This is a genomic window from Methylosinus sp. DMC45, from assembly GCF_056313885.1.
In genome coordinates this window covers 1-55,418 of record NZ_JBQUZK010000063.1, presented here as the reverse complement: position 1 = coordinate 55,418, position 55,418 = coordinate 1, and the positions used below count along the sequence as shown (strand labels likewise).

Annotated in this window: 55 protein-coding genes (1 of these 55 running past the window's edge); 22 read left to right on the top strand and 33 right to left on the bottom strand. The window is 64.8% G+C overall.

Going from position 1 to position 55,418, the window contains the following annotated elements; genetic code table 11:
• The 5 genes from hisH to ACT53T_RS23715 all read right to left on the bottom strand — a co-directional run.
• Positions 1-556, bottom strand: the 5' portion of a protein-coding gene (gene hisH / locus ACT53T_RS23735; RefSeq protein ID WP_476163141.1) for an imidazole glycerol phosphate synthase subunit HisH. It extends 92 nt beyond the left edge of the window; the window shows 556 of its 648 coding nt (coding positions 1-556); it begins with the start codon at positions 554-556; the stop codon falls past the left edge of the window.
• Complete coding sequence (locus ACT53T_RS23730; protein ID WP_476163140.1) at positions 553-1,023, bottom strand: DUF2628 domain-containing protein; 471 nt, start codon at positions 1,021-1,023, stop codon at positions 553-555. Before ACT53T_RS23730 ends, hisH begins: the two co-directional genes overlap by 4 nt.
• 15 nt (positions 1,024-1,038) lie before the next feature.
• Entirely contained in the window at positions 1,039-1,632 is a 594-nt protein-coding gene (gene hisB, locus ACT53T_RS23725) for an imidazoleglycerol-phosphate dehydratase HisB (RefSeq protein WP_018264695.1), read from the bottom strand.
• Positions 1,633-1,755: 123 nt separating this feature from the next.
• The gene (locus tag ACT53T_RS23720) at positions 1,756-2,199 is read right to left on the bottom strand and encodes a very short patch repair endonuclease (protein WP_476163139.1); all 444 of its coding nucleotides are present in this window, start codon (positions 2,197-2,199) and stop codon (positions 1,756-1,758) included.
• Positions 2,196-3,350, bottom strand: coding sequence for a DNA cytosine methyltransferase (locus ACT53T_RS23715; RefSeq protein WP_476163138.1), 1,155 nt, complete (start codon positions 3,348-3,350; stop codon positions 2,196-2,198). The genes ACT53T_RS23720 and ACT53T_RS23715 overlap by 4 nt, the downstream gene beginning before the upstream one ends.
• A 256-nt stretch (positions 3,351-3,606) precedes the next feature.
• Here ACT53T_RS23715 and gspG point away from each other — a divergent pair, with 256 nt between their 5' ends.
• Positions 3,607-4,080: a type II secretion system major pseudopilin GspG gene (gene gspG, locus ACT53T_RS23710; RefSeq protein WP_476163137.1), complete on the top strand. Its 474-nt coding sequence runs from the start codon at positions 3,607-3,609 to the stop codon at positions 4,078-4,080.
• Between the two features lie 17 nt (positions 4,081-4,097).
• Positions 4,098-5,039 (top strand): type II secretion system protein GspK, encoded by a 942-nt coding sequence (locus ACT53T_RS23705; protein ID WP_476163136.1) that lies wholly within the window; start codon positions 4,098-4,100, stop codon positions 5,037-5,039.
• 12 nt (positions 5,040-5,051) lie between these two features.
• Here ACT53T_RS23705 and gspD read toward each other — a convergent pair whose 3' ends face one another.
• The 6 genes from gspD to ACT53T_RS23675 all read right to left on the bottom strand — a co-directional run bounded on the left by gspD (position 5,052) and on the right by ACT53T_RS23675 (position 11,464).
• The gene (gene gspD / locus ACT53T_RS23700; RefSeq protein WP_476163135.1) at positions 5,052-7,406 is read right to left on the bottom strand and encodes a type II secretion system secretin GspD; all 2,355 of its coding nucleotides are present in this window, start codon (positions 7,404-7,406) and stop codon (positions 5,052-5,054) included.
• Positions 7,407-7,504: 98 nt separating this feature from the next.
• Complete coding sequence (locus ACT53T_RS23695) at positions 7,505-8,044, bottom strand: hypothetical protein (protein ID WP_476163134.1); 540 nt, start codon at positions 8,042-8,044, stop codon at positions 7,505-7,507.
• The gene (gene gspM / locus ACT53T_RS23690; protein ID WP_476163133.1) at positions 8,041-8,643 is read right to left on the bottom strand and encodes a type II secretion system protein GspM; all 603 of its coding nucleotides are present in this window, start codon (positions 8,641-8,643) and stop codon (positions 8,041-8,043) included. Before gspM ends, ACT53T_RS23695 begins: the two co-directional genes overlap by 4 nt.
• A gap of 1 nt (position 8,644) precedes the next feature.
• Complete coding sequence (locus tag ACT53T_RS23685; RefSeq protein ID WP_476163132.1) at positions 8,645-9,766, bottom strand: PilN domain-containing protein; 1,122 nt, start codon at positions 9,764-9,766, stop codon at positions 8,645-8,647.
• A 183-nt stretch (positions 9,767-9,949) separates the two neighbouring features.
• A complete protein-coding gene (locus tag ACT53T_RS23680) occupies positions 9,950-10,828 on the bottom strand; it encodes a heme-binding protein (RefSeq protein ID WP_476163131.1) in 879 nt (292 codons plus the stop codon).
• Positions 10,829-11,032: 204 nt separating this feature from the next.
• Positions 11,033-11,464 (bottom strand): hypothetical protein, encoded by a 432-nt coding sequence (locus ACT53T_RS23675; protein WP_476163130.1) that lies wholly within the window; start codon positions 11,462-11,464, stop codon positions 11,033-11,035.
• 358 nt (positions 11,465-11,822) lie between these two features.
• Here ACT53T_RS23675 and ACT53T_RS23670 point away from each other — a divergent pair, with 358 nt between their 5' ends.
• From ACT53T_RS23670 to ACT53T_RS23650, 5 genes are read left to right on the top strand one after another with little or no spacing between them, the layout of a single operon-like run.
• A complete protein-coding gene (locus ACT53T_RS23670; protein WP_476163129.1) occupies positions 11,823-13,559 on the top strand; it encodes a GspE/PulE family protein in 1,737 nt (578 codons plus the stop codon).
• A 1-nt stretch (position 13,560) separates the two neighbouring features.
• A complete protein-coding gene (locus tag ACT53T_RS23665) occupies positions 13,561-14,781 on the top strand; it encodes a type II secretion system F family protein (RefSeq protein WP_476163128.1) in 1,221 nt (406 codons plus the stop codon).
• Positions 14,778-15,230 carry a prepilin-type N-terminal cleavage/methylation domain-containing protein gene (locus ACT53T_RS23660; protein ID WP_400766839.1) on the top strand — a complete coding sequence of 151 codons (453 nt, stop codon included), beginning with the start codon at positions 14,778-14,780 and terminating at the stop codon, positions 15,228-15,230. The genes ACT53T_RS23665 and ACT53T_RS23660 overlap by 4 nt, the downstream gene beginning before the upstream one ends.
• Positions 15,215-15,622, top strand: coding sequence for a type II secretion system protein (locus ACT53T_RS23655; protein ID WP_476163127.1), 408 nt, complete (start codon positions 15,215-15,217; stop codon positions 15,620-15,622). Before ACT53T_RS23660 ends, ACT53T_RS23655 begins: the two co-directional genes overlap by 16 nt.
• Positions 15,619-16,230: a PulJ/GspJ family protein gene (locus ACT53T_RS23650; protein WP_476163126.1), complete on the top strand. Its 612-nt coding sequence runs from the start codon at positions 15,619-15,621 to the stop codon at positions 16,228-16,230. Before ACT53T_RS23655 ends, ACT53T_RS23650 begins: the two co-directional genes overlap by 4 nt.
• Here ACT53T_RS23650 and ACT53T_RS23645 read toward each other — a convergent pair.
• Positions 16,215-16,835, bottom strand: coding sequence for a prepilin peptidase (locus ACT53T_RS23645; protein WP_476163125.1), 621 nt, complete (start codon positions 16,833-16,835; stop codon positions 16,215-16,217). The genes ACT53T_RS23650 and ACT53T_RS23645 overlap by 16 nt on opposite strands.
• Complete coding sequence (locus ACT53T_RS23640) at positions 16,832-17,203, bottom strand: hypothetical protein (protein ID WP_400766831.1); 372 nt, start codon at positions 17,201-17,203, stop codon at positions 16,832-16,834. The genes ACT53T_RS23645 and ACT53T_RS23640 overlap by 4 nt, the downstream gene beginning before the upstream one ends.
• Before the next feature lie 294 nt (positions 17,204-17,497).
• On the opposite strand from ACT53T_RS23640, the gene ACT53T_RS23635 reads away from it, so the two are divergent.
• Entirely contained in the window at positions 17,498-18,304 is an 807-nt protein-coding gene (locus ACT53T_RS23635) for an ABC transporter permease (protein ID WP_476163124.1), read from the top strand.
• 66 nt (positions 18,305-18,370) lie between these two features.
• Entirely contained in the window at positions 18,371-20,908 is a 2,538-nt protein-coding gene (locus ACT53T_RS23630; protein WP_476163123.1) for a spermidine synthase, read from the top strand.
• A gap of 13 nt (positions 20,909-20,921) precedes the next feature.
• On the opposite strand, the gene ACT53T_RS23625 is transcribed toward ACT53T_RS23630, so the two are convergent.
• From ACT53T_RS23625 to ACT53T_RS23615, 3 genes are all read right to left on the bottom strand, one after another.
• Positions 20,922-21,545: a 2OG-Fe(II) oxygenase family protein gene (locus tag ACT53T_RS23625; RefSeq protein WP_476163122.1), complete on the bottom strand. Its 624-nt coding sequence runs from the start codon at positions 21,543-21,545 to the stop codon at positions 20,922-20,924.
• A 14-nt stretch (positions 21,546-21,559) separates the two neighbouring features.
• A complete protein-coding gene (locus tag ACT53T_RS23620; RefSeq protein WP_476163121.1) occupies positions 21,560-21,991 on the bottom strand; it encodes a hypothetical protein in 432 nt (143 codons plus the stop codon).
• A gap of 99 nt (positions 21,992-22,090) precedes the next feature.
• Complete coding sequence (locus ACT53T_RS23615; RefSeq protein WP_476163120.1) at positions 22,091-24,079, bottom strand: hypothetical protein; 1,989 nt, start codon at positions 24,077-24,079, stop codon at positions 22,091-22,093.
• 215 nt (positions 24,080-24,294) lie between these two features.
• On the opposite strand from ACT53T_RS23615, the gene ACT53T_RS23610 reads away from it, so the two are divergent.
• Genes ACT53T_RS23610 through ACT53T_RS23595 form a run of 4 tightly spaced genes read left to right on the top strand, consistent with a single transcriptional unit; the run spans position 24,295 to position 27,349 of the window.
• Positions 24,295-25,140 carry a peptidyl-prolyl cis-trans isomerase gene (locus ACT53T_RS23610; protein WP_476163119.1) on the top strand — a complete coding sequence of 282 codons (846 nt, stop codon included), beginning with the start codon at positions 24,295-24,297 and terminating at the stop codon, positions 25,138-25,140.
• Positions 25,141-25,148: 8 nt separating this feature from the next.
• A complete protein-coding gene (locus tag ACT53T_RS23605) occupies positions 25,149-26,117 on the top strand; it encodes a HupE/UreJ family protein (protein WP_476163156.1) in 969 nt (322 codons plus the stop codon).
• Between the two features lie 12 nt (positions 26,118-26,129).
• A complete protein-coding gene (locus ACT53T_RS23600) occupies positions 26,130-26,735 on the top strand; it encodes a HupE/UreJ family protein (RefSeq protein ID WP_476163118.1) in 606 nt (201 codons plus the stop codon).
• Positions 26,732-27,349, top strand: a complete 618-nt coding sequence (locus tag ACT53T_RS23595) for a HupE/UreJ family protein (protein ID WP_476163117.1) — start codon at positions 26,732-26,734, stop codon at positions 27,347-27,349. Before ACT53T_RS23600 ends, ACT53T_RS23595 begins: the two co-directional genes overlap by 4 nt.
• A gap of 4 nt (positions 27,350-27,353) precedes the next feature.
• Here ACT53T_RS23595 and ACT53T_RS23590 read toward each other — a convergent pair whose 3' ends face one another.
• The 4 genes from ACT53T_RS23590 to minC form a co-directional block, all read right to left on the bottom strand.
• A complete protein-coding gene (locus ACT53T_RS23590) occupies positions 27,354-28,520 on the bottom strand; it encodes an SGNH/GDSL hydrolase family protein (protein ID WP_476163116.1) in 1,167 nt (388 codons plus the stop codon).
• 132 nt (positions 28,521-28,652) lie between these two features.
• Positions 28,653-28,934, bottom strand: a complete 282-nt coding sequence (gene minE / locus ACT53T_RS23585) for a cell division topological specificity factor MinE (protein WP_161913194.1) — start codon at positions 28,932-28,934, stop codon at positions 28,653-28,655.
• Positions 28,931-29,746, bottom strand: coding sequence for a septum site-determining protein MinD (gene minD, locus ACT53T_RS23580; protein ID WP_018264664.1), 816 nt, complete (start codon positions 29,744-29,746; stop codon positions 28,931-28,933). The genes minE and minD overlap by 4 nt, the downstream gene beginning before the upstream one ends.
• A gap of 15 nt (positions 29,747-29,761) precedes the next feature.
• A complete protein-coding gene (gene minC / locus ACT53T_RS23575; RefSeq protein WP_476163115.1) occupies positions 29,762-30,535 on the bottom strand; it encodes a septum site-determining protein MinC in 774 nt (257 codons plus the stop codon).
• Positions 30,536-31,091: 556 nt separating this feature from the next.
• Between minC and ACT53T_RS23570 the strand changes: the two genes are divergently transcribed.
• From ACT53T_RS23570 to ACT53T_RS23555, 4 genes are all read left to right on the top strand, one after another.
• Complete coding sequence (locus ACT53T_RS23570; protein ID WP_018264661.1) at positions 31,092-31,415, top strand: hypothetical protein; 324 nt, start codon at positions 31,092-31,094, stop codon at positions 31,413-31,415.
• A gap of 74 nt (positions 31,416-31,489) precedes the next feature.
• The gene (locus ACT53T_RS23565; protein WP_476163114.1) at positions 31,490-32,596 is read left to right on the top strand and encodes a glycosyltransferase family 4 protein; all 1,107 of its coding nucleotides are present in this window, start codon (positions 31,490-31,492) and stop codon (positions 32,594-32,596) included.
• A complete protein-coding gene (locus tag ACT53T_RS23560; RefSeq protein WP_476163113.1) occupies positions 32,593-34,182 on the top strand; it encodes a glycosyltransferase family 4 protein in 1,590 nt (529 codons plus the stop codon). Before ACT53T_RS23565 ends, ACT53T_RS23560 begins: the two co-directional genes overlap by 4 nt.
• Entirely contained in the window at positions 34,179-35,471 is a 1,293-nt protein-coding gene (locus ACT53T_RS23555; RefSeq protein ID WP_476163112.1) for a glycosyltransferase, read from the top strand. The genes ACT53T_RS23560 and ACT53T_RS23555 overlap by 4 nt, the downstream gene beginning before the upstream one ends.
• Before the next feature lie 84 nt (positions 35,472-35,555).
• Here ACT53T_RS23555 and ACT53T_RS23550 read toward each other — a convergent pair whose 3' ends face one another.
• The 4 genes from ACT53T_RS23550 to ACT53T_RS23535 form a co-directional block, all read right to left on the bottom strand.
• Entirely contained in the window at positions 35,556-36,260 is a 705-nt protein-coding gene (locus ACT53T_RS23550) for an energy transducer TonB (protein ID WP_400766809.1), read from the bottom strand.
• A gap of 38 nt (positions 36,261-36,298) precedes the next feature.
• On the bottom strand, positions 36,299-36,682 hold the full coding sequence (locus tag ACT53T_RS23545) for an ExbD/TolR family protein (protein ID WP_018264657.1): 384 nt from the start codon (positions 36,680-36,682) through the stop codon (positions 36,299-36,301).
• Positions 36,675-37,103 (bottom strand): TonB-system energizer ExbB, encoded by a 429-nt coding sequence (exbB, locus tag ACT53T_RS23540; protein ID WP_400766807.1) that lies wholly within the window; start codon positions 37,101-37,103, stop codon positions 36,675-36,677. The genes ACT53T_RS23545 and exbB overlap by 8 nt, the downstream gene beginning before the upstream one ends.
• A 516-nt stretch (positions 37,104-37,619) precedes the next feature.
• A complete protein-coding gene (locus ACT53T_RS23535; protein WP_476163111.1) occupies positions 37,620-40,628 on the bottom strand; it encodes a TonB-dependent receptor plug domain-containing protein in 3,009 nt (1,002 codons plus the stop codon).
• Between the two features lie 438 nt (positions 40,629-41,066).
• Between ACT53T_RS23535 and ACT53T_RS23530 the strand changes: the two genes are divergently transcribed.
• A complete protein-coding gene (locus ACT53T_RS23530) occupies positions 41,067-41,264 on the top strand; it encodes a hypothetical protein (RefSeq protein ID WP_476163110.1) in 198 nt (65 codons plus the stop codon).
• On the opposite strand, the gene ACT53T_RS23525 is transcribed toward ACT53T_RS23530, so the two are convergent.
• From ACT53T_RS23525 to ACT53T_RS23515, 3 genes are all read right to left on the bottom strand, one after another.
• A complete protein-coding gene (locus ACT53T_RS23525) occupies positions 41,251-41,880 on the bottom strand; it encodes a pyridoxamine 5'-phosphate oxidase family protein (RefSeq protein WP_476163109.1) in 630 nt (209 codons plus the stop codon). The genes ACT53T_RS23530 and ACT53T_RS23525 overlap by 14 nt on opposite strands.
• Positions 41,881-41,952: 72 nt before the next feature.
• Positions 41,953-42,417 carry a nuclear transport factor 2 family protein gene (locus ACT53T_RS23520; RefSeq protein ID WP_476163108.1) on the bottom strand — a complete coding sequence of 155 codons (465 nt, stop codon included), beginning with the start codon at positions 42,415-42,417 and terminating at the stop codon, positions 41,953-41,955.
• A 55-nt stretch (positions 42,418-42,472) separates the two neighbouring features.
• Entirely contained in the window at positions 42,473-43,024 is a 552-nt protein-coding gene (locus tag ACT53T_RS23515; protein ID WP_476163107.1) for a carboxymuconolactone decarboxylase family protein, read from the bottom strand.
• A 124-nt stretch (positions 43,025-43,148) separates the two neighbouring features.
• Between ACT53T_RS23515 and ACT53T_RS23510 the strand changes: the two genes are divergently transcribed.
• Positions 43,149-44,051, top strand: coding sequence for a LysR family transcriptional regulator (locus ACT53T_RS23510; RefSeq protein ID WP_476163106.1), 903 nt, complete (start codon positions 43,149-43,151; stop codon positions 44,049-44,051).
• Positions 44,052-44,137: 86 nt separating this feature from the next.
• Here ACT53T_RS23510 and bufA2 read toward each other — a convergent pair whose 3' ends face one another.
• The 4 genes from bufA2 to ACT53T_RS23490 all read right to left on the bottom strand — a co-directional run bounded on the left by bufA2 (position 44,138) and on the right by ACT53T_RS23490 (position 46,562).
• Entirely contained in the window at positions 44,138-44,374 is a 237-nt protein-coding gene (bufA2, locus tag ACT53T_RS23505) for a BufA2 family periplasmic bufferin-type metallophore (RefSeq protein ID WP_476163105.1), read from the bottom strand.
• Between the two features lie 372 nt (positions 44,375-44,746).
• Complete coding sequence (locus tag ACT53T_RS23500) at positions 44,747-45,022, bottom strand: class I SAM-dependent DNA methyltransferase (RefSeq protein WP_476163157.1); 276 nt, start codon at positions 45,020-45,022, stop codon at positions 44,747-44,749.
• Positions 44,905-45,411 carry a tetratricopeptide repeat protein gene (locus ACT53T_RS23495; RefSeq protein ID WP_476163104.1) on the bottom strand — a complete coding sequence of 169 codons (507 nt, stop codon included), beginning with the start codon at positions 45,409-45,411 and terminating at the stop codon, positions 44,905-44,907. The genes ACT53T_RS23500 and ACT53T_RS23495 overlap by 118 nt, the downstream gene beginning before the upstream one ends.
• A 437-nt stretch (positions 45,412-45,848) precedes the next feature.
• Positions 45,849-46,562 carry a FadR/GntR family transcriptional regulator gene (locus tag ACT53T_RS23490; protein ID WP_476163103.1) on the bottom strand — a complete coding sequence of 238 codons (714 nt, stop codon included), beginning with the start codon at positions 46,560-46,562 and terminating at the stop codon, positions 45,849-45,851.
• Positions 46,563-46,797: 235 nt separating this feature from the next.
• On the opposite strand from ACT53T_RS23490, the gene ACT53T_RS23485 reads away from it, so the two are divergent.
• Both ACT53T_RS23485 and ACT53T_RS23480 read left to right on the top strand, forming a co-directional pair.
• Complete coding sequence (locus ACT53T_RS23485; RefSeq protein WP_476163102.1) at positions 46,798-47,547, top strand: class I SAM-dependent methyltransferase; 750 nt, start codon at positions 46,798-46,800, stop codon at positions 47,545-47,547.
• 13 nt (positions 47,548-47,560) lie between these two features.
• On the top strand, positions 47,561-48,862 hold the full coding sequence (locus ACT53T_RS23480; RefSeq protein WP_476163101.1) for an MFS transporter: 1,302 nt from the start codon (positions 47,561-47,563) through the stop codon (positions 48,860-48,862).
• 888 nt (positions 48,863-49,750) lie between these two features.
• On the opposite strand, the gene ACT53T_RS23475 is transcribed toward ACT53T_RS23480, so the two are convergent.
• Entirely contained in the window at positions 49,751-52,888 is a 3,138-nt protein-coding gene (locus ACT53T_RS23475) for an efflux RND transporter permease subunit (protein WP_476163155.1), read from the bottom strand.
• Positions 52,889-52,896: 8 nt separating this feature from the next.
• Complete coding sequence (locus ACT53T_RS23470) at positions 52,897-54,090, bottom strand: efflux RND transporter periplasmic adaptor subunit (protein WP_476163100.1); 1,194 nt, start codon at positions 54,088-54,090, stop codon at positions 52,897-52,899.
• 302 nt (positions 54,091-54,392) lie between these two features.
• Here ACT53T_RS23470 and ACT53T_RS23465 point away from each other — a divergent pair, with 302 nt between their 5' ends.
• Positions 54,393-55,334 (top strand): DUF535 family protein, encoded by a 942-nt coding sequence (locus ACT53T_RS23465; RefSeq protein ID WP_476163099.1) that lies wholly within the window; start codon positions 54,393-54,395, stop codon positions 55,332-55,334.
• The last annotated feature ends 84 nt before the right edge of the window (positions 55,335-55,418 follow it).

Genomic DNA, 55,418 nt, shown 5'->3' with positions numbered 1-55,418 from the left:
GCGCCACCGCCGCGGTCAGCGGGGCGCCGTAATCGGTCGTCGCCACGATATGGTCAGGCGAAGCGGGCAGGAATTGGTAGGAGTGCACGAAATAGGCATGCAGCCCGTCCTTTCCGGTGGGGATGCCGGAAAAGAGCGCATGCGGGCGCGTCAGCTCCAGCGTGTTCCAGCCCATATGGGGGATTTTCAGGCTCTTGTCCGCAGGCTCGATGACCGCGACATCGCCGGCGATCCAGCCGAGGCCGGCCGCCTCGCCATGCTCGAGGCCGCGCGTCGCCATCAGCTGCATGCCGACGCATATGCCGAGGAACGGCCGGCCGCGCTCGATCACCGCCTCGCGCAGCGCCTCGTCCAGCCCCGCGAGGGCGGAGAGGCCGCTCCGGCAATCGCGAAAGGCGCCGACGCCCGGCAGGCAGATGCGCTCGGCTCGGCGCACCACATCCGGGTCGCTGGTGACGATGATCTCCGCCCCCTCGCCTTCCCGCGCGGCGCGCTCGAAGGCCTTGGCGGCGGAGTGCAGATTGCCCGATCCGTAATCGATGATCGCCGTCGTCACGCGCGCGGCTCCTCGAACAGGCCGCCGATGACCGAACGCATCGCGGCCCGGCCGCTGGAGGGCGCCGCCGTCGTCGGAAGGACGCCGGATGGGCGCCAATTGGCGAAAAACACGTCCTCGGCCTCATCGATCCTAGCCGCCACCATTACGGCGCTCTCCGTGTAACCCTTGCGCTCGAGCGACCAGGCGACGAGCCGCGGCCCCTCGAGGCCGAGCAGCAGGCCGAGCGCCAGCTGCAAGACCGAGGCCGCCGCGGCATTGATCCCCAGAGCCACGCCGCCGCCGAGAATCAGCGCGAGTGTGGCTGTCCATAGGACGGCTGGCAGCCACGCCCGCCGCCAAAGCAGCCACAAAGGCCCGAAGAGAAAGGCCGGCGTCGAGAAGCCCTCGCGCAGAAACACGATTCGCTCCGGCGGCGGAGCCTCGCCCGGCGCGGCCGAGGGTATAAGGACGGTGTAGACGGCCATGGGCCCGCCTCCCTTTCAGTCGGTGAGCGTGCCTTTGGTGGAGGGCACCACGCCGCCGCGGCGCGGATCTGGCGCGGTCGCCTTGCCCAGGGCGCGGGCGAAGCCCTTGAAGCAGCACTCCGCTATATGATGAGAATTGACGCCGCGCAGCGCCTCCACATGCAGGCCGATGCGCGCATTGGTGGCGAAAGCCTGGAAGAACTCGCGCACCAGCTCCGTGTCGAACTCGCCGATCTTGGCCGCGGGAAAGGCGACGTCGAAGACGAGGAAGGGCCGGCCGGAGACGTCCACCACGACGCGGGAGAGCGCCTCGTCCAGCGGCACATGGGCGTCGCCATAGCGGGCGATGCCCTTGCGGTCGCCGAGCGCCTGATCCACCGCCTTGCCGAGCGCTATGCCCACATCCTCGACCGTATGATGGCCGTCTATGTGCAGATCGCCCTTGGCCGCGACGGTGAGGTCGAGCGGCGCGTGGCGGGCGATCTGGTCGAGCATATGGTCGAAAAAGCCGATCCCGGTCGAAATATCGGATTTGCCCTCGCCGTCGAGATCGACGGCGACGGCGATACGGGTCTCTTTCGTGTCGCGCTCGTATTTGGCGCTGCGCATGGCTCGACTGGCTCGCGGTGAATCTCGAGGGGCTGGAACGGAATATAGACCGCTCCCTGCGCGGCTTGTAGCAATTCGGCGGGCCCATGGCCAGAAGCGTGGGCGATCGGCGTGAACCGCCTTCTACCGCGGCCCGTCCAATTGTTCCCGCCCCCAACGCTCGGCGAGGCGGGAGGCGCGCGCTTTCAGGCGGGGCGGGTCCAGCGCCTCGCACTCCCACAGGATCGCGACGCGAAAACCCAGCGCCCGCAGAGCCTTGGCCTTACGGGCATCGCGGGCGCGATTGGCGGCGAATTTTTCCAGCCAGAAGGCATTGTTTTGTTTCGGGATCGTGCCGCGGCGGCAGTTCTTGTGGTGATGCCAGAAGCAGCCATTGACGAAGAGCGCCCAACGCCGGCTGCGATTGACGAAATCCGGCGCGCCGGGCAGGCCCTTGGCGTTACGCCGATAGTGGAGCCCGCCCAGCCGCAGCGCCGCGGCGACCGCCTCCTCCGCCCCGGTGCGGGACTGGCGCACCCGCTTCATCAGCGCCGAGCGCGCCGGATCGCTGGCCGGCGGCGTCTTCATTGGGCGGCGGCGAGGCCTGCGCCGGCGCGCATCGCCTCGAGATGGGCGGCCACCGCCTCCCGAAAGCCGGGCTCGAATCGCAGCTTCGCCCGCATGGTGCGGGCGAGAAACCCCGCGCTCGCGCGCTCGGACAGCGGCTTGCCCTGATGCTGCAAGAAAACATGCAGCGGCGCGCGCTCGCGCCAGACCGGAAAGGCCGAAATCTCGACGCCGCAGCGCCGCTCGCCGTCATAGCGCGCGGCGCGGGGCCAGCGGTCGCCCTCCTCCAGAACCGCGCCGTCGCGAGAGGGATCATAGCGCCCGGGCGCCTCGAGCCGGCCGCCGACCCATTCGGCCACCGGAGCGCTGACGGCGTTGCCGACCAGCGACCAGCGCCAGCCGGGACGGCCCAACGCCTCGGCCGGCGCGGTCCAGTCGGCCGGAAAACCCTGCAAGCGCTCGGCGTCGCGAATATCGGGCGTCACCACCTCGCCGGAGGGGAGCAGAATCGCCGGCGGCGAGGCGATGCCGAGCGTCGAGCCGTTCTTCAATGTGGGCACGCAATCGGCTCCCCAGCCGAGGCCGCGCACGCCCTCCGTCCAATAAAAGCCATGGGCGTGGGTCGCCAGCGTCGTCGCGCGCGGACGGGGGCTCGCCTCGTCCACCAGCAGAATATCGGCCGGATCGGCGAGGGCCGAGGCCAGAAACAGCACGCGCTCGCGCCGCTGCGGCAGAAAGGCCAGAGTGTTGACGACGCGATAGGCCCAGCGATAGCCGCGCTCCTCGAAGGCCGTGACCAGCCGCGCCATGGCGCGTCCGCGATCGAGGCTCAGCATGAAGGAGACATTCTCGAGCAGCGCATGCGGCGCGCGCGTCTCGTCGAGCAGGCGGAACACGTGGCTGACCAGCGAGGATTTGCGCCCGCCTATGCCCTGCGTGCGGCCCGCCTGGCTCAAATCCTGACAGGGAAAGCCCGCCGTGACCAGCTCCGTCTCGCCCGGCAGCGCGCGCAGCGCGGCGACATCGCCCACATTGGGCGTCTGCGGAAAATGCGTCGCCAGCACGCGCGCGGCGAGCGGCCAGTTTTCGGAAAACATGAGACAATCATGTCCGGCGCGCGCGAGCCCGAGCTCGAGCCCGCCTATGCCGGCGAAGAGGCCGACGACTTTCATGGATAGGGCCCCGCGGCCGAGGGCCGTCGTGCGATTCGTCTGCGCATGAGCGGAGTTGACCGCCACGGACGAAGGAGTGTCAAGCCGCGGCGCGACGCGCATCGCCCGCCAAGACATGCTCGCATGTCGCGACGATGACGAAAGGCGCGAATTCCTTTGCCGAGAAAGCCGTCGCGCGGCTGGACTCGTCGGCCTGCTCTGCCTAGTCTCGCGACGCTTTTTTTCCGCGTGTGAAACGCCCAGCCCTACGAGTCCGATGCGCGCCATGCTCCCGCTCAAAGCCTCGACCCTTTCGAAACGCCGCGCGCTTCGCTCCGCGCGCGCCGGCTACACGCTCGTCGAGATGCTGGTCGTGCTCGCGATCATCGGCTCGATCGTCGGCCTCGTCGGCCCGCGCGTGCTCAACTATCTCTCCGAGTCGAAGGTGAAGACCGCGCAGATTCAGATGGAGAATATCTCCAGCGCGCTCGATCTCTTCTATCTCGACGTCGGCCGCTATCCCTCGACGGAGGAAGGCCTCTCCGCGCTCGCGCGGCGGCCGGCCGGCGCCTCTGTGTGGAACGGCCCCTATCTGAAATCCGCCAATGTGCCCAAGGATCCTTGGGGACATGACTATCTCTATCGCGCTCCGGGTCAGAACGGACCTTACGACATAGGCTCGCTCGGCCCCGAAGGCCGCGAGGGCGGCGCCGGATCGATCACGCGCAGCCGCGACACGGCGGCGCGCTGACCATCTTCCCCGCGCGCATGACGCATGGCCGCAAGATCGCCGAGAGAAAAGGCTTCGCGCTTCTCATCGTGATCTTCGGCCTCGGGGTCATTATTCTGCTGATGACCTCCTTCATGGCGACGGCGCGCTTGCGCCTGCGCAGCGCCGTCGACAATTCCGCATCGATCAAGACGCGGCTCATCGCCGAGGGCGCCGTCAATCTCGCGATTTTCGGATTGATCTCCGAGCAGCGACCGTCCAATGCGCAACAAGCGGAGCCCCCCGTTTACGATGGATCGCCGCGCCTCTGCTCGCTCGCCGGCGCCGCCGTCGCGATCTCGATCGAGGACGAGAGCGGCAAGCTCGATCTCAACGCCGCATCCCCGCAGCTTCTCGAGGCGGCGCTGCGCGGATTCGGCGCGGCCGACCCCGGCGCCTTGTCTCGCGCGATCATCGCTTTTCGCGAGGCGCAGACATCCGAATTCGCGCGGCTCGCTGCGCCGCCGCCCTCCTCCGACCGGCCATTCACGCCGAAGCACGCGCCCTTCCAGACAGCGCTCGAGCTGGATCAGGTCGAGGGCATGGAGCCGCAGCTGCTACGCGCGCTGCTGCCGGTCGTCACCATTCATTCGCATAGCGTCGGAGTCGATGCGCGCGCGGCGCCGCCGGCCTTGTTCGCGGCGCTAGCGCGCTATTCGGCAACGGATGTTCTCGCGCTTTCCGCCAAGCCTTTTCCTAATGGCCTCGATCGCCGCGACCCGCGCTTTCCGCAGGAATATCGGCAGAACGGCGTCTTCGGCGGTGGAACCTATTCGATTCACGCGGAGGCCGCTCTGCTCAATGGCGCGATCGGCGTCGTGGAAATGGTCGTGACGCTGCGGCCGAACGAACGTCTCCCCTTCACCGTGCTGGAGACGCGACGCGCGCCGGCGCGCAATCAAAGCCTGCTCGGCGCCGGCGTCGCAGCGGCGCCCTGCTGACGAAATTCGCTTCTACTCGTCGAGCAGAATGCGCCGCGCCGTGCCTTCGATATTATGCGGACGCACCTTCGCGCGCGTCGATATGTTCAGCAGCTTGCGCTTATATTCGTCGGTGATGTCGCGCGCCTCGCCGAGCGTGCGCACCACATGCGGCGTTATCATGATGAGCAGCTCGGTCTTGCCCGAGGAATCGGTCTTGTCCTTGAAGGCGTTGCCGAGCAAAGGCACATCGCCGAGCAGAGGCACCTGGGACGAGCCGCGCGTGCGCGAATCCTGAATGAGGCCGCCGAGCATCAGCGATTCGGAGTCATTGACGACGACCTGCGTCTTCACGCGGCGTTGCTGGATCGTCGGCGTCGTCGTCGCCGCGCCGGCGCCGGAGGCGACATTGGAAACCTCCTGCTCGAGCTCCAGCATCACGCGGCCGCTCTCGTTGATATGCGGCGTGATGGCGAGAATGACGCCGGTGTCGCGATAATTCACCGAATTGAATGTGGTGATGCCGCCTTGCGCCGTCGCGCCGGAGAGAGTCGTCACCGGCACCTGGTCGCCGACCTGCAGAACCGCCTGACGATTGTCGAGCACGGTGAGCGAGGGCGTCGAGACGATGTTGACATTGGTGATCTGATTGAGCGCGTTGAGCGTGACTTGCGCATTGGTCGCGCGCAAGGCGTAGGCGAAGCCGGGCGACGCCGCGCCCACCGCGGTGCCGAGCAGATTATTGCCGAGCGTGTCATTGGCCGCCGGCGTGCCGGCGTCGCCAGTGGAGAAGCCCGAGAGCGACGACTTCTTCTGCAAGAACCAGCGCACGCCGAAATGCAGATCGTCATTGAGCGAGACCTCTGCGATCGTCGCCTCGATGAAGACCTGATTGGGCAGCACGTCGAGCTTCTCGATGACGCGCAGCAGACGCTTGTAGTCCTCCGGCGTCGCCATCACCACAATCGCGTTCTTGGCCTCGTCCACGGCGATCTTGAAACGGCTGTCCTCGCCGAGCGCGGACGCCGTCGATGCGGTCTGATCTTGCGCGCTATTGGAATTGGCGGCGCCATTCGACGCGCCGCCGCCGAAGGAGGAGGAGCCGAAGCCCCCGCCGCCCGCGCCGCCCGAATTCAACGGCGTGATCGCGCCGAGCTGGCCCGAGGAGGAGCCGCTCGACGATCCGAGACCGCCAGAAGAGCCGAGACCGCCAGAAGTTCCGAGGCCAGAGGAGCCGAAGCCGCCACCGCCCGCGCCCGACGAAAGGCCGCCCGAGGAGGTGGAGAGCGCCGAGGAGCCGAAACGCGGCGACACCTCATTGCTCTTGGAGACGCCGGCGTCGCGCCCGAACATAGACGCGACGACCTGCACCATCTCCTTGGCCGGGCGATTTTGCACGCGATAGCTGAAGAACTGCTTCTGAACGCCTTCCGCCCGCGCGTCGAGACGCTCGATCCAGGCGCGCGCTCGCGCGAGATAGCCGGGTTGCGGCGTGATCGCCAATATGGCCGACAAATGCTTGTTGCCGATGAACTGGATCATGCCGTTCATCGGCCCTTCGCGCTCCGAGCCGAAGACCTTGCGCAAATCCTCGGCGAGCGCGTCCGGGTCGGCGCTCGTCACCGGCACGACGGCGAAGGACATGCCGCGCATCGTGTCGACGTCGAAGAGCGCGATGGCGTCCTCCATCGCCGCGATCTCTTGCGCGCTGCCCGTCAATGTCAGCGTGCGGCGCTGATCGTCTGCGCGCACGACGGCGCCTTGACGCGTGATCGGCTCCAGCACGCGCTTGAGCTCCGACGCCGAGACATAGCGCAGGCGCACGATGCGCGCGCCGCTGCCGAGACGCTCCGCATCGAGCGGCTGTGGCGCGACGGAGAGCGTGGAGCCGGCGGCCGCCTGATCCAGCGGCACGATCTTGTAGACGCCGTCATTCTCGACGATGGCGGCGCCGGAGACGCGCAACGCCGATTGGAACAATTCGATCGCGACGGATTTCTTGACGGGCCGCGCCGTATGCACGGTCACCTTGCCGTCGATGCGCGGATCGACGACATAATCGACGCCGACGATATCGCCGAGCACCACTTTCGCGGCTTGCGCGATGGGCAGATTGGCGAGATTGAGGCTGACGCCCTCCTTCTCGTCACGGGCGTCGTCCTTACGGCGCGCCACGCTCTCCCCGACGAAACGCCCGCTGCCGACGATCGCCTCCGCAGCGAGCCGTCCACGCGCCGCGGGGACGCCGCTTTTCGTCCCGCCCTTGGAAGCGGCCGCGACATCGAGCGATTCCCGGCTCCATTCGGCGATGGGAGGATCGCTCGCGCTCTGACAACCAGAGACTGCGACGAGGGCGATCAGGCTCGAATGGAATAAAGGCAGACGCACATTCGCCTCTGGGACGCTACCGAATAGACAAGCTCACGCCACCTAACATGATTGTCGGTCACACGCCACACGCCTCCTCGCGCAAAAGCGATGGAATATTATTGCAATTGCTCTGGATAGAGCTGCAGGCGCGCCGATTGCGCGCCATTGACGAGCTTCAATTCCAGCTCGCCGACCTCGGCGATCGTCCAGCCCTGCACGGATTCTCCGGGCGTGAGCCAGCGGCCCTCCGGCTCGTCGCTGGAAACGACGAAAGCGCGCACGGCCCCGCCGGAGCGCACGATCGCCGAGAGCGCGAGGCCCGCGGGCGCCGTTGGAATTCCGGCGAAGCCGTCACGATCGGATTTGGCGACGGCCGGGCGCGGACGCCGCGATTTCCAGAAGATGGGGCGCGACAATGTCTGCGCGTCCTCGCGCGCGAGCGACGCCGGCCCGGATGCGGGCGAGAGCGCGCTGGGCGGACGCCAATCGGATTTCGCCGGCGGCGCCGACTCGTCCGGGCCGATCCATGCGAGAAGCGCGAAAGCGAGAGCGGCGACGTCCACCGCCGTCAGCGATGCGAGCAGCATGGCGGCGAGCGGCGACAAGCGCAGCTCGCGCATGAGCGCGCGAATGCGCGCGGCGAGCGCCCGCGTCATGAGCGCTCCTTCGATGCGCCGCCGAAGACGTCGAATTGCGCGGCGAGCATGCCGTCATTGGCGGTCTGCGCGCCCCAGACCGGCATTTGCCGACGCAGCGAGGCCGTCAGCGCCAGCAGCAGCGGCGTCTCGCTTTCGAGCGATCGGACCAGCGCATGCAGCGATTCGATCGAGCCGCTCACATCGAGCCGCGCGCCGACCAGCGACGCGCCATTCACTGTCTTTGCGGGCAGCATGCGAATGGAATTCACCGTGGCGCCGGAGCGATCCGCCGCGGCCTTCAGCAGCGCTTGCAGATTGGCGTCGACGACGCCTTCCGTCGCGCCGGAGAGCAATTCGCCCTGCGCATTGCTCTCCGCCACCTGCTGCGCATAGAGACGCACCGCCTTCTCCTGCGCGGCGACGGCCGCATAGCGCGCGAGCGTCGCGCGCCGATCGACGATTCCCTCGGCGCGCTCGGCGAGCAAGGCGCGCATCGGCTCGACGACGATGAAATAGAGCAGCAGCGCGCCCAGCGCATTGACGCCGAAGAACAGCGCGCGCCGCGACCATTGCGGATGCGAGAGGGATGTCGGGCTCAGCGCCATCGGCGTGACCATCTCATGGGTTGCGTCTCACTCTGGCCTGCAGCGAGAAGGTCTCGCGCTTCTCGATCGGATCGGGCGTGATCGGCGCCGTCAGCTTGGCGTCCGCGAAAAGCGTGGAGCGATCGAATAGCGCGGGAAGGCTGGCGGCCGAATCGGCGAGGCCGACGATCTCTATCGAGCGTTCGCCCTCGCGCGCCTCGACGAGGCGCATGTCGGAAACGAAGGCACCGTCCGGCAGAAGGCGCGAAACTTCCTCCCAGAGATCGGCAAAGGCCGGATATTTCGCGCGCTCGCTGCGGAGCGTGGCGAGAAGGCGGCTCTCGGCGGCTGCCTGCTCGGCGATCTTGCGTGCATCTGCGGCGCGGCGCGACACCTCGGCGATCTCGACATCGAGCGCCGACGCCTCATTGTCCTGCCGCCAGAGAGTGACGCCGACGCCGATGAGAAGAAAGACAATGGCGAGGACGGCGAGGATCAGCGCCGCGGCGCGCTCCCGATGCGGCGCCTCCGCCGCGCGGCCGAGCGCGAGAGCGGGAACGAGCGCAGCGCCCTCGAGCGCCGGCTGCACAATGTCGATATCATCGACGGAAAGGCCGGAGCCGTCGAGCAGCCGCGGCAGCAGATCGCGGCGTAAAATCCATTGCTCGACGGCGAGCTTGCCGGGCGATTGCGGATGCGGCTCGATGATATGGCCATGCAGGATATCGGCGAGCAGGAAAGGCGTCTTGCGCTCCACTTCCGCCGCGAGAAGGCGCGGCAGATCGGACTGCGCGGCGAGCGGCGCGTCGAAGCGTCGAACAAAAAACGCCTCGCGCGGAATTTCCACGACGATCTTCGTCGCCGCGCGCGTCGCGCCGCGACGCTCCAACGCTTCGTCGATCGAGATGCGGGACAGCTCCTCCGCCGAGACGGGCTCGGCGAGCTCCTGACCGTCCGCGGAGAGCAATTGCAGCGGCGCGAGCCCTCGCCCGACGCGCAACAGCAGACGCCGCTCGCCGCGATCGAGCAGCCAAGCGAGCGTCGCCGGCGAGAAAAGCGCGAAAAACTCGGCGCGATACCAGCTCCACGCGCGGCTGGCGGAACTCGCGAGCGAGCCTTCGAAGAGTTCTCTACGCCAGATGGACGACGATGACACCGTGACCTCGCCATTCCCGACCGCGGAACAATCGCTCGTCCGCTCGGCGTTCGAGCGGACGACAATTGCGAAAACGAAATCGCCGGCGATCTCGATCCGATCCGTCGGCGCTTTCCAGAGAAAAGAGGAAGCGGCGAGCCGCTTCCTCCTCATTTTCGACAGCTTCGAAACCTCGCCGAGAGATCAGCGCACCGCCTCGAGGCCGGCGGGCGTCAGATTGTCGGCATTGAGGTTGGGAGTATTCAAGCATTTGGGATGCCCGAACCCTTTTGCGCTGACACCATTGCCGCCCGTCGTTCCGCCGACATTGTCGGGGATGTCATAGATGATCGAGTCAGGATTGGAGGCGTTGGGGGACACGCCGCCGACGCCAGCGGTCTTGAGGTAATCGAGATTGAGGCCACGGCGCAAATGCCAAGCCACCTGATGATCGGTGCAGGAGGTGTCGCCGCTGACACCGACGCCGCCGACCTTGACGCCCGCCGAGCTGAACAGCGCGAGACCGCCGCCGAAAACATTGATGCCGCCGATGGGACGTCCAACCATTGGATCATTGGCGGTGCCGAAGGTCGCCGGATCGTCGGGCCGTCCATTGCGCTGGAGATAGGCGTCGGTCGGATCGACAGGATTGCTGAACTGCAGGCCATAGAGGCTGCCGCCCGGCTGAACGGCCGCATAGAGATTGGCCGTGGACAGAGCCAACGCGCCCTTGGGCGAGGCAGCGCCGGCGCTAATCTTGCCGAGGCTCAGACTATTCGCCGTCGCGGCTTTCTGAGCCGAGATCACGCGGCTCGCCAGCCATTGATCGGTAAAGGAGCCGCCCGAAAAGGCGACGGCGCAGACGGTTCCGTCATTGGCGACGACGGTGGCCCACATGTTGAAGCCGAGACCGCCATTGTTCGCGCCGCTTTTGACGGCCGCCCGGAGGGCCGACGTCAGCGTCGCATTATTGGGCAGGCCTCTGCAGGAATTGACGCGCGCGCCAGGATCGAAATCCAAAGCGAGCGCGAAGCTCGAAGATGCAACCAGAACAGCGCCGGCGAGCAAGCCACTTCTCAGCATATTTCTCTCCCTCTCAATAGATTCGTTCGACTTTCAGGGCTGGCCATCAATTCCGATCCGGCGACGACGAAATGAGACGTTTGCCGAAACGGTCGGCCCAGCGCAGACGGCAATAGCATTTTTTTCATTTACGGCAAAGCTTAAGACGGTTCTCTTCCGTCGGCGAGCCGAGACGAACGATGAGGCGAAATCCTTTCGCTCGCTTCACTCGACGAAGGGCGCCGCGCGCAGGCGCTGACGCCGCGCCGCAGAGGATTCGCGCCGCGCCCGGCCGATATCCTCGCGCGGCGGCGGCGCGTCGATATCGACAGTCTCTTCTTCTTCCGAGCTCTGTGAGGCTTGCTCCGCGGCGGCCTTCGCTTTCGCCTGAAAGCGCCCCACGGGCAGAATGGGCGCGAAGCCGGCGAAGATATGCGGCGTCGGCTCGATCGCATGTGAGATCGGCTGCGCCACGAACGCTCGCGGCGGCGTCTCCACCGCGATAACCGGCGTGACGGTCGGCGCGCCGCCGGTCATGATCTCGACGCCGAGCAATGTCGGCCGATAGGCCTCCTCGGCGTCCGCATCCTTCTCGCATAGACGATATTTCGCTTCGCATTTCCAACGCGTCGAGAAACGCGCGATGCGCTCGCGCAATTCGATCAGCGAATTGCCGAATGCATGCGCGCAGCCCTGTCGCGAGAATCGCCCGGAAGCGACGCAGGCCTCCGCCGTAGCGAATAAATATGACGTTCCCGCCACAGCGCGCGGCGCGATGAGACAAACGGACGCGATCGCCGCGAAAAACAACAAAATGTGAGACGCGCGCCGGCCCCAGCCGAGGGGGCGGCGCCTCGGCTCCATCGACGCCGACGACATTGACGCTCGCTCGTTCGCTGCTCGGCGCGATTGCGCCCGGAACGCTGCGAGGCTACCATCCGATCCCGCGCAGCGCCAGAGCCTGGCCAACGGACCGCAGCGGGGACATTTTGAGATTTTTCGACGAGTGGCGACGATGATCGACGGCGCATATTCGCAAGGGACGCCGCCCCGTCCGCACATCGACGGCGCTGCGCTGCTGGAGCAATTCGGCGCCTATCTGCTGAGCGAGAAGGTCGTCGACGAGCTGGCGCTGCAACGCTCGCAGCGCGCCGCGCGGCAGAGCGGCGAGCGTTTCGACCATGTGCTGACCAAGCTCGGCCTCGTTTCCGAGAATGATCTCTGCATTCATCTCGGCAGATTTCTGCGCATTCCCGTTATGTCGGCGGAGGAGACGCCCGGCGAGCCGGTGCTCGAGGCGAAAATCCCGAAGAAATTCATTCGCGCCAACGGCATTCTCCCGCTCGCCGCGACGCATGAGCGGCTGACGCTCGCCGTCACCGATCCGCTGGAGAACGGCCCGATGGAGGCGCTCGCCTATTCCACCGGCCTCGCGCTCGAATTGCGCATCGCGACGCCAGCGCTGTTCGAGAAAGCCTGGGCCAGCCTCTATGGCGAGCGCTCGGAAGGCTCGGCGCTCGTCGAGGCCGATATACGCGCGGAAGACGCAAGCGATTTCGATCTGCAGCGCCTGCGCGACATCGCCAATGAGGCGCCGGTCATTCGGCGCGTCAATCAGATCGTCGGCGGCGCGATCGAGGCGCGCGCCTCGGATATTCACATCGAGCCCGGGCTCGATGCGGTGCAGGTGCGCTATCGCATCGACGGCGCGCTGCGCACGGTCGACACGCTGCCGCCGGGATTGAAAGCCGCCATCACCTCGCGCATAAAAATCATGGCGCGGCTCGATATCGCCGAGCGGCGATTGCCGCAGGACGGACGCATCAAGCTCGCCGTACGCGGCGTCGACATCGATTTTCGCGTCTCCACCATTCCGACCGCGCATGGCGAGAGCATCGTGCTGCGCATTCTCGACCGCAGCCAGGTGGCGCTCGATTTCGAGGCGCTCGGCTTCGAGCCCGGCGTCATCGCCTCGCTGCGCAAGGTGATGCGCAGCCCCAATGGAATCGCGCTCGTCACCGGCCCGACCGGCAGCGGCAAGACGACGACGCTGTACACGGCGCTGAAGGAGCTGGCCAATCCAGAAGTGAAAGTGTTCACCGTCGAGGACCCGATCGAATATCAGCTCGCCGGCGTCAATCAGGTGCAGGTGCAGCCGGCCATCGGCCTCGATTTTCCGACGAGCCTGCGCGCCATGCTGCGCCAGGACCCGGATATCATCATGATCGGCGAGATTCGCGACGCGGAGACGGCGAAGATCGCCATACAATCGTCATTGACCGGCCATCTCGTCTTCTCGACGCTGCACACCAATAGCGCGGTGGGCTCCATCACGCGCCTCATCGACATGGGCGTCGAGCCCTATCTCATCGCCTCGACGGTAAAGGCGATCATGGCGCAACGTCTGGTGCGGCGCCTCTGCCCATCCTGCAGCAGCCCGCTGCCGGAGCGCGCGAGCTGGCGCAGCCGCCTCGCCGGCGAAGCTTTCACGCGCGAGCCGGAACGGCTCGGGCAGCCGGTCGGCTGTCCCGCATGCCGCCACACGGGCTATGCCGGCCGCTCGACCATCGCGGAAATGCTCATCATGACCGAGCCCATGCGACGGCTCGTCTGTGAGGCGGCGCCCGAGGCGACGATGACGGCGGCGGCGCGCGAAGCCGGCATGACGACGATGTACCAATGCGGCATGGGCAAGGCCTGGCGCGGCGAGACCAGCGTCGACGAAGTGCTGCGCGTGACGCAGGTCGATTGACATGTCCAATTTTCGCTATCGCGCCTATTCGTCGATCGGCGATCTGATCGAGGGCGACATAGAAGCGCGCTCGAGCGAGGACGCCGAGGACGCATTGTGGCGGCGCGGGCTCACGCCGCTCTCGCTGCGCGAGACGCGCGCCGGCGCAAAGGGCTCGCTGCTGTCTCTGCAATTCGGCGCGCGCAAGCCCTCGCCCGCCGACATCGCCTCCTTCACGCGCGAGTTCGCAACGCTGGAGCAGGCCGACGTTCCGCTCGACCACAGCCTGCGGCTGCTTTCGACGCAGAGCGCGACGCCCGGCCTGCGCGCGCTGGCGGATGAAATATTGCGGCGCGTCGTCGATGGCGCGTCGCTCTCCGACGCGCTGGCGACGCGGACCGATCTCTTCGGTCCCGATTACGTCAACATCGTGCGCGCCGGCGAGACCATGGGCAATGCGGCGCAGGCGCTCGGCGACATGGCCGATATTCTGGAGCGCCGCCTCGAGATGCGCGCGCGCATTCAGAGCGGGCTCGTCTATCCGGCGCTGCTGATCGTGCTGGCGATCGTCTCCACAGCCGTGGTGCTGAGCGCGCTCGTTCCCAATATAGCGCCGATCTTCGTCGACAGCGGCCAGCCCATGCCGGCGGGCCTGCAATTCGTCATCGATGTCGCGGCGCATTGGCGATGGGCGGTCGGCGCGCTCGCGCTCATCATCGCGCTCATCGTCTCGCTGCGCCGCTATGCGGCGGCGAGCCCGGATTTCGGCGTGCGTTTCGATCGCGCGCTGCTCGCTCTGCCCTATGCCGGGCCGCTGAGCGCCAAATTGCAGACGGCGCGCTTCGCCTACACGCTCGGCTCCTCGCTGAAGGCCGGCGTGCCGCTGCTGCAAGGCCTCGAGAGCGCGCGGGCCGTGCTGTCGGATCGCTATTTCTCGGCGGAGCTGGCCAAGGTGATCGAGTCCGTGCGCGGCGGCGGCGCGCTGAGCTCCGCCCTGGAGCGAGTGGAGCGTCTTCCGCCGACGACGGCGACGATGGCGCGCATCGGCGAGGAGGCCGGGCGGCTCGACGACATGCTGCTGCGCCTCGCGGCGATGTTCGAGCGGCAGACGCAGCGCAGCCTGGAGCGCGCCGTCGGACTCATCACGCCGAGCCTGACGATCCTCATCGCCGCCGTCGTCGGCGGGCTGGTGATGACGGTGATGGACGCCGTTCTCGGCATCAATGATCTCGCTCTGCGATGAAGCCGCCGCACACGCGCCGGCGCGGCTTCTCCTTGCTGGAGACGCTCGCCATTCTGCTGATCGTCGCGCTGCTCGCGGGAATGGCGGGCCAATTCGCGCGCCGGCCGTCGCCGCGCCTGCGCGTCGAGAGCGCGACGCGCGCGCTCTGCGCCGGGCTGCGCGCGACGCGCATGCGCGCCATCTCCACCGCCAGCGAGCAGACACTGACGATCGACCTGCGGCGCCGAGCCTTCTTCTCCCCCGCCGTCGCCGAGACGGCGCTGCCCGAGGACGCCGCCATAGAGCTGGCCGTTTCGGCGCGCGAGCGGACGGAGCCCTCGCGCGGGGCCATCGCCTTTTTCCCCGATGGCGGCTCCTCGGGCGGCGGGCTGACGATCGGCGTCGCCGGCGCGCGCGCGGAGATCGACGTCAATTGGCTCACCGGAGCGACGCGATGCGCATTCCATTAGCGCGGCGCGGCTTCGCGCTGATCGAGGCGCTGGCGGCCTTTCTGATCCTCGCTCTGGTGCTGGGCGGGCTGCTGCAGGGCGTCGGCTTCGGCGCCCGCAATGAGAGCCGCGGCGATTTCCTGCTGCGCGCGGCGCGTCGGGGGCGCTCGCAACTGGAGGCGCTGGGCGTCGCCGCGCCGCTCGCCATGGGCGAAAGCTCCGGGCGCTATGCGGACGGACTCGTTTGGAGCCTTTCGGTCGGCCCCTGCCGCTCCGCCGCCGATCCCGGCGGCCTCAGCGAGATCGTCGCCTGCCCGGTGGCGCTCGCCATACGCCGCCCGGGCGACGCCGCTCCTGGCGACGCGCTGACGCTGCGCACGGTCAAGATCGACGCCAATCGGCCGGCGCAATGAGAATTCCGCGCCGCGCCCGCGGCTTCACCCTGCTCGAGGCGCTGCTCTCCATCGCGCTGATGTCGCTGATCGTCGGGACCATCGCCGGCGGCTTTCGGCTCGGCAAGCGCGTCTGGGAGACCGGCCGCGACTATGAGGGCGTGCAGGAGGTGGAAGAGGCCGCCAGCGCGCTGGAGGCGATCTTGTCCCGCGCCTTTCCCGTCCAGCTCGACAGGCGGGACGGCCGGCCAACGGTCGCTTTCGAGGGCCGCGCCAATCGCATTCGCCTGGTGACGACGAGCGATGGCGGCGCAGATTGGGGCGGCCTGGCGCTGACCGAAATCTCCGCATCCGCGGACGATCTCGGCGTGCGCTCCGGCGTGCTGCGGCAGGAGGCCTGGTTCGGCGGCGGCGGTCCGTCGCGCTCCGCCACCGCGCTGCGCGGGCTCGCCGCCTTCGAGCTCTCCTATTTCGGCGCGCCGGAGCCCAATGCGTCGCCCGTCTGGACCAATGAGTGGGTGGATCGCGACGCCCCGCCCAAGCTCATCGCCGTGCGGCTGGCGGGCGCGCGTCGCGGCAAGCGCATCGACGCCTCATTCACCGTGCGCATTCGTCAAAACCCGCTCTGAGCCGCCTCCAGCGGCCCGAGGCTCCAGCAGAGCCAGAAGCCGAGCGCGAGATGCGGGCCGAAGGGGATGGGCTGCGCCATATGGCCGAGCGCGCCGTCGCGCGCCGCGATCAGCGCCGAAAGGAAGGCCGAGACCACCGCTATGAGCAGGCAGCCGGGCAGAGCCGCCGGCCCCAGCCAGAGCCCGGCGAGGCCCAGCAGATGCGCGTCCGCGAGGCCGAGCCCGGCGCGCCCACGCAGCAGCCGAAAGGCCATGTCGATCGCCCGCAGCGTCGCATAGCCGCCCGCCGCGCCCGCGAGGCGCAGCGCCGCCTCTTCGCCATCGGAGGGCAGCAGGGCGAGGCCGAGCAGCAGCAGGACGATCAGCGGCCCGTCGGGAATGATGAGGAAGCGCGCATCGAAGACAGCGGCCAAAGCCAGCGCCCCGAACAGAACCAGAGTCGGCGCCGCCCACCATCCGAGCTGCGCGAAATCGACAAATGTGAAGGCGAGAGCGGCGAATGCGATCCAGACGACATGCGCCAGCGCGCGCCCTTCGCCGCGCGCGGTCGCCGCCCGGAAGGCGGTCTCGACGAGCGCGGCGCGGCGGCGCGCCGGGACGCTCAAATATCGACGTAGATCTCGCAGCCGAAGGCCGAGACGGGAAGACGCGCTTCGTCGAGAATCTTGGTCCAGCATCGTCCGACGCCGCTGATCATTCGAAACAGATAGACGCCGGTCTCGTCCTCGAGACGCCGCTCCCGGACATGACGATAGCCGAGATAGTTGAAATAGGAGATGGCGACGTCGCCGTGGCAGCGATAGAGGATCTGGCGCGACAGGACATAGACGAAGCTGCGGTCCTTCGCCTCGTTGACGCAATAGGAATAATGCGCGAGCGCCTCCGGCTCGACGCTGACGCCGGACGGCGCCGCCGAGCAGGGCGCGCCGAGCGTAAGGGCGCAAATCGATATGACGCTCGCGGCTCCGCGCATCGAAACGCCCCATTTCCGCAAAGAGGCCGCCAATGTGAAACGCGCCGGCCTCCGACAATTCTATCTAAGTGAAAGCCGCCGCCGGATCAAGAAGCTCCGCGTCTCGCGCGCCCTCCGCGCCGATCTTGCCGGCGCCCGAGGATTGCGATATCGAATCGAGCCGCGCAAGCGCCCGGCTCTATCGAGCTCCGCGCCGCATGGGCGCCATATTCGAAACCTATTCGAGGCGAAACCCTTCGCCCATGATCCGCGCGCTCCGAGCGGGAGATCGCCAAGCCCGAGTGGAGACAGCCTATGTACGCCACGCAGAGCGCGACATCTGAATTACGGGACGCGTTCCGGCGCCAGCGGCTCGTGCTGCTCGCCTTGATGCTGCGCAATATTCGCACGCGCTTCTTCGGTCACGGCCTCGGCTATCTGGTGGCGATCGCCTGGCCGCTGGTACATACGCTGGTCATCATCCTGCTCTTTGTCTTCAACGCCCGCATGGCGCCCGTTGGAGAAAGCACCATGCTGTTCGTCGCGACCGGCGCCATTCCTTTCCAAGTGCAGGCCTATCTCTCCACCTTCATGATGACGTCGGTCCTCAATAGCCGTCCTCTCTTCGCCTTTCCCGAGGTCAAGGTGATGGACGCGCTGATCGCGAGCATTGTGCTCGAGATCCTCTCCTCCTGCACGGTCGTGCTGATTCTCCTCATTCTCGGGACTGCTGCCGGCGAAAATTTCACGCCACGCGACATGGAGCAGGCGGCGGCGGCCTATTGCGCCGCGATCATATTGGGCGTCGGCGTGGGGTTCTTCAACGGCGCGCTGGCTCTCGCAATGCCGATGTGGGCGATGCTGTTCTCGCTGATCCGCATTTTGCTATGGTTCGCTTCGGGCACCGTTTTTCTGCCGGACAATCTGCCGGAGCCCTATCGCACGATGCAATCCTACAATCCGATCGCGCAATCGATCGAATGGATGCGCTACGCTTATTACGATGGCGTGGGGGCCGGATTCCTGGACCGCGCCTATGTGCTCGAATTCGGCGTCGGCATGATTTTCGTGAGCCTGCTGATCGAGCGCATGACCCGCGGCCATCTGCTGTCGCTGCGCTGATCGTCATCAAACCGTATCGAAGGCGCGATAGGCGAGGAATTTCGCGGCTTCACGGATAATGAGACGATGCGGACCTCTATCGATCCAGCGCGCCGGGCGCGGATCGAGCTCACCGCGCTGATTGCGATCACCGTCGCATCGGGCTTCGCCGGTCTCGGCTATGAGATCGTCTGGACGCGCATGGCGAGCCTCGTCGTCGGCTCCGAGATGATGGCCGTGCTCGGCGTGATCGCCGGATTTTTCGCCGGCCTCGCGCTCGGCGCCTTCCTTCTCGACCGCCTCATCCGCGATACGCCTTCGCCCTTTCTCGCCTATGCTCTGCTGGAAGCGGCCATCGGTCTGTGGGGCGCGGCGAGCGTCCTCGTCCTCGAGCAGGCCGCGCGCATCGCGCCGGCGCTGCTCGGCGTCGATCCCTCTCCCGCCGCGCTATGGGCCGTCGGCTTCGCCCTACCGGCGCTTCTGCTGCTCCCCGCGACGACGGCGATGGGCGGAACGCTCGCCGCCCTCGCCCGCATGACCAATGCGCTCTCGGGCGATGCGCGCGTCTCCGCCGGCGTCTATGGCGCCAATACGGCGGGCGCGGTGCTCGGCGCGCTGGTCTCTGCTTTCTGGCTGATGCCGCAGCTCGGCCTGTCGCGAAGCTTGCTCGCGCTCGCCTGCGTGAACGCCGCTTGCGCGATCGGCGCCGTCGCGCTGCAGAGACGGGTCGAGCCGAGCCCCTCCCCCCACATGCCGCGCGCGAGCGCGACGCGCGTGCTCTGCGCTCTTTTCACGACCGGCTTTCTCGGCATCGCCTTCGAGATGACGATCGTGCGGCTGGCCGCGCAGGTTCTCGAGGACACGGTCTACACATTCGCGAGCCTGCTCGCCGCCTATCTTCTCGGCTCCGCCGTCGGCGGCCTGGCGTGGCAGAAATTCGGCCGGCGCTTCGGCGACGCCGCCGCCGGCTGGCTGCTCGCGGCGACCGCCGCCGCCTGCCTTTCGACGACGGCGCTCGCGCCGATCGTGCTCAGCGCCGCCGAAAAGGCGGGCGGCTTCGGCGTCGCTGGCGAGCTCGTCGCCGCCTTCGCGCTCTTCGCTTTGCCCTCTATCGCCATGGGCGCGCTCTTCGGACGCTTGGCGCAGCAGGCGCAGGATTTGCGCGGCTCTCTCGGCTTCGCGGTCGGCGTCAATAGTCTCGGCGCCGCGCTCGCGCCCTTCGTGACGGCGCAATTTCTCATCCCGACATTCGGCGCATGGCGCGCGACCATACCGATCGCGCTCGGCTATCTGCTGCTGCTGCGTCCCCGGCTCGCCGCGCTCGCGCCCATGGCGGCGCCGGCTCTCGCTGGCGCTCTGCTGCTCGCGCTCCCCGCGCCCTCCTTCATTCGCGCGCCGCAAGGCGGGCGCGTGCTGGCGACGCTCGACGGCCCGACCGTCACCGCCAGCGTCGTCGTCGACGCCGCCGGCGTGCGCTATCTCGATCTCAACGGCCATTTTCGAATGGGCGGCACCAGCTCCGCGCGCTCCGACTTCCGCCAGGCGATGCTCCCGCTGCTGCTACATCCGGGACCGCGCGAGGCGCTCTTCCTCGGCGTCGGCACTGGAGCCACGCTCATCGGCGGCGCCATGACGCCCGGCGTCACGGCGCAAGGCGTCGAGCTGTCGCCGGAAGTCGTGGCGCTCCTGCCATGGTTCGCCGATGAGACGCGCGCGCTAGAGCCGAAAGTGCATGTCGCCGACGCCCGGCGCTACATTCTCGCCGATCGCGCGAAATATGACGTGATCGTCGCCGATCTGTTTCACCCGGCGCTGGATGGAAGCGGCGCGCTCTACACGGTGGAGCATTTTGCAGCGACGCGCGCGCGGCTCGCGCCCGGCGGGCTCTTCTGCCAATGGCTGCCGCTCTATCAGCTCGATCTGCCGTCCCTGCGCGCGATCATTCGCAGCTTTCTTTCCGCCTATCCTCACGCGTCGGCCTGGCTCAATCATTACAGCGTGCGCACGCCCATGCTCGCGCTGATCGGACGCAGCGATGACGCGCCTCTCGACATGGACGCGCTTTCAGCGCGGCTGAGCGATCCGGCGACCGCCGCCGTCGCGCGCCCGCTCGGCTTCGCCACGCCGATCGATCTGCTCGGCCAATATGCCGGCGGCGCGCATGCGCTCGCCACTTTCGCCGGCGCGGCGCCGCTCAATGTCGATGATGCGCCCTTCGTGACCTTCGACGCGCGCCGCAATGTTCGCGCGCTGACGGCGCCGCCCTGGACTACGCTCCTCGCCGTGACGCGCGAGATGACGCCCGACGCGACCGAGCTCGCGCGCGACGATGACGCGCTCGCGCGGCGGCTTTCCGCCTATTGGCGCGCACGCAACCATTTCCTCGAGGTCGGCGCCGCGCTGCCCGGCGATCCACGCGGCCGCGCGCTCGTGGACGCCGCCGCTCCGGGATTGCTGGAGACGCTCCGCATCAGCCCGGAATTCGATCCCGCCTATGCGCCGCTGATGGCGATGGCGCGAGCGCTCGGCGAGTCGAGCCGCGAGGAGGCGGCGCGCCTGCTGCAGGCGATCGACGAAGCCGCGCCACAAAGACGAAAGTCGCGCGGCGAGACTGGCGGCGAGTGATCGCGCGCCATTCTCACGGAGCGAATTTGATCTGATAGCCCCAGCAATCGAGACGATCGGGGATAGCGTTGAAGGCGACCGTCACGCGCACGCCGCCCTGATTCTTCGGCACCTCGTGATAGAGATAACTCGGAAAGAGAATGAGATCGCCCGGCTCCGCCTCGGGAACCACATATTTTCCGGCGTTGAACGGCCCCATCGCCGCAGAGCGCGTGTGATGCCGAAAATTGAACTCGAATCCGCCGGGCGGCCGCACGAAGGCGGTGCGGCTGCCAGGATGCGAGGACGTGAGATAGAAGACGCCCGAGGCGAAGCTGTTGGCGTGCGAATGCAGCGCCTGACTGCCGCCGGGCTCGAGCACATTGGTCCACATTTCCTTGACCATCCATTCCAGCCGCTCTCCGAAGAGGAGCGCGCCGAAATCGACGAGCTTGGGAATGGCGAGATCCGACATGCGGCGAAACAGCTCGTCGCGACGGGGATCGGCGATCTCCGTATGAAACAGCTGCTCCGAGCGCAGGTTTTTCTCGATGCGCGCATTGCCGATCGCTTCGACGGCGGCCTCGACGAGCGCCGCGTCCAAAAGGCCGGGACAGCGCATGAGCGGAATGGGAAAAAGCGGCTCGATCTGATCCATCTTTCGTCCTCGGCCTATTTTCGCGCTTTGTCGCGCATGGGCTTCTTCTCTGCGTCCTGAGCTGGCGCCGGCTTCTCGTCCGACCGCAGCACGCCGAGCGTTTCTCCCGGCCGCAGCTGGTGCCGCAGCTCGCGCACCTCATCGGCCGCCGCCGCCGCCCAATCGAGGCAATCGTCGAACTCGCCATTGCCGGCCTCGACCATCGACTGATGCAGATGGCGCTCCGCAATGTAGCGCGAGGGATCCTCCTTCGGCAGAGCATTGGCGAGCGCCTGCGCCTTTTCCACCGCGGCGACGCAATTCTCGCGCGTCGGCTCGGCGTCCGCAGCCTTCTCTGTCGTTTCGACGATCGCAGCTGCTGCAGGCGCCACGGGCGCGCGCGCAGTCGTGGGCGGCTCTCGCCGCGCTGCGAGCAGCAGCGCCGCGCAGACGAAAATATTCGCCATGAAAACAAGCACAGCCCGCATCGCCATTAGAACCCGCAAAACGAGAAAGCCGGCGACGATAAATCGCCGCCGGCGTTTAATCTACGCTAAAGAGAGCAATCAATCGCGCTCGGCGTGCTCCCGCTCGGCATGCTCCTCGCGCCAGCGATCGAAACCGTGCTGGATGGCGAGACGCCGCGCGAGCTCGGCGTTCTGCTCGACGAGCAGCTTCGGCGAGCCGACGGGGCGCAGGAAAATCGGGTTTCCATAGAACCAGAGATTGGACCAGGCCTGCACGTCATGGGTCACTTTCTTGACGCCATTGACGGATTCGAGATGCGCCGGGCAGGAGCTGTCCGTGCAGCTGACCGCCGCATTATTGGCGTCGAGCAGCGGATTGCCGGCGCTATCGGTCACATTGGGGGTCGCGACCGGAATATTGGTGCCGCGCGCGCGAATATAGCCCGGCTCCGATCCCATGGTGAATGTGGTCTCGAAGGAGAGGCGCGTCGAGCCGTCGCGCTGCTTCTTCACCTTCATGTTCCGCCAATTGATCTGCTTGGCGATCGCCGCCGTGGGATTATAGACGATCGACGCGCCGGCGACGCCAGCGGCGTTGGCCACGGCGTAATTGGGCGCGCTGGGCGACACGACGCCGGTGATCTTGCCGGTGATGAGATCGATGTGATCGATCGACGGCTTGTTCAGCGGCTGATGCTGGCCGATCTGCGCCAGCAGCGGATTGTCGAAGCTATAGGGGCTGTTGTTCGACGCCGGAACGGTCAGCTCGACCTCGAGCACGATCTTCTCGCCAGGACGCGCGACGATCGTCTCGCCCATTGTCTTCCACTGGCCATGCGCGCTGGCGCGGAACTCGAAGTCCGGTCCGATGACGTCGCCATTCACCGAATAGCTGTTGCCGGAACGCATGCCGTCGATGATCGACTGATTGCGGAAGCCTTCCGTCCGCGGAACGTAGAGCTTCGTATATTCGCCCGGAATGAAGTCCGCCGTGGTGTAGCGATCACGCGCGCCGAAGGCGCCGCGCTGATGCCAGTCCGAGCTGATGAACATGAAGAAGTTGCGGCCTTCCGCGAGCAAGCCGTCCCACAAGCCGCCGACCTTCGCCGTATAGACGCCGACCATGCCATAAGTGCCGCCGCCGACCGCGCCGGAGCCATAGGAACCCGAGCCGCCGGTCAAGCCGCCTTCCGCCATATGGCCAGGAGACTCGATGCCGAAGGCCACCGTCGGCGCCGCATTGTTGAAGTCGCGGAAATGCTCGATATTGTAGCCTTTGCTGGCCGTCGCCGAGAACGGCCCCTGGCGCTCCGTATGCGTCGGGATGGCGTAGGACTGCAGCGGGTAGTTCGCCTGCAGCCATTTGACGCCTTCCAGCGCCTTTCCATGGCCGGCGGTTCCCGAATTGTTGACATTGTCCTTGCCGGGCCACAGCGGGTTATTGCTGAGATCCACCGGACCTATGCTGTCGGTATCGCCGCGGTCGAAGCGGAACTCGAACTCCGCCATCTTGTCGGCGTTGCCGCCGTGACGCGGATGCTGGCCGGCGATCACCGCCACATCCGTATGCTCATGGCCCGGAACGACCCATTCGAGGCCTTCGACGAGCACCTTGTCATATTGCGCCGAGCGATTGACGATGATCGGATATTCGACCTCGCCGATCGACTGCCAGCGCCACATGTTCGCGCCATTCGCCGAGCCCTTCAGGCTGGTGATGGTGATGCCCTGAATCGTCTGGCCGAGGGTCTGCGACCAGGTGGTGGTCGTCTCGCCCGGGATGTTGGCGCTGGTGTCGGCGAAGCGGCAATCGCGATTGCCCGAGCCGCCATGATTGCCGAGCGTGAACCAATCGAGATCGAAATTGGTTCCGCCAGCGGCGGCCTGACCGGTTCCGACCGCGCGATCGATCGTGTAGCCCGCGGCGACGGAGCCGTCGGTGCAGGTGTTGTGGTTGTGCATGTCGCCTGCGACATATGGATTATGCTTACGCGACTCCTCGCCGAATCCACCGGCGGACGCCGATTGACCCAAAGCGAGCGTGACAGACGCGGCGGTCAATAGAACCGCTGATTTCGAACGGTGCATGCCAATTCCCCGCAAAAAACCTAGACGAGCCCCCCGGCGTCGAGCGACGCATCGGCGCGCGGAATATGGAAGAACGACAACGACAGTCTTGTGACTATTTCATTACAAGGACGCGCTTTTATTCATGCTGAAACGTGTTTTTTTCATCGTGAAGCCGATGACAAAGCGCATGCGCCGATGCATAAGGCTGCTCTCGCGACATATTCGAAAAGCATATGGTCTCGATGGTGAAGTCACTCTCCTCAGCTCTCCTTCGGAATCGGCTCGGCGCCGCGGCGCGACGCCTTCGAAACGAGCCGCTCCTGCATTTTCTGGCGATCGGCGCGCTCGTCTTCGCCGCCGACGCCGCTCTGCATCCCCTGCCCAAGGACGAGCGCGTCATCATGGTGAGCAAGGCGCTGCGCCAATCCTTCATCGATAATTTCGACGAGGACAAAGCGCGCGCCCCCTCGGACGCGCAGCTGCAGGCAATGATCGACAGCTGGGTGGCGAGCGAGATTCTCTATCGCGAAGGCAAGTCGCTCGGCGTCGATCGCGGCGACGATATGATCCGCGACCGCATCGCCTATAAGCTGCAGCTGCTCATCTTCGATCAGATCAAGCTGCCGCAGCCGAGCGAGGAGCGTCTGCGCGCCTGGTTCGAGCAAAATCGCGAACGCTTCGACGAGCCGGAGCGTGTCGGATTTTATCTCACGCCCGCCGCCGATTCCGCCGAGGCGGCGCGCTGGCTCGAGGAGATCTCGGCCGGCCATGAATCGGAAGAGCTTCGCGAGCGCACGCGCGCCATTCTCGCGCGTCCCGTCACCAGCCTCGCGCCCGCCTTCGGCGAGAAATTCCGCGACGATCTCCTCGCGCTGCCACAAGGCAGCTGGGCGAAGCTGCAATCGAAGGAAGGCTGGCACATCGTTCGGCTCGACTCGCGCCGTCCCGGCGCGCCCGCGCATTTCGAGGATGTGCGCGACGAAGTCTTGCGGCAATGGCGCGTCGACGAGACGCGCTCGCGCGCATGGGAGGCGGTCAACCGGCTGAAGGCGTCCTATACCGTGCGGATGGAGCCGTGAGACGAGCGATGCGACTGCTCTCGGCATGGATCGTCGCGGCGACGCTGCTGACGCCGGCGGCGCTGCACGCGCATGAATCCTCGCTGGGCGTTCTCGAATTGCGCGAGGTGCGGCAGGGCGCCTATGTCGGCCGCTGGACGATGGAGCCGACGATCGGCGCCGCGCGCGTCGATCTGCGCGCGCCGCCGCATTGCTTCTTGCGCATGCCGCAGCTCGAATGCGGCGCCAAGGGCCTCATCGGCGCGATGACGATCGGCAATCTCGGCTCGAGCATGTCGGCGGCGCTCATCAAGATCATCCCGCTGCAAGGCGAGGCGCGCAGCTACACCATCACCTCCGCCAATCCGACCGTCTCTATTCTCGGCTCCGAGGCGCCGACGCTGGAGAGCTGGATCGCGCTCGGCGCGACCTATCTGAATTATGGCGTCGACCATATTCTGCTCGGAGCCGATCATCTTCTCTTCGTCTTTGGATTGATATGGATCGTCGGCGTCGGCCGGCGGCTCGTTTCGACGATCACCGCTTTCACCATCGGGCACAGCATATCGTTGGCGGCGGCGGCCTTCGGGGTGATCGGCGTGCCGGAGCGGCCGCTCAACGCCTGCATCGCGCTCAGCATCGTCTTCGTCGGCGTCGAGATCGTGAAGCAGCGACGCAGCGAAGCGGGATTGACGGCGCGCTATCCATGGGCCGTCGCGGGAGGCTTCGGCCTCGTTCACGGAATCGGCTTTGCGAGCGCGCTCGCCGGGCTCGGCATCGAAAAGCGCCTGCTGCCGGCAGCGCTCGGCTTCTTCAATATCGGCGTCGAGATCGGACAGCTCGCCTTCGTGCTCATCACTCTCGCGCTCATCTGGGCGCATCGCCGCCTCGGCGCCGTTCTCCCCGGCTCGCGCGATCTTCTTCCCGGCTATGCGATAGGCTCGATCGCCGCCTTTTGGTTCATCGGCCGACTTCTTCGCGTGCTCGCGATCGATTGAGGAGCGTTGCCCATGCCGTCCCGTCTCCGCCTTTTCGTTACCGCTCTTCTCGCAGGCGTCGCGCTCGCCCCGCCCGCTCTCGCGCATGACGGCGAAGGCGTGGCAGGCGGCCTCGCCAGCGGCTTTCTGCATCCATTGACCGGCGCGGATCATCTCGTCGCAATGGTCGCCGTGGGTCTTTGGGGCGCGCAGCTCGGCGCGCCGGCGATCTTTCTGCTGCCTATCGCCTTTCCGCTCGTCATGGCCTTGGGCGGCGTGCTCGGGGTTCTGCATATTCCGCTGCCGGCGCCGGAAATGATGATCGCGCTCTCGGCGCTTCTTCTCGGCGCCGCCGTAGCGATGCGCGTGCGGCCGCCGGTCGTCGTCGCCGCGCTCGTCGTCGCGCTCTTCGCAATCTTCCACGGCCATGCGCATGGCGCCGAGCTGCCCGGCGCAGCCGACCCTATGGCCTATGGCGTCGGCTTCATCACCGCCACCGGGCTTTTGCACGGATTCGGCATCCTCATCGGCGCCTTGTCGCGATGGCCGCTCGGCGCGCGCATCATCCAAGGACTCGGCGCGTCGATCGCGCTGCTCGGCGGCTATTTTCTCTTCCTCGGCGCGGGCGTCGCAGGATGATGCGCCGCTCGCGACAGGCCGGCGTCGGCGCGCTCTTTCTGCTGCTCTCGGCCACGAGCGCGAAAGCGCATATCATCGGGGCGCGGCTCGGCGATTTCTACGCCGGCGCGGCGCATCCTCTCACCGATCTGAAGGACGTGACGCTCTGGGTCGCATTGGGCATGCTCGCCGGATCGCTCGGCGCGAAGCAGACCCGGCCGCTGCTGCTGCTTTTCCCCTTCGGCCTCGCCATCGGCGTGACGAGCGCGATGGCGCTGAATGTGACGTCGGAAGGCGCGTTGCTCGCCGCCGGCGCTCTGGTTCTGCTCGGCGCCCTTCTGGCCTCGGCAGCGCCCATTTCCGCCGCCGCGCTGGGCGGATTCGCTTTGGTTCTCGCAGCGATGCGCGGCGCCGCCAACGCCGCCGCCATCGGGCCGGAGACCAATCGCCTGCTGTTCGTCGCCGGGCTTTCCGTCGCGGGCTATGTGATCGTCACGCTGGTCTCGGCGGCGACGCTCGCATTTCGCGGCGAAAACGCCGATGCGCGTGCGTGGCGCTCCGTGGCCATTCGCGCGCTCGGCAGCTGGCTCGCAGCGCTCGGGCTGATGATGGGCGGATTGGCCTTGGCGTCCTGACCCCTCATCGGCGACGAAACTTCTCTATGAGATCAGCGGCGAGCAGGCGGTTGCCCTCGGCGTTGAAATGCACGTCCGCCCAGAAATAGAGATCGCGCACATAATCCGCGTGTCCGCTCTTATATTGAACGAAGGCGGGAAAATGATCGAAGTAGCGCTCGCATTTTCCGGCGCACCAATCGCGCCAAATCTGCGCTTGCCGCGAATTCTCGACATCATAGAGAAGCTGATGCGGCCAGGGATAGACACCGACCGAGAGCGCGATTCCGCGCGCGGTCAGCAGCTCGTGGAGACGATCCATCTGCTGTAGCGCCTTGCGCACGCCGCCGGCGACGCCTGCATCGCCATAGCAGCTCGCCTTATCATCGAAGGTCCAGGAGGCGCGGCTCCAATCGCGGCTATAGACCCGGCCCGGCCGCATCAGCTCCGACAGGCTGGCGCTGGCGTTCGCCGCATTGGCTTTCTTGACGAATAGAAGATTGGAAACGAATTCGGCGACGAAGGAGCGCTTCTCCAACCAGCCGGGCGGATCACGCGGCAGCAGCTGATAGGCGCTCGGCAGACATTTTTCTGGATTGGGCGTGAACACGCCGAGCTCCAAAACGCCCTTATCGTCATAGCGGTAGGAAATGGCCTCGTCTTGAATGTCGGAAATGTCGATGTAGACGATCGCCTCGTCGAATTTCAGACCCTTGTCGAGATAATATTTCAGCTTCTCGTAATAGGCGGAGGGCGCATAGCTGGAGACGCCCGCGTTCAGCACGTCGATCTCGGGAAAAGCCTGCGCGAAGCGGCCGACGAAAGTCTGCTCGTAAGGCAGACCGACGCCCTCGGTGAAGGAATCGCCGATAAAGACGATGCGCCGACGGTCGGAAAGCAAGGGAACATTGCGCGCCGCCGCGTCCTTGAAGCCGAGCGAATTGGTGAATATGCGCGGCGTATAGGGCCCCCATACGTCATAGCCGTCGAAATTTGGACGCAGCGTATGGGTGAAGACGGGATCGCGCGACCGCAGCGCATTCTCGCCGTGGTCGAGGAAAGGGTTGGTCCAATTATAGACGCGATGAAGAATGAATTCCGTCGCCGCGAGCAAGGCGATCGCCAACGCCACATTGATGAGAACGAGGCCCGATAGGCGCAAGGCGCGCGCCCTTGTGGTCGAGACCGCCATCGCCTCCTCCAGCTCGTCGCGGACGCCTCTCGACGTCGATGCGAGGAGGCTTAGGCGACCAGAGAGGCGGGCGTCAATTCGCGATGATTACGTGATGCGAGCGGCGGATCGCCGCCGCCCGCCTCGTCAACGTCACGCCGCGGCGTCGGCGATCGCCTCGCGCGCCGACGCGCTGGTCGAAATCTCTATATCGATCTCGAGCAGCGACATGTCGTCGCCCTCGCGCAGCTTGACCTCCACCTTGTCCGGGTCGATCTCTATGTGCTTGGAGACGGCGGCGAGCACCTCTCTGTGCAGCAGAGCGACGAGATTGGAGTTCGACACGGATGCGCGCTCATGCGCGAGCAGAATCTGCAGACGCTCGCGCGCCACCGGCGCAGATGCGCGGCGATTGAAAAAATTGAACAGCTTCATGCCGCCCTCCGACCAAACAATCTGACGAGAAGCCCCTTTTTGTCGGACGGTATGTCCATCGGCACCTCGGCGCCGCACAGGCGCCGCGCCGCATCGGCATAGGCGCGCGACGGCGCGCTCGTGCCGCTGTGGAGCGTGACCGGAGATCCGACATTGGAGGCGCGCAGGACATCCTCGCTCTCGGGAATGATGCCGAGCAGCGGGATCGACAGAATTTCCAGCACATCGTCGACATTCAGCATCTCGCCGCGCGCGGCGCGTCCGGCGTCGTAGCGCGTCAGCAGCAGATGCTTCTCCATGCGGCCGCCCTTTTCGGCGACCTCCGTCTTGGCGTCGAGCAGGCCGATGATGCGATCCGAATCGCGCACCGAGGAGACCTCGGGATTGGCGACGACGACGGCCACATCGGCGAAGCGCATGGCGAGCGTCGCCCCGCGCTCTATGCCCGCCGGACTGTCGCAGACGATCCAGTCGAAGCGCTCGCGCAATTCGTCGATGACGCGGCGCACGCCCTCCTCGGTCAGCGCGTCCTTGTCGCGCGTCTGGGAGGCGGGAAGCAGATAGAGATTGTCGAGCCGCTTGTCGCGAATGAGCGCCTGATGCAGCTTGGCGTCGCCCTGCGCGACATTGATGAGGTCATAGACGACCCGCCGCTCCGCGCCCATGACGAGATCGAGATTGCGCAGGCCGACGTCGAAATCGACGACCGCGACCTTCTGATTCGACTGAGCCAGCGCCGCGCCGAGCGCGGCGGTCGACGTCGTCTTGCCGACGCCCCCTTTGCCGGAAGTGACGACCAATATCTTGGGCATTTTATACCGTCCCTCTCAGTCGAGCTTGATGATCTTGATCGTTTCGTCCTCGAGCCTTGCGTGAACCGCGCATCCGCGCACGTCGTCTCGAATTTCGTCCGCCGTCATATAGAAGCCGCCGACGGCCAGAAGCTCCGCCTCGAGGCGGCGGCAGAAAATGCGCGCCCGCGAATCGCCATAGGCGCCGGCCATGATTCGGCCGCGCACGGTTCCATAGACGTGGACCGAGCCGCCCGCGACGATGTCGGCGCCGGAGGAGACCGAGCCGATGACGATCACATCGCCATCGGGATGAAAGATGGACTGGCCCGAGCGCACCGCCGTCTCGACGATGAGCGGCGCGGCGCTTCGCTCCGGCTCATGGGGCGGCTCCGCGCCGGCCTCGCCGCCGCCGAGCGCCTCGGCGATCTCGTCGAATGCGGCGCGCTCGCTCGGCGACAGGCTCGGCGCCTCGCCGCCCTCGGCGGGCGGCTCGTCGGCGGCGATGGAACGGCCATTGGTGAGGATCGGCGGCAGGTCGTCGCACGCCCAGGCGGGATCGACGCCGGTCAGCCCCATGATGCGGACGCCGCGGCCGGACAGCTGCTCCACCAGCTCCCCGACGGTGTCACGATCGAGTCCCAGCCTGGCGACGTCGATGACGATCGCCTTGCGGGAAAAGAAGGCGGGCGAATGCTCGAGGCAGGCGTCGAGCCGCTCGAACCATCCGGCGATCGGCGCATCCGGCTCCAGGGCCAGGACGGGGAAGGATCGGCCACGAAAACGAATGTGAGTCGAAGGTTGGGTCAACGGCGGACTCGGCTCCAGCTGCGCCGTCATCTCACGCCGTCATGGTTAACAATAGGTTAAATTACCTAAAGGTAAATTCCGAGAAAGTGGGGATTGGCCACGCCGGCGCGCCTCGCGGACCAGATCGAATGGTCCGAAGCCTGCTTGCCGAAAGGAATGAGATCGACCATCGGCGCGAGCCTGCCTCGCGCTTGGGCGCCCCGCGAACAAAGCGAGCGCCTCTCGCCTGCTCGCTCGGCGCCGTCGCCTCGTCCGCGACAACGCCGCGAAATATCGCCGTCGCGCTGCACGCCTTATCGACGACGGCGCACGAATGACATGTCATGGGCTTTCGATAGCAATGGCCGCGCGTTGACATATCGACAGTCCGCTTTATACAACTGCGGCTGCGAGCTTACAAAAATGGAAGGCTCTTATGAATAAAGTGATATCGACAACGGAGAAGCGACGACTATCCGAATTCGCGCATGCGCTCGTCACTCGCGCAAGATCGCAACCACAGGGTGAAACATCGAGCGAGCTGCCGCCGCTCACATTCACGAGCGGCGTTTCGACGATGGATTCCCTGCTGCTCCATTTGACTGAACAACGCAATTACCTCCTGAAATTCTCCGCGCAGATTTCCGCGCAGCTTCTCACCCTCTCCTCGACCATCGATCGCCTGTCCACGGAAGTCGCCAAGGTCGGCGGCGAGGTGGACGGCTTGAGACGCGAGCGAGAGGCGCTGCAGCAGGCCCTCGAGGACGCCAAGCAGGAGATGAACGATGTCGCCGAAGCCGTCGTCGCCGGCGTGACGCAGCAATTGGAGCAGCAGATGGAGGTGTTCGGGCCTCTGGCGCGCGCTCCCTCCTCGGCGGAGACGGAAGCTTCGGGGCTTTGATCCGTCGGTTCTCCGCTGTGGCGGAGGCGCCCCGTTGGCGGCTCGATTTCGAAACATCTGGCTGGTGAGGATGAATGTCACATGTTGTTCAATATCATCCCTCGGTAATTAGCGCCGACGCCATCGGCGCCTCGATTTCGTCCCTTCATCAGATCCTTCGAGAGCGTGGCGCCGCGTCCTATGTGGCGTGCGCGGATTCCACTATCGCCACGAGCGATTATGCGACGCTCTCGACCTCCATGCTGAAACGCATGGCTTGGAGCGACACGGACCTGCTGCTGCTGCATTATTCTTTTTTCAATGAGGAGCTCGAAGCGCTGCTGGACCTGCCCGTCCGCAAGATTCTGATCTACCACAATGTCACGCCGGGCCATTTTTTCCGCGGCCAGGGCTCGATGAGCTGGCTCGGGGACATGTGCGACCATTCCCGCGCGCAGATGCGGCGCTTCGCCGGCGCATTCGAGAAGGGCGTCGGCGATTCGGACTACAACACCGCCGAGCTGAGAGAATTCGGCTTTCGGGATCCCGTGACGATCCCGGTGTTCTTCAACGACGCTTTTTTCTCCTCACGCGAGCTCGACAATCAGCTCTATCTCGACATAAAGGCGGCGTCAGAGGTCAATATCGTCTTCGTCGGACGCTTCGTTCCCAATAAGCGGCATGATCTGCTGATCGACACTCTGGCCGCCTATAAGAGGCTCTTCGGTCGCTCGGCCTCGCTGCATCTCGGCGGCAAGATTTGGGGCGACGAATACTTCCATGGGCTGCTGGGGCGGGCGGTGCAGGGCGGCGTCCTCTCCGACATCAAAATCTATCAGAACGCCAGCGGCCTCGCGATCAAGACACTGTTCGCCGCCGCCGACGCCTATATTTCCATGAGCGAGCACGAAGGCTTCATGGTGCCGGTGCTCGAGGCCTTCACGGTCGGCTGTCCGGTGCTGGCCTATGCGGGAACCGCGGTGGGCGAGACGATGGGCCCTGCCGGCATCAAATTCGACACGCTCGATCCATCGATCCCCGCCGGCTATTTGGAGCTCCTGCGTCGCGATAAGACGCTGCGCAACAATATCGTTCGCGAGCAGGCGGACCGTGCGACCGACTTCTACTCCGAAGCGACAGCGAGACGGTGGCTCTCATTCTTAGAGGGATTCGTCGACATCTCCGCGGGGTTGAACTCATGATCATCGCATATGACGCCGGCGCCTTTCAGCAGTCGATCAGCGGTGGAATTTTCAATGTCTCCGTCGGCTTTTTGAACGCCGCCGCCAGAGTCGCCCCCGACGCCGAATTCCTGTTCGTCGCCGACCCGTTTTTCGGCGAGGTGCGGCCAGACGCCTTGGCGGCGCTGACCTTCAGGCCGCGCGTGATCTATCGCAGCGTGCTGAAATCCTCCGGCTCCTTCTCGCTGCGCACCAATCGGGAGCGCGTGCGCTTCGAGGTCGACGGCCGCGTCGTCCCGACGGAGCAGACAACGACGCCGGACGGCGTTTGCTATCATTACGATGGCCCGACGCCTCGGCATAGGTTGTTGCTGCGCAGCCGAGCGGCGCGTCCTTGCGACACGATGAACTCGCCGGACAACCGCAACCTCGGCGTCGCCATTAGCAAGATCGTCATCGAATCGGACAAGGGATCACAGGAGTTCGCCTTCGACGACGCCCGCCTCACCAATGGCTATCACGACCCGGAGAGCGCTTGGCGCTGGACGAATGGCGCCGCCGAAATCCCGCTCGAATTTTTCCCGCGCGTCGAAACGGCGCGCGTCGGCGTGCATATTCGGCACAAGGTCGTCTATAGCCTCGCGGACGGCCGTTTCGATCGTCGCTACAATGGCGTCGTGCAAGCGGCGATCGAGCAGCGGCGCGCCTTCAATTTGCAGGAGCTGGGCCGCGAGCTGCGTGAAATGGGCGCGACCGTCTATTTCGCGAATCACTTCATTCCGATCGCCATCCCGGGGCTCGCTCTCGCGAGCTGGGCGCATGACGTCATCCCGATCCTGTTTCCGAACTTCTTCGGCAAGGACGCGATCGAAAATTTCGCCAATGTCATCGATATATTCAAACGCGCCGATCACATTTTTTGCAACTCGGAGACGACCCGCAAGGACATTATCGAAAATGTCGGCGTCTCTCCCGAGCGTCTGACGACCTCATGGATCGGCCCTGGGGCGATCGGGCCGCGCCCCGCTCCCGTGGTGGACGCGGCGATCGCCAAATTCGGCCTTCGTCGAGACTATATTCTCAATGTCGGGACGCTGGAGCCGCGCAAGAACCATGTTCGTCTGGTTCAGGCCTATGACGAATTTCGCCGCGGCGTCGACCATCCGCCGCAGCTCGCCATCGTCGGCTCGCATGGATGGGGATATGACGAATTGGTGCGGCTGATCGCCAACAGCGGGCTCTCCGAGCATGTGAGAGTGCTGAGCGGCGTCGACAATGACGATTTGTCGGCGCTGTATTCGGGCGCGATGTTCGTCGCCTATCCCAGCGTCTATGAAGGATTCGGCATGCCCGTGCTGGAGGCCATGGCCTGCGGCGTCCCGGTCTTGACCTCACAGGAAACCAGCATGCAGGACATAGCGAAGAACGCCGCCGTTCTCGTGGATCCTTTGTCGGTGAGCTCGATCGCTCAGGGACTGCGCGAGCTCTCGCTCAATTCCGAGCTGCGCTCGCGCCTCGGCTCCAAAGCGAAGGAGGCCGCGTCGCGCTTCGACTGGGATCGCGTCGCCAAAACAATCATCGATGTCTTGAAAGGAACGCGCCGATGAAGATCGTTGTCCTTTCCACATTCGACATCACCCCGGTCCGCGACGGCGGGCAGACGCGTTACGTCTCGGTCTACAAGAATATCGCGAAAGAGCATGACGTCACGCTCATCGCCTATGATTTCAAGCAGACCGATCACATAAGGCGCTATAAGCTCGCCGACCGTTTCGACGTGATCGTGTTCCCCGCGGCGCCGGGCGACCAGCATCACGTCTGGCACATAATGGAGAAGACGCGGCGCCTCGCGCATGATGTTCTCTGCATAAGGGAATATCATTTCTCGGACGAGTTCGTGCGCGACGCGCGGCAGATCATCGGCGCGGCCGACGTCGTCATCTCCTCGCATCCCTATCTCGCGCTTCTGGGCTTCGGCTTCGCCAAGCGGAACGCCCTCAAAATATATGAAGCGCACAATGTCGAATATGACATAAAGGAACAGCATTTCCGCGGCGGCCTCGGCGCGGCGCAGCTCGATTCCTTCGTGGATACGGTGTTTCACGCCGAGAGAATGGCCTGTCGCGAGGCCAATTTCGTGACCACTGTGAGCGCCCATGACGCCGAGCGCATGGCGGAATTATACGATGTGCCGCGCGGCAAGATCACTGTTGCGCCCAATGGCGTCGATTGCTCCCAATATCCGCTCTGGGACAAGGCGAGCCGCGACGAGCTTCGCAGCAGGCTGCAGATCGGCGACAAGACGCTGGCCGTCTTTTTGGGCAGCGGCTATGGGCCGAATGTCGAATCCTATTCCAAGGCGCGGCAGCTGCTGGCGGAGGCAGGTTTCGACGGCGCTGTCGCCTTGATCGGCTCGATCGCGCAGGCCGACCGCACCGGCTGGCCCGATGTTCCCTTCGACGAGCTGTGGTTCGATTACGTCGAGGACGATCTCAAGATCGCGCTCCTGAGCTCGGCGGACATCGCTCTGCAGCTGCTGTTTTCCGGCGGCGGAACAAATTTGAAGCTCTTCGACTATATGGCGGCCGGATGCCTGATCGTCGCCAATGAGTTCGGCGCGCGCGGCGTCGCCGCGGACGGATGGCATGTAGCGGCTCAGAATGAGAGCGAGCTGCAGGCCTTGCTACGCGAGCGCGTTTGGGAAACCGAGCGCGGCGAGGCGATCCGCGCGAAGGCGCGCGCCATCGCCAAGGAGCAATTCGACTGGTCGATCATCGCCAAGAAGATCACCTCGCTCTTCAGCCCGCGTCTCGATATGGCGGCTACGGAGGCGGCTGCCGCCGCGCTCGCCGATGATTCCGAGCGGGCTCCGAGTAGAGAGGCTCTATCCGCGTAAACAGCGAGCGCGATAAATGCGGGAGCGTCGGCCGACTGCTTGCGACGAGCGGGCGACGCCCCCGAGCGCCGGCGAAATTCGCGCTCAGCGCGAGGGGCCGAACTCGACGTCGATCGCCACATTCATCTCCCGCGGCGGCGCTGCGAAGGGCGCGCTCGATCGCACCGTTTTCAACGCGCTGACGTCGAGGCGCTCCTGACCGCTGGTCGAAACGATCTTGAGCGTTTCTTCGCGGATTTGTCCGCTCTCGAGGATGCGGAAGGAGACTTTCGCGACGCCCCGCAGCCCGGCGCGACGCCCCTCCTCTGGATAAACCAGCCGCTCGTGAACGCGCTTCGATAATTGCCGCAAATAGGCGCGAATGCGGTCTTCCTCGCTTACCGTGCGGCGGGCGATGGTGTGCGCGACCTGCTGCTCCTGCACGCCGGTCACATTGGCGGAGCCGGCCGGGTCTGGCTTCGACTGCGAAGGGGCCTGAGCGGGGACCGCGGCTGCATTGGCCTCGCCTTCATCCGCCTGCTCGCGCTGCTCGACAGGCTTCGTCTCCGACGCCCGAGTCGCATTCTGCGTGGTCTCCTGAGTCGCGCCCGCATTATCCTGCTGCACTTTCTCGTCGGTCTGCTCGTCATCGACGAGACCATCGAGCTCGAAGACGAGAACAGAAGCTTCCTCTTCGGTCGCATAGAGACGATGCAGAAGGTAGGGCGCGCATAGCAGGGCATGCAGCGCCAAGGAGAGCGCGAGACCATGATAGATGGTGAACCGGCTCGCCGGTCTCACAGTGTTCATTGGCGCGGACGCCGCCAGGAAAGCCATCTCTGCGCCTCTCACTTGGGACTGTTCTTGGTCTGCACGGCGACCTTGGTGAAGCTCATGCGCTTGAGCAGCTCCGCGACGTCGATGAAGCTCTGCAAAGCCACAGCGCGATCGGCGCGAATGAGGAAGCCCGTTTCCGGCGGCAGGCCTGTGAGCCGGCTCCGCAACTCATCCTTGGTCGCGACATGGCCGTCGAAATAGACGCTTCCGTCGGCGGCGATCTCGATCGTCTTGTCCTTCTGGCGATCGACCTGCGTCTGCGCAGCCTGCGGCAAGGCGACCGGTATGCGGCCTGTCGCGATGAAATTCGCCGTCGTCAGCACCATTGTGAGAAGCACGAGCATCACATCGACGAGCGGAATGACGTTGAGCGTCTCGAAAGGTTTCTCATCCATTGGCGATCTCCCACTTCAGCATCAGCACCTTCGTCTTGCGCAAAAGGGCGTTGTAGGAGACCACCGACAAGAGCGCGACGACGAGCCCGATCGCCGTCGCCTTGAGCGCGAGCGCGAGGCCGGCCATGATCTTGCTGGCGTCCGCCGAAGCGTCGAGACCCAAATTATAGAAGGTCAGCATGATGCCGAGCACGGTGCCGAGCAGGCCGATATAAGGCGCATTGGAGGCGACGGATGCGATGACGACGAGCCGCTTCGTCAATTCCAGCTCCAGCGCCTTGATGCTGGTGAAGGTCGCAATGTCGATCGCCCGGTAGAAAAAATGCCGCTCCAGCGCCACGGCGACAACGACGACGCTGAGCGCAGCCAGCAGTCCAATGACGCCGAAATCGATCGCCGTCGACAACCATTCCATTTGCATTGCGCAATTCTCCAGCAGAGGCGATCGCGAAGCGAATGTCGAGAGCCCTGGGCGCGCCGCACTCGTCATCGCTCGCCATGACGCGCTCGCCCACGGCGAGTGTTCCATCGCATCGATATATACATTCGTTATATTGTGAACGCGCCGAGATCGCGTCAATGGGAAAATTCGCGCGCAGACAAAGCAGCCGAATGCGGGCGCCTGATTTTCAGCCACCCAATATAATTGGTCGCTGCGTTCGGCGTCCAAAACCAGTCTAAAGTAACGAGGAAATTACCTCGCCGGCGACAACGGGACAGAAAGCTTTATTGAAACGGCCGAGCGGCGGCGCTATTGTCCAATTCCCGCACAAGCTGCATCTTTTTTGCTGATTTGCGGATTTTTTTTGCAATAGATGATCGCGCCTTTCGACTCCCTCTAACCGCCGAAAACGGACCGAGATCGCCACGCCTGCACGCAAAGAGAGAGGCGGCGCTATGCCGGTCCTCTCCCGATGCGCGCGAGAATCTTCGGCCTCTATTCGAAATGATAGTTGACGCCGGCGCGCAGGACATGGCCGGCGAGGCGCGACGACGAGATCACGGCCGCCCCATAGAGGGCCGGATTGCCGGCCGCTGTCTGATTATAGCCGGCCATGATCCCATAGGCGCCCTGGTTGCCGAGGTCGTAGCGCAGATATTCCAGCTTGGCGCTCCAACTCTGCCGGAACATCCATTCGCCGCCAGCGCCCGCCGCCCAGCCGATGCGGATCGACGAAGAGCCGATGGTTCCGCCATTCGGCGCGAAGGACGCCGCGGTGGAGGATTGCATCAGAGACGTCGAGAAGCCGCCTTCGCCATAGGCGAGACCGGCGGTGAGATAGGGAAGCAGCGTTGGCGCTACGAGATAGCCGACGCGGCCGCGCGCCGTGCCGAGATAGGCGAGGCTCTTTGTCACCGCCGTCGACGTCGCCACGTTCGCGCCGGTGACCGGCTCGCTCGCGGAGCGCAGCGAGGAGCCCGAGGCGCGCCCGCCCGCCACGCCTTGCAGATCGAGCTCGAGACCGCCGATCACATCGGGACGGAAGCGCCAATTATAGCCGACCTGCGCGCCGCCGACGCCGCCGCCGACGCCGAGCGGGATCGTGCTCGCCGCGCTGGAGGCGCTCGCGCGGCCGAAGAAGGTCGCCGGGCGGCCGACCGCGCCCTTGTCGTCGTAAGCGTCGCCGAGAATGGTGGACGTGCCGGGAACCGTGTTAACCCCATGTCCGTCGCCGAAGAGTCCGCCGGCGTTGAGGCCGGCGTAGAGCCCGCTCCAGGGCGACGCCGCATCGTCGGCTCTGGCCGGCGCCGCCATGCCCGGCAGCGGCGCGGGCGAGGAATGCTCGCCCCAGGAGAGCTTCAGCTCCGAGCCCCAGACGGCGCCCCAGGCCTTATAGGTGTAGATCGTCTCATAGCGCTTATTGGTGATGTTGCGGCCGTAGAAGCTGAGCCGCGCATCCCAATCCATGAGCTGGAATTTATAGGCGATGTTGGCGTCCAGCGTCGTGTAGTTGCCGACCTGGTGATAAAGGCCGTCGGCGGCGAAGCCATTGGACCAGTACATGGAGACATGATTGAGCGCGACCGTGCCGGTGAAACGGTCCCAAGCATGGGTGAGCGCGAAATTGATTTGCGTCCTCGGCGTCTGGAAGCGATAGGGGTTCAGCCAGTCATAGGTTCCCAGCGAATTGCTGTAGACCTCGGTCAACCGCGTGTAGCTGCCGCGATAGGTCGTCTTGCCGAGCAGCTCGTCCTGCAGTACGCCGGTCGCGACCGCCTCTATTCCCTTGCGCGACGTGTTGCCCTGCGTCCAGTAAGTGACATTGTTGTTGTTCACCGTGACGGTGCGCGAGGGCTGCTTGTTGTTCTGAATCTCGGTGTCGAAATAGGTCACTTCCGGCGTGAACCAGCGGAAGACCGGGATTTTGACGCCCGCTTCGTATTTGTCCTGCTTCTCCGGCAGCAGAGTGACATTCGATTCCGCGATAATGCCGGACATGTCGCTCTGCTCGGTGTGCGAATAGCGGCCGCTGAAAGAGATGTTCGCGAGACCCTCGAGCGGATTATAGGCCCCGAGGGACGCTCCCATCTCGCCGATCCCCCATCCTTGCAAGGGCCTCACCGTGGCGCCGCCCGCATAATTCACCGCGAGAGGGAAGCCGCGATTGTAGAAATATTTCGTCGTTCCAGCCGTATCGACTCCGACATAATCGAAGTGGTCGTCGAGCCGGAAGCTCGCGTCGAAGATCAGGCGATCTTCGAATAGCTTCTGCTCGAAATTGCCATAGCCGCTGAGCGTATCCTCCTTGCGCGCATAACCGACATTGGACGTCTGTCCGCTGGGGCTCGCCCAGTTCACATATTGCAGGCCGAGCTGCGCCAGCGTGCCGTCATAGGTGAAGCTGTGGCGCGCGTTGATCTGGCCGGTATAGCCCTGCTCATTGGCGACTGTCAGATTGGGGCTGGTGAAGGAGGCGAGGACGTTGTTGTCCTCCGTTCGCGTATAGGCGAGCGTGAGCAGGCTGACATTGTGCTCGTCCCAGCGGAACGTCGAGTTCCAGGAGAGGAAAGTCGATTCGATCGGCGAATAGCCCCATTTCTGCGCGAGCGTGCTCGCCGTCTGCTCACCGAAGGCTCCCTGCTGAAAGCCATAGCGCGAGCTCGACTGAAACAGGGTGAAGCTCGTGTCGAGCGGGCCGACGGTGAAGCCGCCTTTCAGCAGGCCAGAGACGGTGTCGTTCCAATTGGAGAAGCGATCCGGCCCATCGTCGGAGCTCTTCTTGACGAATCCCGAGATGTAGGCGGGAATCTCGCCGGGCTTCTTCCCGAAGACATAGCCGCCATAGACGCTGCCGAGCACGCCGCCATAGCTCTGCGCCGCTGTGCGCAGCTCCATTTCATTCTCTTGCGGCGTATGTGTGCGCACGACGACGAAGCCGCTGTTGAGCGCGCCGGAAGAGGAGCCGAAGTCGACGAGCGGGCCGAGCGTCAGCGCGGAAGCGTCGCGCACGACATCTACCTGATCGAGCGCCGAGACGGGCAGCGACTGCATCATCAGGCCCGCGGTCTGCGCGCTCACATAGGCGCCGTCGACGATGAAGCCGAAATTGCCGTCGCCACGGAATTTCAGATTGTTCGGAAATTTGCGGCCCTGATAGGTGACGAGGATGCTCGTCGCATTGCGCAGCAGGCCGAACACATCCTGCGGGTTCAGCTCCTCTATGTCCTGCCGCGTGAATGTCTGCGTGTGCGAGCGGCTGCTGGTGGCGACCCGCGCGAGGTTCGCCACATTGTCGGGCTGAAGATCGGGCCGGGCGAGCTGCGGCGACAGCGGCGCTCCCGAGGAGGCGGCGTTGGAGCCGCCCGACGCCACGCCGATCTCGATCGCCGGCAAGGCCTCCTGAGCCGAGGCGGCGACTGTCAGAACGACCGATAAAGCGAGCGCGGAGCTGGTGGAGTAAACCGCGTCCCGTATATGCGGCGTCGCAGCGCTGTTCTTTGTCATGACATCCCTTGATTGCGCTCTGCATGAAACGGCTGCGCCACGACTAGCCGGCGGCGACTCGCCGAACACGTGATATATTTGTGATATAGGTAGTGACCGCAGAGGTCCTCGGGCAAGCCGATAATCGAGGCAACCCGCCTAAATCATGGCCAAATAGAGACTTTTTTGAGGATACCGAAGGTGTGGGTTCGGTATTCATTCCGGCAGGACGAGGCGCGGCCCCTGCGATTATGACTTTACTATGAGACGCCGGATTGCATTATATTCGATCAAATCTGGATGCGGCTCGAAGCGCCATAGACGAGCATGCGTTCGACATCGGGATTGCAGAAACGCCCGCCGCTCCGACCCGAGAGACGATTCCACGCTTATTAGAATGCCGGACCGCGACGCGGCTGCGGACATCGCTCATTTCTCTCGCGCCTTGCGCGCGCGATATTGCTCGACCTTGTCGCGATTGTGTTAACCGATCGACGCCGCGCCATGCTCGCGCTCCATGGCGAGGCGAAAGGCCTGTCGATCGACGCGGCGCCGGAGGATATCGCAGAACTGATCGCCTTCGCCGTTTCGCCTGCCGCGCGCTGGATGACGGGCGTGACGTTGCGGATGGATGGCGGCGAGATCAAATCGGTATGACCGCCCCAGGGTCCGCGCTCGCGCGCAGCTCCTGCACTTGCGCTTCCAGCGCGGCGATGCGCGCATCCCGCTCCGCCAGCGCGGCGGCGACGTCGGCCGCCTCGAAGCGCTGCGGAATATGGCTGGGGCAGTTCACATCCAAGGCGAGGACGGAAAAGAGGATCGCGCGCTCGACGCGCGCCGCATAGTCTTTCGGAGCGAGACACGCGATCAGCTCGGCGTCGTCCTCCACGACGCGCGCCGTTCCCCATATCTTCACGCGACGACGGCGCGAATAGTCGATCAAGAAGAGACAGGCTCTCGGATTGTCCGCGAGATTGCCGATCGTCACATATTGGCGATTTCCCGAGAAGTCGGCGAAGCCGATGGTCGACTCGTCGAGCGTCTTCAGAAAGCCGGCGGGGCCGCCGCGATGCTGGATATAGGGCTGCATTTCCCTATTCGTGGTCGCGAGAAAGACGCTGGTCTGCCGCGCGATGAAGGCCTCTATGTCCGGCGTCACGCTCGTTCGCCACGAATGCTCCTCCTCCATGCGCGCATAGGCGCGGCGCGAGCCCTCGCGCGCTTGAATTGACTTGACGGTCGGCGTGAAGGCGATGTCGCTGGGATAGGTCATGTCGATTGCCTCCCGAGACGCGAGAAAAGGATCGACGCGCGAGCGCGGCTGTTGCGCTCGCGCGGCGTTCGATCAAAGACCGAGGTCGCTCAGGCCTGGATGCTCGTCCGGGCGGCGGCCGAGCGGCCAATGGAACTTGCGATCGGCCTCGACGATCGCAAGATCGTTGATGGAGGCGATGCGCAAGCGCATGAGGCCGTGCTCGTCGAACTCCCAATTCTCATTGCCATAGGAACGGAACCAGGCGCCGCTGTCGTCACGCCATTCATAGGCGAAGCGCACCGCGATGCGGTTCTCGCGAAAGGCCCACAGCTCCTTGATGAGCCGATAATCCAGCTCGCGCGCCCATTTGCGCCCGAGAAAAGCTTCGATCTCATCGCGGCCGACGATGAATTCGGCGCGATTGCGCCAGCGGCTGTCCGGCGTGTAGGCGAGCGCGACCTTTTGTGGATCGCGGCTGTTCCAGCCGTCCTCGGCGAGGCGCACCTTTTGCGTCGCGGTTTCGAGCGTGAAGGGTGGAAGCGGCGGTCTCGACATGCTCATTGCTCCAATGAAGGCGCGCGCCTGGAACGAATCCAGACGCGCATGCAATCTACGCCACGCGGCGCGTCTCGAGCGCGGGAAAGTCGACCAGCGTGTCGGCGACTTCATTGATGTAATTGGTCAGCGTGTTGAGCCCGACATGGAAGATGATCTCGATGATCTCGCCCTCGCCGAATCCCGCCGCGCGAACAGCCGCGAGATCAGCGTCGGAGGCATGGCCGCGCTTGCGGGCGACCTCGAGCGCAAAGCGCAGCGCCGCCTCCGCCTTGGGGTCGGCGGAACGGCCGTCGCGATTGGCGCCGATCTCCGCATCGTCGAGCTTGACGACCGCCTTGCCGATATAGGCATGGGCCGAAAGGCAATAGCCGCAGCCGTTGAACTCTGCGATCGCCACTGCGAGACGCTCGCGCGTGCGGGCGTCGAGCGCGCCCTTCGCCAGCGCGCCATTCAATCCAATGAGACCTTCGAGGCTCGCGGGACTGTTGGCGACCAGGCGATAGAAATTCGGAACGACGCCGAGCTTCGCCTTCACTGTATCCAGCAGCGGGCGAGCGGCGGCAGGGGCGGTTTCGATGGCGGCGGGAGTGGAGATACGAGGCATGAAGCGCTCCTTTTTTAAGGATGATCGCAGGTCTTTCGCCTGACCAGAGGAAGATGATAGACAATGATCGAGATGATAATCGCCGTCCTCGACACGACATCGTTGCAGCCTGCGCAGCAATCCCATGGACCGTTTCGACACGATCGCCGCTTTCATCGCGGTCGCCGATCATAAAGGCTTCGCGCCGGCGGCGCGGGCGCTCGGCATTTCTGCGCCCATGGCGACGCGGCTCGTCGCGGCGCTCGAGGAGCGGCTCGGCGTGCGGCTTCTGCAACGCACGACACGCTCGGTGGGCCTGACCGATGAAGGAGCGCGCTTCCTCGAGCGCGCCCGCCACATCGTCGCCGATCTCGAGGAGGCCGAACGTCTCGCCGAGAATGAGCGGAGCGAGCCGAGTGGACGATTGAGCGTCTCCGCGCCGCTGATGTTCGGACGCATGCATGTCGGACCGCTGATCTCACGCTATATGACCGAGCACCCGCAGGTCAGCGTCGAGCTGTCGCTGTCCGACCGCTTCGTCGATCTCATCGAGGAAGGCGTCGATCTCGCTCTGCGCATCGGACATTTGTCCGATTCTGCGCTGGTCGCGCGCAAGCTCGGCGCAACGCGACGCGTCGTCGTCGGTTCGCCCGCCTATCTCGAGGCGAGAGGCGGCGCGCCCCTCGCTCCGGCGGACCTCGGCCGCTATCGCCTCATTTCCTGCTCTGCGCTGACGCCGGTGACGCGATGGCGCTTCTGGTCGCAGTCGCGAGCATTCGACGTGGAGACGCGCCCGGCCTATGTGACCAACAGCGCCGAGGCGGCGATCTGCCACGCAGAAAGAGACGGGGGGCTGACGATCGCGGTCGGATATCAGGTTTTCGATCTCGTTCGCGCCGGCCGGCTGCAGATCGTTCTGGCCGACTATGAGCCGGAGCCGCTGCCGATCCAATTCGTCTATCCGAGCGCGAGATTGCTATCTGCGAAGGTCCGAGCGTTGATCGATCTGGCCGGCCGGCAATGCGACTGGAGCTTCGTCGATTTTTGAGCGACGCTCGTGCGCTCTCGGCCCGAAGCCGCGCATCGAGAAGCGGATGGGCGAAGTCTCGCCCATCCTTTTGGCGACAGCCCGGTTCAGCCGAGCGCGCCGCCCTGCGCTTCGCAAGCCGCTTCGGACTTGGCCGGCAGCCAGCCATGGCCCTTGCAGGAGTTCTGCCCTTTGCAGCTATTGTGCGCCGACTTGCACGCCGAGTGACCGCGACAGGAATTCACGCCGAAGCACTGCACGGTCCTGTGCGCCTTTTTCGCAGAAGCCGGCGCCGCCGCGCCAGCGAGGACGAGCGAGCCGCCGGATATGATGCTCATTTTCATCTCGATCTCCCGAATGAGCCAGCCCTGTAGCGGACCGCGACAAGCCAGGAATCGGCTTGCTGAGTTCAATTCGCTTCGTCGACGATCGGCGTTACGCAGAAGGCGTGACGAGAAGAAAATTTCTGCTGTCCGTCGAAGCGAAACGTGTCGAGCGCGTTGCCTGGCCGCGAATGACGTCGTAACGCGTGCGGGTTCGAGACGCGTTCCGAGACTGCGCTCGCGCGTCCGATATGATCGTCGCTCGTCTACGGCTTGCGACGCAGAGGGGCGATATGTCCTGGAACCGGCGCATTCGCCTCCAGCCGCTGGGGCGTCTCCAGATTGCCGATCACGTCGAATGCTCCCGTCGCGAGACTCTCGACATAAGCGAAGCTATGGGCGAATCGTCCGGTGGGCTGAAGACCTGTATGCTTTCCCTTCTCGGCGCTCGAAGCTGATCGCGAATATGCCGTTCGGCGCGAGACGCGCCGCCGCGGCGGAAATCAGCGGCTGCAGATCTCCAATATAGACGAGCACGTCCAAGGCGACGATCAGGTCGAACTGTTTGTCGCTCCGCTCGAGGAAATCGACCGCCTCACATTCATGCAACTCGTGATAGGAGCCGCGCTCCCAGGCCTTGTCGAGCAGCCGCGTGATGGCCGAATCCAATGAGCAATTGGAAGGTCGCGCGGCCGACGATGTCGATGTCCTCCGCCTCGGCCCCGGCGACGGCCGAATAACTCTTCGGTCGCGACTTTCAGCGTTTCGTGGAGCGAGGACTGCAGGAAGCGCGCACGCGCGAGCTTTCGAACGAGACCGACGTCGTCTGGACAGGCGATGACAGCCTTTTCGAAAGCTTCCAGCGCTCGTGAAAACTCGCCGATAAGGAATAGGGCTTGCCCCAGGCAGGCGTGCAGATAGGGAGCGTCGGCGCCGAGGTCCAACGCGGATCGAATCAGCTCCGCTGCGCTCGCATAACGTCTCGACTTGATGCGCTGCAGCCCGAGAGGCGTCGGCGCCTCCTTGCAGCTGGAATCCAGCCACAGCGCTTCGAGCAATGCGCGCTCGGCCGCGAGCTTGTCGTTCAGCGCGGACTCGACAGTGGAGAGGGCGAGCCATGCCGAGAGATGATCGCAACGCAGCGCGAGCGAAGCGGTCAACGCCGCACGCGCCTCATTCGATCGCCCCGCCGCCGAACGCGCGCAGCCGAGGTCTGCGAGCGCCAGAGGATTATCGGGCGCACGCCTCGCCGCGTCTGCAAGCGTAAAGCAAGCCTCGTCGAGGCGGCCGTCTGTTTTTCAGCGCCGAGCGCGAGGCCGAACTACGCAAAGGCGCGGCGATCCTTCCCGCCGGCAAGCGCCGCAACAGTCTGACCGCCACCATCGACATCATGATCACCGAGGGTTTCGCGGGCCGCGTCCTGCCCTTTCGACAGCCCTCGGCCGCTAGATAGCGTATAGAGGCAGCGGAACGTCAATTTCCGCCCGAAGCACCCTCATCCTTTCGAGGGCTTCGCCCGCTCCATCGAAAGCGCGGCGATCACGGGAGTCGCCACCGCGCGCGCCGCTGCGGCCGCCGCGTCGCCGTCACGACGCTCGATCGCGTCGATGATGATGGCATGGACGTCGAGCCCCGGATTCGGGAGATCGCCTTCGTCCAGCGCCTCCGACATATAGACGCGCACGGAGCCCGCGAAATAGCGATAGAGCTCGGCGAGCGCCGCATTGCCCGACATGCGCGCGATAGCTCCGTGGAACTCTATGTCGGCGTCGACGAAATCCTCGCGCGCCACGTGGTCCCTGCGTTCGCCGCGCCGGCTCAGCAGCTCTCTCAAGAATGCGACGTCGGCCTCCGAGCGGTGCGTCGCGGCGAGCCGAGCCGCCTCGGCTTCTAGCATCGCCCGCAGTTCATAATGCTCTCGCAGGCTGGAGCGGCCGATCCGGCGCATGGTCTCGGTCGCATCCACATTCGTTCGCACATAAGTGCCGTCGCCCTGGCGGACTTCGAGAACCTGCGCGTGGGAGAGAACGCGGATCGCCTCGCGCACCGTGTTCCGGCCCACATCGAGCATGTCGGCGAGATCCTGCTCGTTGGGGATCTTCGCGCCGACTTTCCATGCGCCGCTTACGACCTGAGCGCGGATCAGATCGATCGTGGACTCGACGAGCGAACGCCGAGGCGCCTGCGGAATCGTGGGCGGTGACGACATATTCGGCCTCATATCAGAAGGCGCCGATCCTCCCCGGTAGATGACGAGGCGCGAACTTGACGGCGGCAGATAAACATAGGATGATCCTATCAGCTGATGAATAGAATGTCGACGCCTCGCATGGGGAGCCGATATCGAGACGACTCGGGAATAAGCGTCCCGGCTCGCGATCGGGTCGGAAAAGGCGCCGGGAGGAGTCTGCGGCAGAAGCAGACGGGCAAAAGGGGCGAGGATCATGGCTTCGGCGGGCGACAACAATCTTTTTACCGGCCCTATCGGCGAGGAATATGATTTCCTTCCGATGATCTGCCCCAACATCGTGACGGTGACGACGAATCTCGGCGCGACTGTCGCAGCCTGGCGGCCCGGCGCCGCCCTGCGGGGACTGGAGATCGGCTGCGGCACGGGAACCAGCACGCGCTCGCTGCTCTCGCAGCGTGATGATCTGAACCTTCTGGCGGTCGACGCCTCGCCGGCGATGTTGAATCAGGCGCGCGAAAATCTCGCCTCCTATGCCCGCGCCGGCCGCGTCGAATTCATCGAGAGCGATGCGCTCGTCTATCTGAGAGCGCTGCCCGACGAGAGCATCGACCTCGTCGCCTCCAATTACGCCATCCATAATTTCGATCATCGCTACAGGCGCGAGCTCTTCGCGAAGATCCTGCGAGTCCTCGAGCCGGGCGGCCTATTCGTCAACGGCGATCGTTACGCGCTGGATGATCACGATCTTCCGCTCGCATCCACCCAGGCGGACGTCCGCAACTGGTTCAAGGTCTTCGGCGAGGCGAAGCGCTACGATCTCCTCGAGGATTGGATCGTGCATCTCTTCAGCGACGAATCCGCCAGTCGTCTCATGTATTCTTCGGCGACTCTATCGACAATGCGCGCTCTCGGATTCGCCGATGTGCGGTCGAATTATCGCGAGGGCGTCGATATGCTGGTGACGGCGACGAAGCCTTCGAGCGCGGCGCGCGACATCGATTGATCGGAACAGACCCATGACAGTCCAAACCCGTCCTCTGGCGTCCGACGAAATCGAAGCGTTGCGCGGTCTCTCTCGTGAACAGGCGAAGACGCTGGCGCTCGCGTCTCTCGGCGGCGCGCTCGAATATTATGATTTCATCGTCGGCGTTTTCTTCGCCAAGACCCTCGCCGCGGTCTTCTTCCCGCATGACAGCCCGCAATGGCTCTCGCAGCTCCAGGTCTTCGGCATTTTCGCCGCCGGCTATCTCGTGCGCCCGATCGGCGGCGTCGTCTTCGCGCATTTCGGCGACCGCGTCGGCCGCAAGAGAATGTTCGCGCTCGGCCTCTTCCTGATGGCCTTTCCCACGCTGCTGGTCGGCCTGACGCCCGATTACCAGACGATCGGCTTCGCCGCTCCGCTCCTCTTCCTGTTCTGCCGGCTGCTGCAAGGGCTATCGGTGGGCGGAGAAGTGCCCGGCGCATGGATCTTCTGCGCCGAGCATGTCCACAAATCCCGGGTGGGCTTCGCCTGCGGGCTGCTGATGGGCGGGCTCTGCTGCGGAATATTGATGGGCGCGCTCACAGCCAAAATACTGACGGCGAGCCTCGTCGCCGATGATCTCGTCGCCTGGGGCTGGCGCATTCCTTTCATCCTCGGCGGCGTCTTCGGCCTGATCTCGGTCTATCTGAGGAAGCATTTGCGGGAGACGCCGGTCTTCGAGGCGCTTCGCGAGCGGCGTGTCGCTGACGCCGGACTGCCGATCTCGCTCGTCTTCACGCGCTGCAAGAGCGAGGTTCTCGTCTCCATGGCCGCGACCTGGGTATTCGCCGGCGTCTTCGTGACCTATTTTCTCTATTTGCCCACCTATCTCCAGTCGCAATTCGACTATCGGGCGGCGGATGTCTTCACCGCCAACTGCTGGTCCATAACGCTACTGATCCTCGGCAGCGTCTTCGTGGGCCGCGTGACGGATATCATCGGCGGCGGGAAAGCCTATGCGATCGGCGGCGCTGCGATGGCGGCGGTTGTCGCCGCGCTCGGCTTCTCCCTCGGCAACGGCGGCGCATGGACGCTGCATCTCTATGCGATCGGCGGTTTCGCGATCGGGACGATCACGCTCACCCCCTATCTGATCATCCGCAGCTTCCCGCCCGAACTGCGATTCACGGGATTCGCTTTGTCCTACAACACGGCCTACGCCATCATCGGCGGAACGACTCCGCCTTTGATGACCCTCCTTGTCGGAGAGCATGCGCTCGCCATGACGCCCTTCTATTACATGTCGGCGCTCTGCCTGTTCGGCGCGGCAATCGGCTTGCTACGGAGCGAAAGGTGAGGCAATAGGCTTATAGCGGAGGCGCCTCGGCTCGAATGTCGGCTCCGCGCATCCTTACAGTGAGCAGCCGAGCATTTTCGAAGACTCGCTCGGCTATCGGGCGAATTTGAACTGATGTGGTCGTCTAATCGCGGCTTCCGTGTCACATCGGCCCCCGTCCGACGCAAATCATCGCGCCGCAGCGACGAGTTTCGTGCTCTCGGCCGACGGATCGTGGCGTCGCGACAAAAATCCGCGAGAGCCTCCTTCCGCCATAGGACACGAACAAAGAGAGGCCACGACGGTCGATCAGAGTGCTACTTGCCGATCCGAATGCTCTTACGTCGGTCGTGGCTCCGATGCCGGAAGCGTAGCGAGCCGATCGAATCGGCGCGGGAAGCTCCGCCGGTAGTGGGCAAGGGCTGCGCGCCAGAGCATGCAGTCCATGACTGCGGGCGCCGATCGAGATTTGCGCTGTCGATCCGGCGTCGTCGGCAAAAGCGAGAGGCGCGCCGTCCAGGATGAAGGCGAAGGACGTCATGACGATCCGCCCCCGGCGCCGCGAGCAGCCGAGTTCAGCCCCGCCACAAGAATCTCGAGATTCGAATTTCACCTGACGCTTTCAGGCGCCCGACGTTCTATTTTCTCCGTTTTGTGAGGCTCTTTCCCGCCTCGACGGCCAGCAGAACGTAGCAAAAGCTCCGCCCGCCCAATGATCCTCGATAGGCAGTATCGCGACTATGGCGGAATAATCGAAATTGCACGGACGTGTTCGGCACCCCAAGCGTCAACGACGTCTCGTCGGCGGCGATGATATCGACTTCGAGCGCCTCTCCAGGGCGGTCTATGTCCGTGAGAGCTATTCGCCTTTCCACGATAATTGCTCCTGAAAAAATCTTTGAAACGAGATCAACGCCAATCGTGCGGCTGGCCCGAAAACGTCGGCTCTTGTTTGGCGGGACGTGACAACGAAAAGGTGGCGACGAACAGCAGTGGAACGAAGAAAATGGCGAGCGCCGTCGCCGCGATCATGCCGCCCATGACGCCGACGCCGATCGCGTTTTGCGCGGCCGAGCCTGCGCCGCCGGCGAAGGCGAGCGGCGCGACTCCGAGGATGAAGGCGAAGGAGGTCATCACGATCGGGCGCAGCCGCTGGCGCGCCGCGAGCAGCGTCGCCTCGATCACATCCATTCCCGCCCTTTGATGGTCGAGCGCGAATTCGATAATCAAGATTGCGTTCTTGGCGACGAGTCCGATCGTCGTCAGCAGGCCGACCTTGAAGTAGACATCATTGGCCTGTCCGAACATCAGCGCCGCGACGAGCGCGCCGAGCACTCCGATCGGCGCGCACAGCATGACAGCGAGAGGGACCGTCCAACTTTCATAGAGTGCGGCGAGGCACAGGAAGACGACGAGGACCGAGATCACATAGAGCGTAGTGGCCTGATTGCCCGACAGCCGCTCCTGTCGCGACAGGCTCGTCCACTCATGGGAGAATCCCGGGGGCAGTCCGGCGACGAGACGGTCGATCTCCGTCATGGCGTCGCCGGAGCTGGCGCCGATCGCAGCCGCGCCCTGTATCTGAACGGCGGGTGCTCCATTGTAGCGCTCGAGGCGTGGCGAGCCGAACGCCCAGCGGCCGGACGCGAAGGACGAGAAGGGCGCCATCTCGCCCGAAGCGGCGCGGACATGCCAGCGATCGAGATCGTCCGGCTGCATTCGGAAATCGGCTGCGGATTGCAGATAGACCTTTTTGACGCGGCCGCGATCGATGAAGTCGTTCACATAGGCGCCGCCCCAGGCCGTCGATAGCGTGGCGTTGACGTCGGAAAGCCCGACGCCGAGGGCGCTCGCTTTTTCCTGATCGACCTCGATCGCAAATTGCGGCGTGTCGTCCTGGCCGTTCGGCCGCACGCCGTTCAGGAGCCTGCTTCGCGCGGCGTCTGCGAGCAAATGGTCTCGCGCGGCCAATAGCTTTTCGTGGCCGGCGCCGGTCATATCTTCGAGATAGAAATCGAAGCCGCTGCTCGTGCCCAATCCCTCGATCGCCGGGGGCGCCAGCACGAAGACCTGCGCGTCGCGAATGCCGGTGAGCGCCACCGTCGCGCGCTCCGTCACCGCCGTCGCCGACAAGTCGGACGCCTTGCGTTCCCAAAAGTCGCGCAAGCCGACGAACGCCATGCCGACATTCTGGCCGAGGCCACTGAAGGCGAAGCCCCTCACTGTCATGACGCCATCGACGGCCTTGCTCTCATGGTCGAGGAAATAGCGCGTCACGCGATCGAGCGCGCGCTCCGTTCGGTCGCTGGTCGCGCCGACGGGCAGCTGCACGCTGACCATCAGATAGCCCTGATCCTCCTGCGGCAGAAACGAGCTCGGCAAGCGCGTGAACAATGCGGCGGCCGCGATCGTCATCACGGCCAGAGCCGCGAAGCCGCGCCTCGGGCGCCGCAGAACAGCGGCAGCGCCGTCTCGATAGGCGTCGGCGCCGCGTTCCATATTGCGATCGAACCAGCGGAACAAGCCGAGCTTCTCCGCGCCCGGCTTCGGCGGACGAAGAAGCGCCGCGCAGAGCGCTGGCGTCAGGATCAGCGCGACGCCGACCGACAGCGTCATGGCCGAAACGATCGTGACCGAGAACTGGCGATAGATGACGCCGACCGAGCCGCCGAAGAATGCCATCGGCACGAAGACCGCGGACAAGACCGTCGTGATGCCGATGAGCGCGCCGGTGATCTCACTCATGGATTTGACCGTGGCCTCGCGCGGCGACAGTCCTTCCTCATGCATGATGCGCTCGACATTCTCGACCACGACGATGGCGTCGTCGACCAAGAGCCCGATCGCCAGCACCATGGCGAACATTGTGAGCGTGTTGATCGAATATCCCGCCACCGCCAGAACGCCGAAGGTTCCGAGCAGCACCACCGGCACGGCGAGCGTCGGAATGAGCGTGGCGCGAATATTGTGCAGAAAGGCCAGCATGACGAGAAAGACGAGCGCGATCGCCTCGATCAGCGTGTGAGTCACCTGTTCGATCGAGATTTTGACGAAAGGCGTCGTGTCGTAGGGATAGACGACTTTCATGCCTCCGGGGAAAGTCGGCGCGAGCCGCTCGATCGCCGCTTTCACCAATGCGGCCGTGCGGACCGCATTCGCGCCCGTCGCCAGATTGACAGCGAGGCCGGTTGCCGGCGCGCCATTATAGGTCGAAGCGCTGACATAATCCTCGGCGCCCAGCTCGACAGTCGCGACGTCGCCGATGCGCACCAGCGAGCCGTCGGCCGCGCTTTTCACGATGACGTTCCGAAACTGCTCCGGCGTCTGCAAGCGGCTCTGCGCCGTGACGGTGGCGTTGAGCTGTTGCCCTCTGCGCGCCGGCAGGCCGCCGATCTGTCCTGCCGATACTTGCGCGTTTTGCGCCTGGATCGCGCTCGCGACATCGCTCGGGATCAACGCATATCGGGCGAGCCGGTCAGGATCGAGCCATATGCGCATCGCATAGCCGGAGCCGAAGAGCTGCGTGCCGCCGACGCCTTCGACGCGCTTCAGCGTGTCGTTGAGCGCGCTCTTGACGTAATCCGACAGATCCGCGCCGGTCATCTTGCCGTCGGTGGAGACGAAGCCGACGACCATCAAAAAGGCGCTCGACGATTTGGCGACCGCGAGCCCATTGGACTGGACCATGGCGGGCAACAGCGAGGTGACGAGCTGGAGCTTGTTCTGCGCCTGCATCTGCGCCACATCGGGGTTGGCGGCGTTGGTGAAGGTGAGGGTGATCTCGCTTTGGCCCGTCGATGTCGACGTCGAGGTCATATAGTCGAGATGATCGAGGCCGGTCATGCCTTGCTCGATGATCTTGGTGACCGAATTTTCGACCGTCCGCGCATCGGCGCCGGGATAGTTGGCGGTGATCTGGATCGTCGGCGGCGCGATCTCTGGATATTGCGAGATCGGCAGGCCGAAGAGCGCCAGCAGGCCGCCGAGCATGACGACGATCGCGATCACCCACGCGAAGATCGGACGAACGATGAAAAATGCCGAGATCACGCGCGTCAGCCTTTCGCCTGGATTTTCGTCGTCGTCGGCTCACGCTCGCGCAGCTCGCCGGTGGCGTCGTCGATCACGACCTCGACGCCTGTCGCCGGTTGCCCGGCGCGCACGAACTGCAGGCCTTCGACAACCACGCGGTCGCCGTCGCCGAGCCCCGCCGTGACCAGCCAATTATTGCCGACCGTCCTGCCGACGGAGAGCGTGCGCTCTTCGAGCTTGTCGTCCTTGCCGAGCACCAGCGCCGTCGCTTGCCCCTTGACGTTACGGACGACCGCGCGCTGAGGGACGAGGAACGCGCCGGGCGCGACGCCTTCCTCGACGATCGCCCGGGCGTACATTCCCGGCAGAAGCAGTCGCGACGGATTGGGGAAGACCACCCGCACTGTCGCGGTTCCGGTCGTCTGGCTGACTTTGGCCTCTGTGAATTCGAGCCGTCCGGTCATCGGATAGACCCAGCCATTTTCGAGCTTCAGCTTCACATCGACTTTGCGCTCCGACGATCGGACGCGGCCCTCGTCGATGGCCTGTCTCAGATCGAGCAAGGCGGCGCTCGATCGGGTGAGGTCGACATAGATTGGATCGAGCGTGCGAATGGTGGTGAGCGTGTCGGCCTGACCGGCCGTCACCAGCGCGCCTCGAGTCAGCGAGGATTTGTCCGCGCGGCCGCCGATCGACGCCTTGATCGTCGTATAGTCGAGATTGATCTTGGCGCTGGCGACATTCGCCTGCGCCGTCGCCACATCAGCGCGCGCCTGGGCCAGAGCCCCGACGGCCTCCTCGAGATCCTGCGTGCTGACTGCGTTCTTTTTGCTCAGTCCCTGGTAGCGCTCGACCTTGGCTCGAGCGCTGGGCACGGCGGCCTCGGCCTTCTGCAAGGCGGCGACGGCGCTGTCATGCGCGGCGCGATAGGGCGCCGGATCGATCTGATAGAGCGGCGCGCCCTCGGTGACATCCCCGCCCTCCTGGAACAGCCGCTTCTGTATGATTCCCGCCACCTGCGGCCGCACCTCCGCCACCTGCGACGCGACGATGCGGCCGGGCAGCTCCGCCGCGATGGCGACATTTCGAGGATGCAAGGTGACGACGCCGACCTCGGGCCGCGCGGAGGCCGGCCCGCTTCGGCCGCTCGACTGAAGATCGCATCCGGCGAGCGCGACGGCGGCGGTGAAGACGGCGATCGCCGAGCGAATATCCATGGGGCGCGCTCTCGAGGTCGTGGCTGGGAGATCGCCCTGGACGGCGCCGGGGCAGCTTTGTCTACGATCATGACCTACGCCGTCGCTGTTCGTGGGTCGTGCAGGTTTGATGGAGAAATGATGGAGACAATCGAGTCTAACCGGACAAATGATTGCTGTAATGTGTGTGTTTCGTTACTGATCTCAATCGACTGATCGTCGGCTCGAACTGCTGACGATACATGCGAAGCCGTATCAAAGCGGTTGTTGGTCCCGGAGGCGTGGTGCAAAAAGCAATGCGGACGATATGGCGGCACGCCTGTGTGACCGCAGCAAACGAATCGACATTTGAGGCGGGAATATTCTGCCTGTCGTCGTTGCAGGATATCCGCGCCGCGGCAGACTGGCTGACCTTTCTCGAGGGTTTCGAATACAAACATCCATTTGGAGCGGCTCCAACACAATGCATAAGAAAGCCGTTTTTGAATTACGCCGTGCATGGCCTCTCATGCTCCGAGCGAGTCTCGATTCTTAAAGATCACTATCGTATTATCTGTGATTTTATGCCGTCTCTAATCGCCATTTCTTGGGGGGCAGGCAATGCAGAGCTCGGCCTCCTGTGCGGCAAGAACGGTGAAGCTTATCGGTTGACGCTAGGCAGCGCGGCGTTTTGCTACAAAGAGGGGGAGCTGAGCTTCGTGTTGAGCGACACGGCTGACGGCCTCAATCTCGCGGCGCTGACGTTCGTGCTCGGAAACGAAGACGATAGGACGCCCTCCGTTCTGATCGGCGGACTGCAAGGACCATCGTCGCATTGCGGGCCGGACTCCAAGGCGCGGATCGTGAAAGCAACGCGAGCTCTTTGGGGGTTGCGTCCCAAAATGGCGGTCTTTCTGGCGGCGACGGCCTTGGCCCGGGCATTGGGCGCCCGGCAGATCCGCGCCGTATCCAATGACACGCATTCGATCAATGCCGACGCCTGTTGGCAGCGTCGGCGGATGCGTGCCGATTACGACGCCTTTTGGCTCGAACGCGGAGGATTGCGCGCACGTGAGGGCTTCGTCTTACCCTTGATATCGGCGAAATCGAAGAACGAGCGACGCGAAGAGCAGCGGGCGCATATCGACGAATTGGTAAGCCGATTTTGCATGGTGAAGCCCAGCCTGGATCTTGGAATGTTCGACAACTCGTCGATGCGGGCGCACGAAGCTTTCGAGGCGTCGATCAAATATTGTCGCGGACCCGTTTCTTTGCAGGAACTCTAGGAGCGACTGACCTGCCCCTGAAAAATCCCACCAGCATCGATTAGAGTCCGGCCGATTGCAGGACGGACACGATGAAGAAGAAAC

Excerpts from the sequence above, each read along its gene's own strand:
- ACT53T_RS23605 (WP_476163156.1), top strand. The coding sequence starts at position 25,149 with ATGCGACTGCTCTCGGCATGGATCGTCGCGGCGACGCTGCTGACGCCG.
- ACT53T_RS23730 (WP_476163140.1), bottom strand. The coding sequence starts at position 1,023 with ATGGCCGTCTACACCGTCCTTATACCCTCGGCCGCGCCGGGCGAGGCT.
- exbB (WP_400766807.1), bottom strand. The coding sequence starts at position 37,103 with ATGCAAATGGAATGGTTGTCGACGGCGATCGATTTCGGCGTCATTGGA.
- ACT53T_RS23480 (WP_476163101.1), top strand. The coding sequence starts at position 47,561 with ATGACAGTCCAAACCCGTCCTCTGGCGTCCGACGAAATCGAAGCGTTG.
- ACT53T_RS23655 (WP_476163127.1), top strand. The coding sequence starts at position 15,215 with ATGCGCATTCCATTAGCGCGGCGCGGCTTCGCGCTGATCGAGGCGCTG.
- ACT53T_RS23625 (WP_476163122.1), bottom strand. The coding sequence starts at position 21,545 with ATGGATCAGATCGAGCCGCTTTTTCCCATTCCGCTCATGCGCTGTCCC.
- ACT53T_RS23485 (WP_476163102.1), top strand. The coding sequence starts at position 46,798 with ATGGCTTCGGCGGGCGACAACAATCTTTTTACCGGCCCTATCGGCGAG.
- ACT53T_RS23615 (WP_476163120.1), bottom strand. The coding sequence starts at position 24,079 with ATGCACCGTTCGAAATCAGCGGTTCTATTGACCGCCGCGTCTGTCACG.
- bufA2 (WP_476163105.1), bottom strand. The coding sequence starts at position 44,374 with ATGAAAATGAGCATCATATCCGGCGGCTCGCTCGTCCTCGCTGGCGCG.
- ACT53T_RS23665 (WP_476163128.1), top strand. The coding sequence starts at position 13,561 with ATGTCCAATTTTCGCTATCGCGCCTATTCGTCGATCGGCGATCTGATC.
- ACT53T_RS23555 (WP_476163112.1), top strand. The coding sequence starts at position 34,179 with ATGAAGATCGTTGTCCTTTCCACATTCGACATCACCCCGGTCCGCGAC.
- ACT53T_RS23515 (WP_476163107.1), bottom strand. The coding sequence starts at position 43,024 with ATGCCTCGTATCTCCACTCCCGCCGCCATCGAAACCGCCCCTGCCGCC.
- ACT53T_RS23720 (WP_476163139.1), bottom strand. The coding sequence starts at position 2,199 with ATGAAGACGCCGCCGGCCAGCGATCCGGCGCGCTCGGCGCTGATGAAG.
- ACT53T_RS23600 (WP_476163118.1), top strand. The coding sequence starts at position 26,130 with ATGCCGTCCCGTCTCCGCCTTTTCGTTACCGCTCTTCTCGCAGGCGTC.
- minE (WP_161913194.1), bottom strand. The coding sequence starts at position 28,934 with ATGAAGCTGTTCAATTTTTTCAATCGCCGCGCATCTGCGCCGGTGGCG.
- ACT53T_RS23705 (WP_476163136.1), top strand. The coding sequence starts at position 4,098 with ATGACGCATGGCCGCAAGATCGCCGAGAGAAAAGGCTTCGCGCTTCTC.
- gspM (WP_476163133.1), bottom strand. The coding sequence starts at position 8,643 with ATGGTCACGCCGATGGCGCTGAGCCCGACATCCCTCTCGCATCCGCAA.
- ACT53T_RS23490 (WP_476163103.1), bottom strand. The coding sequence starts at position 46,562 with ATGTCGTCACCGCCCACGATTCCGCAGGCGCCTCGGCGTTCGCTCGTC.
- ACT53T_RS23470 (WP_476163100.1), bottom strand. The coding sequence starts at position 54,090 with ATGGATATTCGCTCGGCGATCGCCGTCTTCACCGCCGCCGTCGCGCTC.
- ACT53T_RS23620 (WP_476163121.1), bottom strand. The coding sequence starts at position 21,991 with ATGGCGAATATTTTCGTCTGCGCGGCGCTGCTGCTCGCAGCGCGGCGA.
- ACT53T_RS23640 (WP_400766831.1), bottom strand. The coding sequence starts at position 17,203 with ATGCGCGGAGCCGCGAGCGTCATATCGATTTGCGCCCTTACGCTCGGC.
- ACT53T_RS23630 (WP_476163123.1), top strand. The coding sequence starts at position 18,371 with ATGCGGACCTCTATCGATCCAGCGCGCCGGGCGCGGATCGAGCTCACC.
- ACT53T_RS23565 (WP_476163114.1), top strand. The coding sequence starts at position 31,490 with ATGTCACATGTTGTTCAATATCATCCCTCGGTAATTAGCGCCGACGCC.
- ACT53T_RS23595 (WP_476163117.1), top strand. The coding sequence starts at position 26,732 with ATGATGCGCCGCTCGCGACAGGCCGGCGTCGGCGCGCTCTTTCTGCTG.
- ACT53T_RS23545 (WP_018264657.1), bottom strand. The coding sequence starts at position 36,682 with ATGGATGAGAAACCTTTCGAGACGCTCAACGTCATTCCGCTCGTCGAT.
- hisB (WP_018264695.1), bottom strand. The coding sequence starts at position 1,632 with ATGCGCAGCGCCAAATACGAGCGCGACACGAAAGAGACCCGTATCGCC.
- ACT53T_RS23715 (WP_476163138.1), bottom strand. The coding sequence starts at position 3,350 with ATGAAAGTCGTCGGCCTCTTCGCCGGCATAGGCGGGCTCGAGCTCGGG.
- ACT53T_RS23560 (WP_476163113.1), top strand. The coding sequence starts at position 32,593 with ATGATCATCGCATATGACGCCGGCGCCTTTCAGCAGTCGATCAGCGGT.
- ACT53T_RS23520 (WP_476163108.1), bottom strand. The coding sequence starts at position 42,417 with ATGTCGAGACCGCCGCTTCCACCCTTCACGCTCGAAACCGCGACGCAA.
- ACT53T_RS23550 (WP_400766809.1), bottom strand. The coding sequence starts at position 36,260 with ATGAACACTGTGAGACCGGCGAGCCGGTTCACCATCTATCATGGTCTC.
- ACT53T_RS23610 (WP_476163119.1), top strand. The coding sequence starts at position 24,295 with ATGGTCTCGATGGTGAAGTCACTCTCCTCAGCTCTCCTTCGGAATCGG.
- ACT53T_RS23635 (WP_476163124.1), top strand. The coding sequence starts at position 17,498 with ATGTACGCCACGCAGAGCGCGACATCTGAATTACGGGACGCGTTCCGG.
- ACT53T_RS23680 (WP_476163131.1), bottom strand. The coding sequence starts at position 10,828 with ATGCTGAGAAGTGGCTTGCTCGCCGGCGCTGTTCTGGTTGCATCTTCG.
- ACT53T_RS23510 (WP_476163106.1), top strand. The coding sequence starts at position 43,149 with ATGGACCGTTTCGACACGATCGCCGCTTTCATCGCGGTCGCCGATCAT.
- ACT53T_RS23535 (WP_476163111.1), bottom strand. The coding sequence starts at position 40,628 with ATGACAAAGAACAGCGCTGCGACGCCGCATATACGGGACGCGGTTTAC.
- ACT53T_RS23695 (WP_476163134.1), bottom strand. The coding sequence starts at position 8,044 with ATGACGCGGGCGCTCGCCGCGCGCATTCGCGCGCTCATGCGCGAGCTG.
- ACT53T_RS23525 (WP_476163109.1), bottom strand. The coding sequence starts at position 41,880 with ATGACCTATCCCAGCGACATCGCCTTCACGCCGACCGTCAAGTCAATT.
- ACT53T_RS23590 (WP_476163116.1), bottom strand. The coding sequence starts at position 28,520 with ATGGCGGTCTCGACCACAAGGGCGCGCGCCTTGCGCCTATCGGGCCTC.
- ACT53T_RS23670 (WP_476163129.1), top strand. The coding sequence starts at position 11,823 with ATGATCGACGGCGCATATTCGCAAGGGACGCCGCCCCGTCCGCACATC.
- ACT53T_RS23650 (WP_476163126.1), top strand. The coding sequence starts at position 15,619 with ATGAGAATTCCGCGCCGCGCCCGCGGCTTCACCCTGCTCGAGGCGCTG.
- gspG (WP_476163137.1), top strand. The coding sequence starts at position 3,607 with ATGCGCGCCATGCTCCCGCTCAAAGCCTCGACCCTTTCGAAACGCCGC.
- ACT53T_RS23570 (WP_018264661.1), top strand. The coding sequence starts at position 31,092 with ATGGATTCCCTGCTGCTCCATTTGACTGAACAACGCAATTACCTCCTG.
- minD (WP_018264664.1), bottom strand. The coding sequence starts at position 29,746 with ATGCCCAAGATATTGGTCGTCACTTCCGGCAAAGGGGGCGTCGGCAAG.
- ACT53T_RS23660 (WP_400766839.1), top strand. The coding sequence starts at position 14,778 with ATGAAGCCGCCGCACACGCGCCGGCGCGGCTTCTCCTTGCTGGAGACG.